Below are 43,339 nucleotides of genomic sequence, written 5' to 3'. Positions count from 1 at the left end.
CGCTCACCTGGAGCGAGCCCGCAGCCCCGAGCCGGTGCCCTCCCCGGCCGCCACCGCGAGCCTGAGTGATCCGGACTCACGGCTGCAACTGGGCAAACACGGCGGCTACCTGCAGGGATACAACCTGCAGATCGTCTGCGTGCGCCGCCAAATCCTGCTGGCCATCGACCTGCACGACAACCCCTCGGACCGCACGGCACTGATCTCGATGGTCAGAAAGACCCAGGAGAACCAGCACGCGGCAGGTCTGCCGGGCGACATCAAGCTCTGGCTCGCGGACAGCGGATACGCCAGCGCCGCCTCCTTCGAGGAGCTCGCCGACCTACCGCTGCTGGTCTCTGTCACCAGCGAGGCCGACCAGGCAGGATTCCCCGCCAAGCGCCAGACCGCCCCCGCGGGCCAGCAGACCATGGCCGACCGCCTGGCGACCCCGACCGGCCGAGCCCAGTACCGCCAGCGCGGTGCTCTCGTCGAGCCGGGCTTCGCCCAGCTCTTCCAGCGGTTCGGCCGGCACCTCAACTACCGCGGCCGCCGAGCCGTCGACACCGAGATCAAACTCCTCGGCACCGTCCACAACCTCGGCAAACTCATCGCCAGCACGACGCGATCCCGCTCTTGACTCCCAGATGGGGGCAGTCGTGCGACAGCCTCGTGGTCTTCGCACGGAGGTGGCGGAACCCTCGGCGGCCACGTGCGGGGGTGAGCAGGCGCGGCTGGGCCGGTCGTTCCCGGGGGCGTCGGAGGGGGCGGGCGAGGCGGAGTTGGGTGTGAGGGTCTGTTTGAACAGTCGGAAGGTGTGTTCCAGGTCGAATCTGCGGAGGAATGCCTGCCAGCGCAGGTCGATGTCTTCGCTGGTCATCGAGGTGCGTGAGGATCAGAGCCAGACCGGTTTCGGGTCGCGGTCGCCGGGCAGGTGCTCGACCTTCAGGCGGATGAATGTGCCGTGGATCAGGGGGAGTTCGCCGCAGGGGTCGAGCCAGGGGCCGCGGGCGGTCAGGTGGGGGTGCATCCGGTCCCAGGCGAGGGTTTCTGCCGTGCCGTCGCTCGAGGATCGAGGTCGTCTCCAGGCCACCGTGCCAGGTCAGGGCATGGAAAGCGGCCACGGAGTGTGCGCCGTGTCCGTGTCGTCCGTGAGGTCTCCTGAGTTGTCCACGACCATGCTCCACTGTTCGTCGATGACGGCGGTGGCGCGAGTCGCCAGGTCGTACGGAATCCAGCCCGGATCGCCCTCGCGTATGAACGCGGTCCAGGCCGCGTGTGTGCGGTCCGCAAGGCCGTCGGGCGGTTGGTGGGGGCCGAGTAGGGCGGTGTCGCCGTAGAGGGTGGGCAGGTCGGTGTGGTGGAAGACAAACGGCAGTTCCACGCAGTGGCAGGCGCCGAGCGCGCCGCCGAAGGCGGGCGAGCGCCAGGCGAACTCGTAGGCGTAGGTGCGGGCGCGCCGGTGGCGGGCGTGGGCGTCGGCGAGGAGTCGGCTGCCCTGGGTGAAGGTGTCCGTGATGAGACGGCTCGCCAACTCGGCTGGGTGGGCGGCCGGTTCGTCGGTCCGGTACGCGGAGAGTTGTTCCCGAGGGTTGGTCAGGCGGCGTTCGGCGAGTGCGAGGAGCTGGGTCTCGGTCAGGGGGGCGCCCGATGGCACGGTGTAGAGGTTGGCCTCCTCGCGGTTGGTGCCGATGAGCAGATCCACGTCGGCGCCCCAGCCTTTGTGCACGGCCTCGGCGGGTTGTCGTTCCAGGGAGCGGCCGTCGATGACGCATTTCACGGGACTGCTGCCGATGGAGGTGTCGAGGGGACCGTCCGGGATGACGACGACCGGGCCGATCGTGCCGAGTGCCTTCGTCAGTCGCCGGTCGTCGATCGCGCCCAGGTCGGCGGGCGTTGCCCGGACGTTCAGTGCCTCGGCCACCGCCCGGGTGGTCAACGCCGCCTGTTCCGCGCTGATCGCCGCCGTACCGCTGCCGCTCTGGCTGATCGCCCGGCTGAACAGTCGTTCGCGCCGTGCGTCGGGATGGGCGAGCAGCGCGGCGACGATCATCGCCCCGGCGGACTGGCCCGCGAGGGTCACCTTGCCGGGGTCGCCGCCGAAGGCCGCGGCGTTCTCGGCCACCCAGCGGAGCGCGGCGATGACGTCGAGCAGTCCGCGGTTGGCCGGTGCGCCGGGAACGTCGAGCCACCCGGCGATCCCCAGGCGGTAGTTGAGTGTGACGGTGACGATTCCGGCGCGGGCGAAGGACGACCCGTCGTAGAGAGGTGCCTGTCCCGTTCCCGAGATGAGGCCTCCGCCGTGCACGAAGACCAGCACTGGCAGGCCGCCGGAGGGGTGCTCGGGGGCGGTGACGGTCACGGCGAGGTAGCCGGGGTCCGGGATCCAGCCGTGTCCGAGTACGGGGGACAGGTCCAGGCCGCCGAAGCCGGGACGGGCCTGGGCGGGAGCGGTTCCGCCGGGTACGGTCGCTTCCCGTATGCCGTCCCACCGTGGGGCCGGGGCGGGCGCGGCGAACCGGGCGGGACCGGCCATCGGGGCGGCGTACGGAATCGATGCGAAGGTCCGTACGCCGGCGTGGAGTGTGCCGCGGACCAGTCCGCTCGTCGTAGGGATGACCGGCGCGCCGCTCATACCCGCTCCCGGAACGGTGCCCACGACTGGATGGTGTATGACGAGCCGTTCCGCCGCACCCGTGCGCCCGACCCGCCGCGCAGATGCGCGGGGAAGACCAGTGCGCCCTGGTCGGCGGCCCGGTCCAGCACGCGTCGCCGGGAGGCGCGCGCGGCTGTGGGGTCCTCGCAGAAGCAGCTGTTGGCGTCCGGCTCGATGATCTGCACCGGGTGGTGCAGCACATCACCGACGAACACCGCCAGTTCGCCGCCCGAGCGCAGCGTGAGCACCGAGGAGCCCGGTGTGTGTCCCGGCGCGTATTCCAGACGCAGGGCGCCGTCGATGTCGTAGCTGTCCTCCCACAGCACGGCCTGTCCGGCCCGGACGACCGGTGCCACGCTGTCGTCGAAGACGTTCGCGTTGGCCGCAGCCGTTCGGGCCGGACGGGTAGAGCGGGCCGAACGGGCGCTGTCCGGGCGCCAGAAGTCGTAGTCGGCGCGCGGCATCAGGTACCGGGCGTAGGGGAACGTCGGTACCCAATTCCCGTCCACCAGGCGAGTGTTCCACCCGACGTGGTCGGCGTGCAGATGGGTGTTGACCACCAGGTCGACGTCCTCCGGAAGGACGTTGACGGCGGCCAGTCGGGCCAGGAAGTCGGTGCCGCGACGGTCGAACGCCGGTATGGACGGGCGGGACTTGTCGTTGCCGACACCGGTGTCCACGAGGATCGTCGCGCCCCCGCTGCGCAGGACGAACGTCTGCATCCGCGTCATCAGGAGCCCCGTGTCATGGTCCCAGTGGTCGGGGGCGAGCCAGGAGCGGTTGTCGTGCCACACCTGGGGGCCGATCTCCGTGAACATGACCGCCGGCGGGCGGGTAGGGGTCTCGAACTCCACTACCCGCGTCACCTCGACACCACCGAGGCTGAAGGAATCCACAGGATGTCCCCTCTCACGTCTCAAGAGCTTTCAGCGCAGGTCGCGCAGGCCGGCGACCAGGACATTGGGGTCCTCGGCCGTGACGTAGGCGGCGTTCAGCACGTACACCGTGGTGCCGCGTACCTCGATCGACGTGGGGTTCTGCAGGCCGTCCGCCGCGTTCAGGACAGTGGTGCGGTGCCCGTCGGGACGAATACGGACAATGGTGTTGGGGTGGTTGAGAGCGGCGAGAATCTCGTCCCCGCGGCCGGTGAAGGTGAAGTCGTCGACGCTGGTCAGGCCGGTGGCCCTGACCTGGAGCTGCCCTGGGCGGTTGCCCGGCAGGAGGGGGATGCGCAGGATGGTGCCGTCGTCCGTGTCGGACACCCACAGCGCGTTGTTGTGGATCTTCAGGCCGTTGGCACCCGCGATGGCGGAGTAGGCGAGTTCGGGGGCGCTGGTCCAAGCGGTCGGGGTACCGCCGGTGACGGGGACGGTCCAGACGGTGCCCAGCACGGAGTCGGCGATGTAGAGCTTCCCGGTGCGCCGGTCCAGGGCCATGCCGTTGGGAAGGCCGTCGGCGGGCAGGGCGGCGATGCGTTCCGGTGTCTGGCGCGGTCGCAGCCGCCACACTCCGGTCAGGTCCGCGGTGCCGGTCGCGTACAGGAAGTAGAGGGTTCCGTCGTCGGCCCGGACGATGCCCATGGTGGGCGCGAAGTGCAGGATGGGCGTGTTGGCCCCGCCGTCGGCGGGCAGCGGCATGGTGGCCAGGATGTGCGTCCCGCCGTCGGGATCGACCCGGGCGACCTGACGGGCCACCGAGAAGGTCACATCGAGGCTGCCGTCGGGTTCCAGCACGCCGTTCTCCGGCGTCTGCCCCGAGGCCAGGTCGAAGTGCGCGGCGACATGGACGGCTGCCGCCCTGCCGGGTCGGGTCGCGGCGGCAGGCACCGAGGCGAGACCGAGGGTTCCGATCACCACCGTCGCGATCGTCAGGGCTGCGGGTGACAGCTTCTTGTTCATTCTGTTCTCGTCCGTTCCGGCGCGCGGACATGGCGCACCGTGGTGGGAGGTGTCGTAACGGGGGAAGGGGTGCACCTGGTGCCGGACGGCCCGCGGCCGGTCGCCGGAGGCGTGGTGGCCGGACCCGGGCGCGCGGGTGGACCGCCGGCCGGGAGCGATGGTGGCACGTTAGGGGGTTCGTCCGCGGTCACCGCGGACTCTGCTCACGCGACCGAGCGCGGGGCGGTCCGCTGCCGTCGGCCTTCAGCCTCCGGCCGACTGCTCCCGGGTTCGGATTCAGCGAGGGCTGTCGGTTACCGACGGCGTGGGTTCCGCTGTGTCGGCGTGTGCTGTGCGAGGTGCGCTCGGGGTGTCGAGTCGGGCGAGAAGGGAGAGCGCCGCCGCGGACGCGGTGTCGGCGCCCGCTGTGGCCACGACGATGCGCTGGCCCTCTTCCTGGGGGACGCCCAGGGACTGCAGATTGAGCTCCATACGGCCGACGACTGGGTGGTGCATGCGGTAGGCCGCGAGGGCCCACTTCCTGACCCCGTGCTCGGCCCACATCGTGGTGAACTCCGCGCTTTTCATGGTCAGTTCGCCGACGAGCGAGGCCAGCCTGGGATCGTCGGGGTGCCGCCCGGCGGCGAGCCGGAGCTTGCCGACCACGTTCCTGGCCTTCTTAGGCCAGTCCACGAACAGGTCCCGGGTGTGCGCGTCCAGGAACACCAGCCGTGCCATGTTCGGGCGCCGGTCGGGCTGATCGGGGATCAGCGGGTCCAAGTGCCCAGCGAACAGGGCGTGTCCGGTGCGGTTCCAGGCCAGTACGTCGCTGCGCAGGCCGAGCACGATCGCGGGTGTGTCGCCGAGCGCGTCGAGCAGTTGCCAGGTCGTGTCGCTCGCTCGTTCCGGTGCGGGCCTGCGCCGGCTGGTGGTTCGACGTGGTGCGCCGACCAGATCGTGCAGGTGAGCGCGCTCGACCTCGTCGAGACCGAGGGCGCAGGCCAGCGCCTCCAGGACCTCGGGTGACGCGTTGAGCGAGCTGCCCTGTTCCAGTCGCGTGTAGTAGGACAGGCCCACCCCGGCGAGTCGGGCCAGCTCGTCACGGCGCAGCCCGGGCACACGTCTGCGCTCTCCGAAATCCGGGAGCCCAACATCCGCCGGCTGCAACTGCGCTCGGCGGGTTCTGAGGAACTCTCCCAACTGCGGCTTCCTGTTCATGCTCCGAGTATCCGGCAACGGGACGCCGGACAGCCTGCCCCTGGCAAGGGCAGGCTACGAGCGGTCGCCGCCTCGGAGCCACGAGCGGGACGTGGGACCGGCCGCCTACGGCGAGAACTTCGCCGTTCACGCGGCCCTGACCTCCCCATTACCGTCTTCATAGCCTCAACGCCGGCCGCCACGCTGTGAACCTGTCGGGCTGGTCGCTGTCCGACGCTGACCATCACACCTACCAGTTCACCCACCTGCGTCTGGCCGGTCACACTTCGGTCCGCGTCCACACCGGAACCGGCCGTGACACCGCCGCGAACGTTTACCAGGACCGCCGCGCCTATGTGTGGAACAAGGACCGCGACACCGCGACCTTGCGTGACGACCACGGCTGCGTCGCCGACATCAAGTCCTGGGGCCACAGCCACCGCTGACCGCGCCACCGGTGACCGGAGCCGGCCGGACACTCCTGCGTCCCGCCGCCCCAGCGGAAAGGGTGCGACGGGAGCGCCGTGGCGCCCGCGGTCGGCGCAGTGTTGCACCGCTGGTGCCGCCGTTCGGCGCCCGCCTCTGCCTCCCCGCGGCTGTCCTGGCCGTTGGTGGTGAGGTGCTGGAGCTGTTGGTGAGGGCATGGGCCTGGCGGTGGCGGCCGGGGTCGTCACTGCCTGGTGTTCTGGCGTGGTGCCTGGCTGCCTGGGTGGCCTGTCAGGCGATGCCGGTGACCTGCAGTGCGGTGGTCCAGTCGGTCTTGATCGCGGTGCGGGCGGAGGACAGGGTGATGGTGCCGTTGCAGACGGCGTTCTTCAGCTTTGTATCCACGCCGTCTTTGGTGGAGGAGGTCTTGGTGCCGTAGTGCGGTTCGGGCCACAGGTTGCCGGGGTCGCGGGGGGATCCTCCGAGTTCCAGGGTGTCAAGCCCCGGGGTGTTGTGGAGAGTCGGTTAGCTGGCTTTCAGGGGGTGGTCTGGGGCGCGGGTGATGCGTGGAGCGCTTCGAACTCGGCGGGCGGGACGTGGCCGAGCTCGCCGTGGAGCCTTCGCTGGTTGAACCAGTCCACGTACTCGGCGACGGAGATCTCGACGTCGTTGATGCTGGCCCAGGGGCCCTTGTTGCGGATCAGCTCGGCCTTGAACAGGCTGTTGAATGCCTCGGCGAGGGCGTTAGTCGTATGAATCGCCCTTGGAACCGACCGAGGCCACGGCGGCAGCCTCGTCCAGGCGTTCGGTGTAGCGGACAGCCCGGTACGCCGCGATCGGAGTGGTGGACCAGTCCGGCCAGGTCGGCGCCGGTGTGGCGGCGTCTCCATATACCCATCTCCCGACCGGGTCCTTGCGGGCCTCGACAGCCAGACGCGTCGCACGGTCACGCAGTTCGTCGGGGTACTTACGGGGAGCAGCCATGATCAGATCCTTCCGGGTCTTCCATGTCTCCATCAAACCCGGGGCGACTCACACCGAAGGGTTCGACCACCCGACGTTGCGCCCGAATTGGGTCCGCTGGCTGAACGCCGTGACGTGGACCAACGCGCCGACGTACATCGTCGGGCACTCGGACGAAGCAGCGGCCCTGAGCGCTGAGCGGACAACGAATGAGGTGGAGCGAGCGATCACACTGCGGAACGGCTCCTTCCAGGGCATCACCGACAAGTACCTCTTCGGCGAGGTCTAAGAGCGTGGTGGTGAAGGGATTGGCGTTCGGCTATCTGGTGTGGGTGATGCCTCGCATGCAGGTGCTGGTGACGGGGTGGGCATGAAAGAGCGGGTCCCTCGGTAGAGACGTGGTTGTCGAGACCCGGCTCGTTCAAGGAGACCCGCTGCGCACTCAGTTGACCACTTCCGATGACGCGTGGTCCACTCCGGCCTCTCTTCCGTGTGACTGCTACGTGCACCTGTACGGGGCGATCGCCGGGGGGCGGCGGGCTGAGCGCTATCCCACCGACATGACCGACGGGGAGTGGACCCAGATCCGTGCGTCGATGCCGGTCCCGGCCTGGCTGGAGGGCCGCGGTGGACGCCCGGAGGCGTTCTGCCACCGAGAGATGGTCGACGCGGTCCGCTACGTCGTCGACAACGGGGCGAAGTGGCGCGCTATCCCCGCCGATTTTCCCTGGTGGCGGGCGGTATACGACTTCTTCCGACGGTGGTGCCGGCACGGCTACGTGCGCGAGTTGTACCAACGGCTGCGGCGCATCGAGCGACAGCAGCAGGAGCGGCCCGCCGAGCCGAGTGCCGGGATCATCGACGCGCAATCAGTGGACGGCGCGGACACCGTCACCGGCGACAGCCGCGGCTACGACGGCGCAAAATCGCGCGACGGCAGGAAGCGCCACATTCTGACCGACACGCTGGGCCTGCTGCTGGAAGTCACCGTCACCGCGGCCAACATGCACGACTCGGTGGCCGCCCCGGACCTGCTGGATCGGTTCATGGCCGCGCCAGGCCGGCTGTTGAAGCTGGTCTGGGCCGACAGCGCCTACCAGGGGCCGGCCCTGGCGCAGGCGTTCTCCCGGCACGGGGTGAAGGTCGAGGTCGTGCGGCGAAGCGACGGGCAGACGGGGTTCGTGGTACTCGCGCGCCGTTGGATTGTGGAGCGCACCTTGGGGTGGCTGTCACGGGCCCGCAGGCTCAACCGCGACCACGAGCGCCGCCCCGATCACCACGAGCAGATGGTGTGGTGGGCCGGCCTGCTCACGCTGACCCGGCGGATGGCGCGGCAGCGGCTGCACTGGCCGGAGCGGCGAGCCCACCGGCTGGACCCGTCACAGCCCTGAACACCCCGCCGCGCTCGCGCAGCAGCCAGCCCCGCGCCTCCAGCGCATACGCCCGGTGCCGCACCTTCTCCACCTCGTTCATCCGTGTCGCGTCCCGGCCCAGCGCCCGTGTCAGCTCCTGCACGGTCACCGGCCCCGACGCTGCCGCGGCCGCTGCGAAGACCTGCCGGTAGACCCCCGACAGCACCTCCTCGCCCAGACCGGCCCGCCAGGCCGACGGCCGCGGATCACGGTCAGTCCCCCCGCCCGTCCCGGCGGGCACCGCCTGCTGCACAGTCACCGGCACCGCCGTCACCGTCCCGACCGGTCCCGCTACGGATCCTGACGGCACGTCATCCTCCCTGCTCTGCGCGGATGCCGTTCCCGGCCGGTTCTCCGCGCGCCGGGTGGCGCCTTCGCCTTCCTCGGCCAGCGCACGCAGCACCTCTTCACGGGCGATGCGCGCGTGGTCCACACGCTGCCGGGCCGCGACAGCGTGCTCTTCGGCCTCCCGCACCGCCTCCAGCCAGGACTCGAGCTCTTCCCGCGCCCGTGCCTCACGGCACTCCAGCAAAGCGATCACCGACGGCACCAACACACCTCCCGGACAGACAAAACCAACCGTCCGCTGACTGCCCTGCCCCGACCCCCACCACACCCGCCCGGCCATAAAACCGCAGCCCATCGAGCTACAACACGGTTCACCACCACGCTCTAAACGGGCGGATCTTGGCATCGAGCCGCAAGTGTCGTTACTGACCTGCTTCTTTGTGGATTGACTGGAACTTGTGCCTCCAATCCTTGCGCAGATCGTTGACAGTTCCCGCAGGATGGCCCAATGTCTTCCAACGTTGGCAAGACCGGGAGGTGAACGACCTCGCTGTCCTTCAGGAAGTGATCGTTGAATGACCGTCGCCCCCCGCGCCGAAGTCCTGTCGGCCTCGGCGACGATGTCCCGCCAGTGCCCCCACGACATGGCCTGCACCTGCCGCGGATACGACGCGGAGCGTGCGGGGGCAGGCAACGCGACGGGTAGGGCCGCCACAGCTCGACCGGTGGCTACGCCGAACCGACACGGCCACGGGCCCGCGTGCGCAGCAGTGACGGATGCGACGGTGATGTCGCCATGTCGGACGTCACCGATGGCAACCTGTCGACGGCATCTGAGGGCCTGGCACAGCCGACCTCGCGCTCAGGCCGCTTGCTCCTGCGCCCTGCATCGCACGAGATCACGATGCCGGGGAACCGGTTCTGTGGACCTGCGCAGGGCCTGTACACACCCAGCGACGTGGGCAGAAGGCCACTGCCAACCAATGGCCGCAGGCCCCCGGCAGGCTACCTTCCCGAAGGCCTGCGACGGGCCCGAAGGTGTACGACGGCAATGAGAATCAGCGCACGGCTCCTCATCCCTCAACCCTCTGAGCGCGGTGCCGTGTTGCGATGGCCTGACGGCAGTTCGAGGACCGCGGCCTCCTGCCACGCCCGCGAGCACCGGCAATGGCCGTTCGGGTACCTCTGGGAGCGCCGGTCAGGTCACCGGCTGGCACGGTGCTGTGCTCGCCAGGCAGGTGGCGTCCTGGGGGAGTGAACCGTGCCCGGACGGGACGGCAAGACACAGTGATCCCACCAACGCGTGAACGGAGTTGACGTTGACAGTCGTACAGGAACATCGACGGCGGAGGGTCAGGCTGCGGCAGGTGAGCGCGGCAGCGGCGTTGTCCTTCGCTGCCGCCATGACGCTTGGGGGCGCCGGCTCGGCCTCGGCTGGGAACGCGGCGGCCACTTCTGCCACTCGCGTCCCCACCGTCTCCGCCGGAGACGCCCGTTTCGAGATCCTCTCACCCACGCTGATCCGGACCGAGTATTCGGGCGACGGGAAGTTCACAGACGGCCCCACCTTCAACGCGATCGGCCGTGACGGCTTCACCCGCGCTGCGTACACCGCCCGGAGGGCCAACGGCTGGCTGACTGTCAGGACCAGTGCGGTGGAGGTACGTTACCGGCTCGGTTCCGGCCCGTTCGATGCGGGGAATCTCTCGGTGCGTCAGACCGTGGGCGGTGCCCCGGTGACCGCCAGCCCGTGGCATCTGCTGACCTGTTCGCTGGGTGCGCTGTGCGAGGGGGAAAGCCTCCGGCTGGACGGCGTGTCCGTGGCCTCGGACCACGCGGGCCACACCGGCGCCGGATTCGCCGCCGGCTTCGCGGGCGCCGGTAGTTCCGCGTCGGCTGACATCGTTGTCAGTGCTGCGGGAACGTACCAGTTCGACGTGCGGTACGCGAACTCCGTGGGAGGCGACGGGAAGAGCGAGCCCAGGACGTTGACGGTCTCGGTGGACGGGGGCGCGGCGCGGCAGTTGACCTTGCCGACCACCGCGAACTGGGACACCTGGAACGTGGCGACGACGAGTCTCGACCTCGGCGCGGGTCGGCACACGATCGCGCTGACCCGCACCGCCTCGGATTCCGGGAACGTCAACATCGATAGCGTGGCCCTGGCCCGTCCGGGCAATCCTTACCCGGCGGTCTCCACCACCGCGATCCCCGACTGTCTGCTCGGAACAAGCTGTGAGGCCGAGTCCGGCCGGATCACCGGAACCGCGGCATCCGCCGACGATCACCAGGGCTACGCAGGCAGCGGTTTTGTCGCCGAACTGAATCAGGGGTCGAGCCTGACCACACACCTGGTCGGCGTGCCCGCTGACGGCACCTACACCCTGCGGGTGCGCTACGCCAACGGTGTCGGCGGTGACGGCCTGCACCAGACGCGTACCGCCTCAATCTCCGCAGGCAGCGCCACCACGACGCTGAGCCTGCCGTCCACCAGCGACTGGAACGACTGGCAGACCGCCTCGGCGCCCGTGACGCTGCAGGCCGGCGGCGACGACGTCACCTTGAGCTGCCCGGACGCCGCCAGTTGCCACGTCAACCTGGACACCGTCTCGGTGGCCGCGGCAGACGCCTGGGCCCCGCAGCCGCATGTCGCACTCGGCGGCTACCGCCGCGGTCTGGACGGGGTGACCGGAAACGGCCCAGCGCCGATCACCACACCCGGGCTGCTCAACAAAGACGGCTGGTACCTGCTGGATGACACCCCATCCGCGGTGTACGACACCGCGACGCAGAGGGTCACGCAGCGGCCCTCGCACGGCGGCGCGCCGTACCAGGACGGCTACGTCTTCGGCTACGGACACGATTACAAGAAGGGCCTCGGCGACCTGGCCACCCTGACGGGCCCGCCGGCGCTGCTGCCGCAATGGGCCTACGGCGTGTGGTACTCGGAGTACATCGACCGCACTGCGGCCGCCTACGAGAACACCATTCTTCCCGGCTTCCGGTCAGAAGGCGTGCCGCTGGACGTGCTGGTGACGGACACGGACTTCAAGGCCGTCAACAACTGGAGTGGCTGGGAGATGGACCCGGGAAGGTTCCCCGATCCCAAGGGCTTCTTCGACTGGTCGGCGGGGCAGGGGCTGCACAACACGCTCAACGTGCACCCCAGCATCCTTGCCTCCGACCCCCAGTTCGCCCAAGCACAGGCCACAGCCAAGGGCAAGCTGACGCCGGGCGGATGCGCGGGCGGCGCATCGGTCCAGAACAACTGCTACACCTTCGACTTCGGCGACCCCGACCAGCTCAAGGCGTACCTGGACCTGCACCGGACCATGGACGAGCAGGGCAACGACTTCTGGTGGCTGGACTGGTGCTGCGACGCCTCGCAGTCCTCGATGCCCGGTGTCACGCCGGACGCGTGGATCAACCAGCAGTACGCGACCCTGACCGGTCAGAACGGCGGCGGCCGCGGCTTCGTCCTGTCGCGAGCCTACGGCTCGCTGCAGGCAGGCGGCTACAGCGGCCAGGCCGGACTGCCGACCGGACCGTGGGCCGACAAACGCACCACCGTCCACTTCACCGGGGACACCTCCTCGACCTGGGGCACCCTGAAGCTGGAGGTCGGCTACACCCCTGGCGAGTCCGCTGCGACAGGCATGGCAGCCATCACCCACGACATCGGCGGCCACAACGACACCACGGGCCTGACCGGCTCTGAGACGTACACCGACGGCGGCGCCACCCACACCACGCACAAGCTGCCCGACGACCTGTACGCCCGCTGGGTGCAGTTCGGCGCCTTCCAGCCGATCGACCGCCTGCACAGCAACCACAGCGACCGGCTGCCCTGGCAGTACGGCACCCAGGCCCGTCAGTCAGCCGACACGTTCCTCAACCTGCGAGACAATCTGGTGCCCTACACCTACTCGCTCGCGAAAGAGGCCGCCACGACCGGCGTGCCGATCGTCCGGCCGACCTACCTGGAATACCCCGACCAGGCGCAGGCCTATGCCACCGCCGACAGCGAGTACTTCTACGGCGCGGACGTCCTGGTCGCTCCGGTGACGACGCCGGGCACGACGGCGACCACCTCGGTGTGGTTCCCGCCCGGCCAGTGGACGGACTACTTCACCGGCAAGACCTACCAGGGCGGCACCACACAGGACGTCACCACGGATCTGGACTCGATGCCCGTGTTCGTCAAGGCCGGTGGGATTCTGCCGACCCGCACCTCGAACGTCTCGAGCGTCGACAAGAACCCGCTCACCGACATTACTTTGACCGTGGCTGCCGGCGCGACGGGCTCGTACCGCCTCTACGAGGACGATGGCACCGCGACCGCAGGGCGTCCAGGCCACAGCGCCACAACGACCGTCAGCTACCACGAGGACGGCGACCGGCACACGGTGACCATCGGCGCACCGCAAGGCAGCTTCCGTGGCCAGGTGCACAACCGGCAGTGGACACTGTCACTGCTCGGTACATCCCACGCACCCACCAAGGTCACCGCCTTCGGCGTGCAGTTGACATCGCAGGCCTACAAATGGGACAGCGCCACCGGGATCCTCACGGTGACAGTGCCCAAGCACACCGTGCACAATCCGATCACCATCACCTACCAGTAGAGGCATCACCTGACAGCACGACAGCTGGAAGTACGGACCTGGCCCCGGCGAGCTCGACTCGCCGGGCCAGGTCCACCCCGCCAGGCCCCGGCCGGAGCATGTGGTCTCTTTGTGATGTCCGGGGAGAGGGGACGTCGAGCGTTTTCCCCGGGACAGTGGTCGGCGACGCTTTCCAGCCCTGCGGCTGCTCGGTGCTGCCCCGTTTTTTCGCGGTCCTGTAAGAGGGCCGCTGGCCTCCGGGCCCGGTATGACTGTTGCCCCCTGTCGATGGGATGACAATGCCGTTGCCTTTGCGGGGTTCGGCCGGTTGATCCGGTGTGCTGATATCGAGGTTGGAGCGGTTGGGGCTGGGGATCTTGACCCAGTCCTGCCCTCCTGAGCTGATGGACCGGGTCGTCGGCGATGAAGGCCGCAAGGAGAAACGGCTCGGTTGCTGTCCGCCCGGTTCACCGTGTACTTCGTCCCTCGCCATGTGCCTCTTCCCGCAGGCCGATTACCTTGAGGTGCTGCGGCTGGTGAAGGCTGGCGAATCGACCCTGCGGCCGTGGACTGGGGTGAACAAGTCTTCGCTGACCAGGGCTCGGCAGCGGTTGGGCTGGACGGTGATGCGCGAGCTGTTCTGCAGGGTGTCCCGCCCGTTGGGCGGGGGTCCCGACCTGTTCCACGGGACGCGGGTACTCGCCCTGGACGGAACGCTCCTGGCAGTGCCGGACTCCGCCGGAAACCTGGAGACCTTCGGCAAGTCTGGTTCGCAGCGTGCCCCGATGGGATACCCGCAGGCGCGGGTGGTCGCGGTGGCGGAGTGCTCGACGCACGCAGTGCTGGATGCCGTGATCGGCGGTTTCAAGGACTCCGAACGGATCGTGTCCGACGAACTGGAAGCCCACATCGGCCCGGGCACTCTGGTCCTGGCCGACCGGGGTCTGTGGGGCCTGGCGCGGTGGCACCGGTTACGCGACCGGGGCGCTCACCTGCTGTGGCGGATCGAGCGGCGCAAGGCCCGGCGGGTTGAGGGCGTCCTGCCCGACGGCAGTTATCTCGCACGGATCGAGGCGAACAAGCACAGCAAGGCTGCCGGCACGGTCAAGGCCCCGCCGGTCCTGGTCCGGGTGATCGAGTACCGCGTTGACGGACAGGCCGACGTGGTCCGCGTCATCACCAGCCTGCTCGACCACGAGCGGTATCCGGCCGCCGAACTCGCGGCACTGTACGCGCGGAGATGGGAGATCGAGCTCGTCTTCGACGAGATCAAGACTCATCAGCGCGGCAGACCGGTTCTGCGGTCTCAGACGCCGGACGGCGTGCGGCAGGAGATCTACGCGCACCTGATCGTGCACCACGCGGCCAGAGAGCTGCTGAACGAGGCGGCCCGGCTCCATCAGAGTGTCGCCGAGCGGACCTCGTTCACCCGAGCCCTGCACGTTGTCCGCCGCACGGTGATCGCACCCGGCGGATTTTCCCCCCTCCGCCCGGAGGCGTGACCGCCGACTCGGCTGCCTGGAGATCGGCCGGAGCCTCCTGCCGCCACGCCGATCACGCGACTGCCCGCGCAAGGTGAGATCGTGCATTACCCCGTACGGCAGCAAAGCCCCCGGTGAACCAGCCAGCCGACGTCGGTCCCCGGTCACGATCACCATGAACCGCCGATGGGAGTGACAGCAAAAGCAACGGCATTGGATGGGATGACCTGGGGGGTGGTGTCGCCGGGCCCGAGGGGTGCCGTCGGAGACGCTGATGAGAGGTCCGGCCATCGCCCGGCCGAGCGCAATTGCCCGGCCATCTGCGGGCGGCAGGTCTGCATAACGTGGATGCGCGAGAACGGCCCCGAAGCCCTGGCCAGCACCGTAACGAGCAAACGTGGGGGCACGGTGATCGACACTGACGGCGTGGGCGTCTTCCTCGGGCTGGACGTCGGCAAGAGCACGCACTACGGGCACGGGCTGACCCCGGCCGGCAAGAAGGTCTTCGACAAGCCCCTGCCGAACAGCGAACCCAAACTGCGGGTCGTCTTCGAGAAACTGGCCGCGAAGTTCGGCACGGTCCTGGTGGTCGTGGACCAGCCCGCGTCCATAGGAGCTCTGCCGCTGGCCGTGGCCCGTGACGCGGGATGCCAGGTCGCCTACCTGCCGGGCCTTGCCATGCGGCGGATCGCCGACCTCTACCCGGGCGAGGCCAAGACCGACGCGAAGGACGCCGCGGTGATCGCGGACGCAGCACGGACGATGCCGCATACCCTGCGCTCGCTGGAGTTGACCGACGAGATCACCGCCGAGCTGACCGTTCTGGTCGGCTTCGACCAGGACCTCGCGGCCGAGTCCACCCGCACTTCCAACCGGATACGCGGCCTGCTCACCCAGTTCCACCCCAGCCTGGAACGCGTCCTGGGGCCCCGTCTGGACCACCAGGCCGTCACCTGGCTGCTGGAACGCCACGGATCCCCTGCCGCCCTGCGCAAGGCCGGCCGCCGCAGACTCGTCGAACTGATCCGCCCCAAGGCCCCGCGCATGGCCGCCCGGCTGATCGACGAGGCCTTCGACGCGCTGGACGAACAGAGCGTCGTCGTTCCGGGCACCGGCACCCTCGACATCGTCATCCCGTCGCTGGCCCGCTCCCTGGCAGCCGTTCACGAGCAACGCCGGGCCCTGGAAGCCCAGATCAACCAACTGCTGGAGTCTCACCCTCTTTCCCAGGTCCTGACGTCGCTGCCCGGCGTCGGCGTCAGGACCGCTGCAGTCCTCCTGGTCACCGTCGGCGACGGCAGCTCCTTCCCCAGCGCCGCCCACCTGGCCTCCTACGCCGGCCTCGCCCCGGCCACCAAGTCCTCCGGGACCTCCATCCACGGCGAACACGCACCCAGAAGCGGCAACCGGCAGCTCAAACGCGCGATGTTCCTGTCCGCGTTCGCCGCCCTGCACGACCCCGCTTCCCGCACCTACTACGACCGATGCAGAGCCCGCGGCAAAACCCACACTCAGGCCCTCCTCCGCCTCGCCCGCCACCGCATCAGCGTCCTGTTCGCCATGCTCCGCGACGGCACCTTCTACGACCCACGCACGCCCGAGGCAGCCACCGCATGACCACCTCGGACTTGACGAAAGACATAGAGGCACCCCCCGGCGGGGCGAACTGATAGTCAACGGGCCCGTACCGTCAGGGGAGTTGGCCGCTCGGGCTGAAGCGCGCTATACCGGCGGACTTCGGCGTGCTCTGCCCCGCCGCGCGCCTTTCTTCCCCGCAGGTCCCGGCTCTGGTGTGGGGCGTCATGCCTGGCCTTGATGCTTGGTGGCATCTTCGCGCAGTTCTTGCAGGCGGCGCCCACTGTCGACGTGCGTGTACTGGCCCCAGCCGTTGATCTCGCTGCCGGCCTGCGCCTTCAGCGCGGGGGAGGGCTGCGGGAAGGCGCGGCCGTCGGGGATTTCGACCCAGCCGTCGGCGGTGACGGTGGCTTCGTGGGTCCGCCTGCGTCTCGGCTGGTGGTGGCGGAGCTTGTCGTCGGCTGTGGCCAGGCCGACTTCGATGATAGGCATCAGGGCCCCGGTTCTGCGGCTGCCCGCCGTGCCGGCGGTCGGCTTGCTGTCCTGCAGGAGCTGCCGACGCAGCACGTCGTTCGGTGTGTCGACAAGGGGTTCGCTGTGACGCTGCAGGTAGGCGAACGCCTCATCGTCGACGGCGATCATCCGCATGGGCTTGGACATGTGACACATCCGCGTTGCACTTTGAAGTGCAAAGTCTGCCAAATGTAGAGATTGAAGTGCAATAGGCAAGTGCCCGGCACCCCTGGCGTTCCCGCGAATGCCGCGGCCGGCGCCGCAGGGGTACAGGGCTGTGAAGGGGAGAGGCCCGCGAACGCAGAGGTCCCATCCCGGGCCGCAGCAGGCGGACGGCCGAGGCGGCCCGATCCTGAGCGCGGCATCAAGGCCGCTGTCGGCAGTCAGCACGGCGCTCCGACCCGCGCGGCGATCGTCCGCAGGGCTGCGATCGTGGTTCAATTACGATGCCTGGCCTCGGTACCCGGCCAGACCTGAGCATCCGAACCCGACCTGCGGACGATGACAGGCGCGGATGGGGAACGTCGGGCGGCGGGCAGGTGGTGCGGCGCAGGCGATCAGGTACAGCCTGCCGGTCACCTGGGCAGTCCACCTCGACCAGGCAAGCCCACGCCAGGTCGGCTTGGGGGTTGGGCACGCTGCTCGTCTGCGCGATCACGCGCCGCGAGGCGGATGCGCTCCCCAGCGCGCAGACCAGGTGCTACACGTCGGCGCGTAGTGGTCACCTGTGGCTCGGGCCCCACTCTTTCCAGTAATCCTCCCGCTCCCATTGGAAGATCAGTCTGATGTTGGCCGCCTGTTCGGTGCCGCCTGACCTTGACCGTCCTCGTACCCGGCGGGGGAGCTGGTGGGGCACGGTGCCGCGACGGCACCGTACACCCAGCTGTTCTTCTCCCGCCCACGCAATGCCCTCAGGTCAGGACCCCCGGCCCTCGTCGGAGCGGCTGCAGGGCTTTCGCTGTTCCGCATCCTGTCGCCGTCGGGGAGGCCCGTCGGGTGCGGCGGTTCTTCCGGAACGATGCCGCCTGATCTCGCCGGGACAGCGTGCCGAGTTCCTCGTTGGGTTGTGGTGGCGCTGGCGAGGTGCGGATACTCGCGGTGGCGGCCAGGACGATCGTGATGTGTTCGGCGAAGCCGGTGTAGGGGGTGGGGAGCTCCAGGTCGGGGTCCTCGCGGTGGCCGACGGCGACCGCGTACGGGACGAAGGCCATGAGGGCGTCGATGACTTCGGAGCTGCACCGTTTGGTGGTGCTCAGCAGCTGTCCCAGGACGCGCAGCAGGGTGGGGGTGCTGCGGTCGGTGTCGTCGTAGGTGACCGGCAGGTTCTCGGTGATGGGGGAGCGGCGGGTGCGGACTGTGGTCTGCTTGCGCCACCAGGCGGCGTCTGCTTCACCGAGGGCCAGGTGGTGCAGGTACAGGCGGGACGGCGGTGAGGGTGCGGGTGGCGTGGCGGTAGCTGGAGCGCACCGTGGCGATCGGGACGCCCATGACGCCGGCGACGACCACGTCCCCGGCGCGACAGCGGTCAACCCGGTGGCTGGCAGGACGTACCGAGGCCGAGGTACAGCGTCCTTATCGTCAGTCTCAGGCCGCTCGTGCGGGGGCGTAGCCATAGCCGACGGCGAGGTGGAGTACACCAGCCTGCACGTGGACAGCACCAACCTGAAAGCCCGCAAAACCTACCTCCACCACAGTGCACGCGGCACGCAGCCATACGAACAGCTCGCCGCGTTCTACCGCCGGATCGGGCGCGACCGCGACGCACGCGCCGTCCAACTGGCCGCGGTGACCATGCCCATGGTGCCGATGCCGATTACCATCAGCGTTCCGCCGATGATCCGGCCTTCTGCCGTGACCGGGAACCGGTCGCCGTAGCCGACCGTGGACGCCGTGGTCAACGCCGACCAGATGGCATCGGGGTACGACCGGATGTTTGCGCCCGGCGCATGCTGTTCCGGCCGAAGAACGGCGCCGGCCCCCACCAGGACTACGGTCAGCACGACCAACGCGGTGGCCACCAGCACCCGTTCTGATCGGTGGCGCTGGGCGACCACCCCTACACGGCCGAAGACCCCCAGCACTCGCAACGACCGGACAGCCGGCACCAGGACAGCTACCAGGTCCAGCGGATGAGTGCGCACGAACCGGCGCCGGTCTTCGACCAGATGCAGCCGCACGCCATAGTCGATAGCGAAGGCGACCCACGCCACGTAGTCGACTGGGCTGGTGAACGCCTGCGCCCGGTCCAGCGCCGAGGCCACCACGAAGTTCACCAACGACAGCAGCGCCAGGCCGGTCAGCCACGGCGTGGTACGCCTCACCCACCGGTGATAACGGTCCATACTCGCCCATACTTCCCCTTTCTGGACCGGAGCCTTGGCAGGCACCACCGTCCGTGTGTGAAGACAGGCTTGGACACCGTTCGGCGAGATTGCTGCCCGGTCAGCAGACCCGCGCTCCTGCCGTAACGCTCTCAGGTCAGGCCACACGGCCCCCGTCGGAACGGTTGCCGGCCTGAGCGGGCTGCAGGGCTTTCGCTGTTCCGCATCCCGTCGCCGTCGGGGAGGCCCGTCGGGTGCGGCGGTTCTTCCGGAACGATGCCGCCTGATCCCGGCGGGACAGCGTGCCGAGTTCCTCGTTGCGTTGTGGTGGCGCAGGCGAGGTGCGGATACTCGCGGTGGCGGCCAGGACGATCGTGATGTGTTCGGCGAAGCTGGCTTGGGGGGGGGTGGGGAGCTCCAGGTCGGGGTCCTCGCGGTGGCCGACGGCGACCGCGTGCAGGACGAAGGCCATGAGGGTGTCGACGACTTCGGAGCTGCACCGTTTGGTGGTGCTCAGCAGCCGTCCCAGGACGCGCAGCGACGGTGGCCTCCGTGCAGCAGGCTTTCGGGATGACCGGGTACGCCCTGGGGCCCACCGTCTACCATCTGCTGTTCAACCTCTTCTTCCGTCAGATGGCTGCGGGACGCCGAGGCGCGCGGGTTGTCGGTGACCGAGGCGGCGTCCGCCGTGGACGCGGTGCGCAGCGGGGTGGTGACCAGCACGAGCGGATCCGGATACGACCCGAACCTGCTGCGGCAGGCGTCCGGGCTGAGTGCCTGCTTTCGATCCTTTCTGCGCCGTTCAGGTATTTTGTCATACTCTGTCACGACATCAGGAGCGTCCCGAGGGGATTGCGCGTGATGATCGGGTCATGCGAACACTCATGGAGCGTGATGATCGGGATCGCCTTGCCAAGGTGATCGAGAACCACCCGTCCACTGTGGACTGGGAAGATCCCGAAGCGGTTGTCGACGGGAAACTATTGCAGTTGGCCGTGACGGTTCTGCAGCAGGTCGCGGCGGTGTTTCCTGGTGAGCCGCTTGGGACAGCCACGGCCTCGCTGGCCGGTCCTCTCAGCGAGTGTGTTCCGAAGGAGACCATCACACGGTTCGAAAGGGCCATGGATGCCCGGCGTCCCCGATAGGGCGCGGTCCGTGTGGACTGGTACGAGCCTGGACGGGCTGGAGGTGCAGTGCACCGCTCAGGATGTTGTCGGCATAAGGCTGCTGGGCTGGGAGAATGTCCTGCCGCTGTCGGTGGTCCGTCTGGTGAACACGGAACAGCAGCGGATCCGGCGTCAGGCCCCGGGCACTGAGGCCCAGTAGTCCGGTCCTGGTCATCTGGTGACAGGGCATCGGCCAGGGTGCGTGTGTGTGCTGCTGGCCGTATTTCGGGCTTTCGAGGGGCTATATGTTCTGTCCACGGCTGCGCGTTTGCCCAGCTCAGGATTCGAAAACGGTGCTAGCTCGGGTGTTCACGAGTGCGGTGGTTTCATCCCCGTCAGGACGCGGGAGGGACGGCTCGGGTGAGAGGTCCCAGGTCGGCATAGAGGGCGGCGTGGACCGCGGCCGCGAGTTCGCGGGCCCGGTCCTCGCTCCGGATGCCGTGCATCATGAAGTAGATCGGTCCTGCGTAGGCGTCCAGGTCGACGTCACGGTTTTGGACCAGGCGGGTGATCGCGGTCCGGACTGCGTCGTTCACGGAATCGTCGACGGTGTAGCCGGAGCCCGCGGTGAGCGTGTCAGCCTTGACGGTCCACAGCTGACGTTTTTCGGATTCGATGGCGACGAATACAACGTGCTGCGCCATGGCCTGCCGGTAGGCGGCGTGGAAAGCGTCGGTGCCGGTGGCGTCCGGGATCAGGTGGGCGGGGCAGGGAACCGGGTGGGGCTGCACAAGTGCATTGTGCCGAATCTCTCTCACTGAGGCATTACATGTCTGATGTTCCCCGGTTGTCTGCTTCCGGGCCTCTGCGGCAGAAGGACGTCCCACCGTCCCACCGTAGCTGACAGGCTTCGGCGGCGGTGGGAGAGTGGAGCTCAGGGCCGCGATCCGGGCCCGGTGGCCTCTTGGTGGCACTGCTGACCGTCAGGGCCAAGATGATCAGTCGCGTTGGGCTTCGCGGGAGGCCGGCTGTCCGCTTCTGCGGGAGCTTCGGCGGGTGATTCGCCTGGTCATGAGCGTGATTGCGGCCCAGGTGAGATCGCATGTGGGTGGTGCCGGCGGTCAGGCCGGGTATTCGCGTGATCATGTGTGGGAGGCGACGGTGCCGGGTGACCCGTTCGGGCTGGCCGATGTGCTCGCGGCGGCAGAGGACGCGGCGCCGGGGGCGTCTCTTGCTGTGGTGGCGCGCAATCTACGCGACCGGTTCGGCGCGCGGGCGGTGTCGTTCCTGTTCGTCGGCGTCTCTGGCCGGCAGATGGTGCGGGTCGACGAGGGGATCGCCTCGCGGGCCGGCCTCGAGGCCGATCAGATCCAGCTGGCCGGCAGCGTCTACGACCAGGTGCTGCGCCTCCAGGAGCTGGTGCAGGCCCCCGACACCGGGCAGGGGAAGCGGGTGCTCGCCCCGGTGACCAACCGCGGTGACACCATCGGCGTCCTGGAGTTGTCCCTGCCGCACGTCAGCCAGGAGATCCTGGACCAGGTTGGCCAGGCCGCGCACGCGCTGGCGTACATCATCGTCACCGACCGCCGCTTCACCGACCTCTACCGGTGGGGTCAGCGCGCTTCCCCGCTCACCCTGGCCGCCGAGATCCAGCGCCAGCTCCTGCCCGACGCGCCCTCCTGCGAAGCCGCGCAGTTCGTGCTCGCCGCGTGCCTGATCCCGGCCGACAACGCTGCCGGGGACACCTACGACTACGCCCTCGACCACGACACCCTGCACCTGTCCGTGACCGACGCCATGGGCCACGACGTCGACGCCGCACTCATGGCCACCCTCCTGGTCAATGCCTCACGCGGCGCCCGCCGCGACGGCGCCGGCCTGGCCAAGCAGGCCCGCCGGATCCACCAGGCTCTCCTCGACCACGGCCACGACACCATGGCCACCGGCCAGCTCCTGCGCATCGCCCTGGACGGGACCGGCGCACAGCTCGTCAACGCCGGACACCCCTGGCCGCTGCTCCTGCGCGACGGCACAGTGAACGAGGTGCGCCTGGACATCGACCTGCTCTTCGGCGCCCCCGGAACCACCCCGTACCACGTACAGGACCTCGACCTGCGCCCCGGCGACCGGCTCCTGCTCCACAGCGACGGCATGCAGGAACGACAAGCCGAGTCCGTCGACCTGCCCCGCCTCATCCGCGAGACCGCCTCCGAACACCCCCGCGAGGTCGTGCGCGTCCTGACAGCAGCGGTCACCGACGCCTGCGGCGGCCACCTGGCCGACGATGCCACGGTGCTGTGCCTCGACTGGCACGGCCCCCACCACGACGGCCGCCACGCCCACGCCGGAGCCGGCCGATAAGCACTTCCCCGTGCCCCGCCGGGACCGACGCTGGGGAAAGGGCGTTCCTCTCCACCGTTCGCGTCGCCATCGCCAGCCGATTACCTCACTGCCGAGCACGCGGAAATCTGTGACGGCCGGAGTAGACATTGGGCGGTGGGGTGGTTATGGTTTCTCTCGTAGCCGAGATCAGCAGGGCCCGGCAGAGACGAACTGCCGGGCAGCAGTACCCGCAGGTGCAGTACGCAGGACGGTGCGGTGGTGGAGTTCCGGAGCCAGAGCGGTTTCCTGACGGTGACGGGACTGACGGCCGGACCGGGTGGCCCGCAGTGATCAGGGGCCGCCGTGAGCAGTAACGCAGTTCAGTGAGTGCAGTTGGCAGTACCAGCAGTGCGGTTTTCAGTGGTTCCTCGGTAAAGGCGTCGGCTGCGGGCGCGCGTACCGGGAGGTTCGGCAGTGGGGTTCTAAGCCAGAGCAGACGCACGATGGGCGACGGGGCTGGCTGCCGAAGGTGGCGCTTACTCAAGGTCACCAGCAGTACAAGCAGTGCGCAGTACCAAGCAGTGTGCAGTACCCGGATTGGTAGGTAGTTCATCCAGAGGGAAGAACGGAGGAGCCGAGCGCCATCAGGATCGCCCGGGCGGAAGTGTTGAGCCCGGGTACCGCAGGACATCGATAGTGAGGTGGTCTCCGGTCAAGCAACCGCGATCCCCGCACACGCTGCTCATCCCCCTGGTGGCGTGCGGACACAGTAGGCCGGCGCAGTATCAGGGCCGGCAGATGGTGTTGAAGTTCCTTCGGGGCCCTGGTGCCGGTATGGCACCAGGGCCCCTCCAGCGTGTTCCGCAGAGAGGCAAGATGACAGCAGACGAGTCGTTCAACCGGCTCGATGACGACGACTACCCCGCCTACACCATGGGCCGGGCCGCCGCGATGCTCGGCACCACCCAAGGTTTCCTGCGTGCCATCGGCGAAGCCCGCCTGATCACCCCGCTGCGCTCCGCGGGCGGCCACCGCCGCTACTCCCGGTACCAGTTGCGCATCGCCGCCCGCGCCCGTGAACTCGTCGACCAGGGCACCCCGATAGAGGCCGCCTGCCGCATCGTCATCCTCGAAGACCAGCTCGAGGAAGCCCAGCGCGTCAACGCCGAATACCGCCACGCCGCCGGATCGGGGAACCCGACGACCACGGCTGGCGCCTGATCGGTTCTCCTGTCCTGGGTAAGTTGCCGCGTTATGCGCTGATTCTCATAATGTGTGGGCATGATCGCTGAAGATGCCCAGCCGTCGGCACACGGACGGGAGCCCCGGCACCTCTCCGGCACCTTCCGCGCACCGGCGGTCGATTCGCCTGCCGGCACAACCGGCCGGATGACTGCCGGGCAGGCAGCCGCCGGCCTGGAAGGCGGGGTGGAGCGGGCGGCGGCCGCCCTGAAGCCGGGGATGCGCGGCTGGCTGCACGCCGGGATGTTCCCCCTCGCGCTGGCCGGCGGCATCGTCCTGGTCGCCCTGGCGCGCTCGGCGAGCGTCGCCGTGGCGTGCTCGGTGTATGCGGCCTCGGCGCTGCTGCTGTTCGGTACGAGCGCGGTGTACCACCGCGGCACCTGGGGCCCGCGAGGGGAGGCGGTTCTGCGCCGCCTGGACCATGCCAACATCTTTCTGATCATCGCCGGTACATACACGCCCCTGGCGGTACTGCTGCTGCCCGCCCGCCGGCAGGTGGTCCTGCTGTCACTGGTGTGGGCGGGGGCCGCGGCCGGTATCGCCTTCCGGATCTGGTGGATTCGGGCACCGCGCTGGCTGTACACCCTGTGCTATATCGCCTTGGGCTGGGCGGCGGTGTTCTACTTGCCCGACTTCGCGCACACCGGCGGCGCCGCGGTCGTCGTACTCATCATCGCCGGCGGCCTGCTCTACACCGTCGGCGCCATCGTCTACGGACTCAAACGCCCCGACCCCTGGCCGCGCTGGTTCGGCTTCCACGAGGTCTTCCACACCCTCACCATCGCCGCCTTCACCGCGCACTACACCGCCATGCTCCTGGCAGCCGCATGAGTGTGGTTCGGGGTCTGCTGAAGCGCAGGAGCGCAGGAGCGCAGGAGCGCAGGAGCACTGGGGCAGGCACTGGCCCCCACTGTCCGAGAGGGCTGGCGGGTGGCTGCCGGGCCCCACGGCCTGTAGGGGCGGCGCCGCTGGAGAGACGCTGACCGCCGAGATCAACGTCCGCCAGCCCCGAGTCCCGAGAGCTCGCCGACTACGCGAAGGCGTTCACCGCCATGGCGTCGATGGCGGTGTATGGCGACGGCGCCCGCGCCCTGATCCGGGCTGCGATCGACGCCATGGAGTGAACTTGCGCAATTTTTCCGCAATTTCGTTGAGTGCTGGTTCGGGCCTTGCGTAGCGTCAACAGGTACCGACGCCACCAGCAACAGGGAGGCGCAACTTCATGGGCGCACGCAGGTCCGCCGCTACCGCCTCCGCCGAGCTGGAGGAAGACGCCCCCCGGCAACCTGCTTACGGCGTTCCCTCCCCGGCCCTGCTGGCCCGCGCCGACCGCGGGTTCGCCCGCTTCCTCGAAGGCGTCGCCAAACCTGAGGACGACCACACGTCAAGGCGCTCATGACCGGCGCGCGCACGGTCCTGTACGACCCCGCGGGCCTGATCGAAGCCGGCCTGCCCTTCGACCGCGCCCCGTACGAGGCGCTCGTCACCGCCGTGCTCGCCTGGACCACCCCGGACCTCGCGCCCCGGGACTACGAGCAGATCGCCCTGCAACTGACCAGCCACGCCCGCGCGGTAGCCGTCGACGTCCACCGCCGCGCCGCCCGACTGGCACACCACAACGGGCGCCGGGCCCTGGCCGAGGTCGTCCTGCGTGAGACCGAGCGGCGGCTCTCGGCGCCGATGGAGGCAACCGCGGCGTGCGTGAAGGACCGCGCGCGGCTGGTGCGGGCGCTGTACGAACGGGTCGACCGCCTCACGCGACCCTCTCCGGACCTCGCTGCTCTGAGTGTGCGGCAGCCGGTTGGCGGTGTCGGCGGGCGCAGCGGGCCGGCGGGCGGCAGGGTGGTGTGCATGGGTATAGAGCCGCGTGTGGTGGTGGAGCCGGCGGGCCGGGATGGTGGGCGGCGGGTGCGTGCCGGTTCCGAGATTCTCGGTGTGGCCTACGGGCCGCACGACCTGCTGGAGTTCCTACGGCGTGCAGGCGTCGACGACGTTGATCAGGTCGACGTGGCGGCCGCGGACTGGATCGTCTGGCATGGCGGCGGGCCCGGAATGTGGCGGGCGGGTTGAGCGAGGGAGTACGTGATGGCGGCACAGCGTGACCCCGGACCGGGATTCGTGAGCGACGTGCAGGCAGCGGTCGACGGGTGCGTCGTGGACGGGCAGCAGTGGCCCGATGACATCCGGCCCCTGGCGGTACAGGTGGTGGCAGCGCTGATGGAGGCTGGGCTGCCCGTCTACAGCCGGCAGAACGGCGGCGCGGCCACTGGCGTGCAGTTGGCTCTGCACGGGGTCGGGCACAACGTGAGACTGATGGTGCTGTGGCGGCAGCATCCCAGGGCTGAGTCCGGCATGCCCGGCGATCCCTGGCGAACCCAACAGGACGCGCTCCATCATGCCCTGCGAACGATCCTGCTGGCCCGCGGCTTCCGCCTGCACGACGACGAGAACACCGCTGCACCGGTCGTGGCAGGCGCCGGCCCCTCATAGCGGCACCGAGCCGTGGCCGGATTCCCGGGGTCGCGTCTTCGGGGGCTTCCAACCTGAGAGGCAACCGCCGGTCCGGGCGGCACACCTGGCACGCGGCGGCGTCGTCGTACTCGAGGACGGCGCGGGCCTGCTGGGTGCTGGCGGGCGGGGCGAGGTCGGCAGTCGCCCCGGTGCACGATGCGGGTCGGGCGCCGCGCTGGGTGCCGAAGTAGACCTTCTCTTCGACCTTCCAGGCCGGGGTGACGCCGGGCTGCTCGGTGGGCACCTGGTCGTACGGCTGGCCGTCGATCGGCTCGCAGAGGGCGGCCGGGGCGCGGAAGGCGACCGCGGCGGCAGGACCAGGAGCTGGCTGGCCCCGCTCGCTGCCCTGGCTGGGCAGGTGGATCTGTAGGTCGTACCACCAAGGTCCGTCGGGCTCTCTGAGGCGGGACTTCACAACGGCGAACTGGTGCTGCCCATCCGGGAGCGCTACGTCGACCAGCGGCCCATCGGCCTGCGGCAGCGCAGCCGGCCGCCCCTCGCCGTGCTCCTGTCCTGGTCGTCGCTCACCCCTCAAATCTAGTTCGATTCCCCGTTCGATTCCACGTGGGGAACGCCTCGCCCCGCTGCGCCCGCCGACTGTTGACCTTTGTCAGGAGATCTTGACCGTTTGCCAAGTGATCTTGATGGTCGGTGGTTTCCTGCCACCAGACCTTGACCGGCAACGGCGACGGACGGGCCAAGATGGCCTGAACGCCGGTTGCATCGGTGCCACAACTCGGAGACAGGATCTGTCGTGGTCAGCACCCGCTTCGCCTACGTCTGCCTTCCGTTCGCCCAGGGCCTGTTCGACAAGAGTCGGGCGCTCAAGGACTTCGACTTCAACAAGCATCAGAGAGCCCGGCTCCGTGAGTCCATTTCCGTGGACGTCCGCAAGCTCTGCGACATGCTCATACCCGACGCCCGATACCCGCAGGTCAGCGTCGCCGCGTCCGAGCGGGCCGCGGCCATCGGGGTCGACTTGCGGCAGGAGACGTGGCATTCACAGACCAGGTTCGACCGCGGGCGGGCGGTGTTCCACTACGAGCACATGAACCCTGTCAGCCAGATCGTGAAAGCTCTGGCCACAGCCGATTCAGTTGCCGCAATCGTGCCGATACTTTCCGACGGCTTGAGGCTGGCGTGGATCACGAAGGTCGAAGACGCTCGGCTCACCACACTCGGCTACCGCTACAAGCGCCCCGACTCCGGTGCCGCGTACGCAGAGGCAGGGATCGTGCTCCTGCCCTTGTTGCAGGAACCTGGCAGCGACTGATTCGAAGTGAGCGGTCAAACTCGCCTGTCAATCGGTCAAGATCGCGTGTCAGAGGACAGACGTTCCACGAACATCACTACCGCAGGTCACGGGCTTGGAACACTGGAAAGCCGTAGGGAGTGCAAGCAGGTGAGCAACCGCGGCGGATGCTCACTTGCTTGCACCAGAATCGGGACGTAAGGGTGTGGAACGCCATGGAATGGCGGGGAATTGGGCAATCCGTGCGGTCAAGGGATGGGCCAGAGGGAAACCGGGTGCCGTGGAACCGGGGCTGATCCGGCCTGTCGGGAAATTCATCGGGGTCGGGTGTCACACGGGAAGATCGTTTAGCACTTGTAGCAGGTGAAGGCGGAGTTCTGTCCGCCCTGTCATCTGGAGGCGCTGCCGGTGAACGTCACCGAGCTTGTTCCCTCGCCTGGTCCGGGCGGCCCACACTGGTCGTGCAGCCCGCACCCGGGCCCGCACCGGTTGCCGGTCGTGCTGTCGGTCAACAGGCGCTCTTGGCAAGGGTCTCGGCAAGGGGCGGTGCACCCACCGCGGTGCCCACTCCGGTGGGCACTTACGGGCCCACTCCGGTCCCCACTCACGTGCCCTGATCGTGCGTGCACCACGTTTCCGAAGGTCAGCACGGCTTTTCTCAACGGTCCGGGCTCGTCACAACCCTCGTCACCACCCTGTCATGACAGACGCAGGGTGGATCACCGGGTTCCCGGGGGCTCCCCGGCGCCCCTTGGTCCGGGGCGGGCCTGGCCGCCCGCCGGGTGGCCGGGCGACAGCCGCGGCGGAGCTCTGGACCGGGCGGGGAGGCGGGGCCGATGAGCGGAAGCCGGACCACGAAGCCGGGCAGTGCGCAGGGCGGGCTCCCCAAGGGGGCCGCGGGTGGGGGAGACCGGCGGATCGCGAATCCGCGCCGGTCGTCCAACGGCCTGCGGGAGGACGTGCTGCGCGTGCTGGGGGTGATGAAGGTGGCCACAGCCGACCAGATCCAGCGCGCGGCCGCGCCGCACCTGACCTACCGCCACACCACGAAGCCGACCGCGGCCAGGCGCAAGGAGGCCCGTACCGCCGCGCACCGCGGCGCGCTGGCGGATCTGCGGGCCTCGGGGCACGTGCTGTTCGGCGGCCATACCCGCGACGCGCAGGGCCTGCGGCTGCTGACCCCGCTCGGGCTGGACAGCGCCAGGAGCGAGCTGGGCCGGCCCAAGGAGGAGATGGGCGGCACCGCCCGGGGCGCGGGCCGGTCCGGCGCGCAGCACGCGATGGCGGTCAACGAGACGATCCTGGCGCGCTGCTGCGCCCCAAGCCGGACCTGTCCCTGCTGGCCGGTGAACCACCGGAGGCGCTGGCGGCCGCGCAGGCCGCCTTCGACGCGCCGCGGGGCCTGGGCACGCTTGGCTCGTACTTCACCGAGGTGCCGCTGCCGGCCACCGGTACCTGGACCACGCCGGGCAGGGGCGGCGTCCAGGCCGACATCGTGGTGACGGCGCCCGGCTCGAGGGTGCCGCTGCTGTTCGTGGAGGTCGACAACTGCTTCGAGGAAGCCGCCGTCCTGGTGGAGAAGCTCGACCGCTACGCCCGGTTCTTCGCCCGCACCGCGAAGGTCGACGGCAAGGACATGGCCATGTGGCGGCAGCGGTGGAGCGGCCTGCCAGACGGCTATCTGCAGACGGTTCTGCCGCCGGTGCTGCTGGTCTTCAACCCGGTCGGGCCCCGCAACCCGGACGGACCGCGCAACAGATCGCCGCGCGCACCGGCCAGCACTGGCAGGGCGTGCCCCACAACACCTACACCTCGTACAACGCGCGCATCCCGATCGTGGCGACCACCTTGGACCGGCTGCGCGAACGCGGCCTGACCGGGCAGGACTTCTGGCGGTTCGGCCGCTCCGGCCTTCAATCGCTGTTCGACGCGGTCGGCAACCCCCGCAAGGACGCCGCACAAGCACGCCAGCGCGCCGAGGACGACCGCCGAGCGGCGGAGTACAAGGCAGAGAGGGAACGGGAACGTGAAGAGCGCTGGCCGCGCTGCGCCAACTGCGCGGAGAAGTTCACCGACCAGCGGTGGACCGAGGTCGACAAGCGCGGGCGGGCCAACGCCGACAGCCACCGCACATTGTGCGCCGGCTGCAAGCAGCAGGCGATCGAGGCGGAGAAGGCCCGCAAGGCCGCGAAGAATTAAGCCGCCCGGCTGCGGCGCGAGGCGGAGGCCTCCGTGGAAGCCGAGGCCGCACGCAAGGCGAACCGGTTCCTGGGGCGCTTCCGCCCCTGACCGAGCGCAGACCGCGCTCCAGCCTTCACGTTCGCTCGGGGGGAGGCGTCGTGGAGCGCACCGTCAGCCTCAAGCGCATACGCGGCCATCTGGGCAGTCTGCCCTGCTCAACACTGGGCGTGAGATCGTTGCGGGCATCAGCCGAAGGAGGGGCTTCCATGACCGAGCCGAGCGACCAACAGCCGGCGTTACCGACGTTGGCGCAGAGCGACACGCTGGACGTCGCCGTCATCCCGGCTTCCGTGATCAGTTCCCCGAAGCTGTCCCTGTCGGATCTCGGGTTGTACGTGAAGCTGTCGCACCTGATGGCCAGGCGCATTACCCGCCGGTCCTCCCGCAGAAGCGGACAGCCGGCCTCCCGCGAAGCCCACCGGGACTGATCCTCACGGCGACGCTGACCAGCGTCGCCACCACTTCCCGAAGGCCGTCCCCTGGTCCATGGCGCCGGTCATCCCTCTTGTTGCGACTGAAGCTGCCGTCGTTCCTGTTGCAGGGCTTCTCGAGCCTGGGAAAGCGTCGCCACCTTGGCCTCAAACTGCTCAACTGACGGCGTGCCGTTCACTCCCAGTTCGGCACGTAGCGCCTCGCGGAGCAGATTAACCGCATCGGAGAGAGGTCCCGCAAACCACCGCTTCGCCTGGATAAGCTGCGCGTCCGTGCGCGAGAGAATCCCCGCTCCGGTGGCGTCAATTGGGAGGTGCCGCACCAGGTGGTAACCAGCGCCCAGGCACTGGTTAACTTCGCTGGCCACGTTCAGGGCAGTTGCGCCAAGGACCATCTGGGCCTGCGCGTATTGGTCGTAGTACGCCTGGCGTGTGGCATCAAGGGGGTCCGCAACAACGGTCTCCCCACGCCTGAGTGCGAGCACCGTGTCTCTGCCCGCAGTGCGGTAGGCGCGGGCGGTCGCATTAAGAGCGGCATAGAGTTCACGCTTGGTCTGGACTGCTCGGTCCTCCCGGTCCTGCAGCCGTTCGAGCGCCGTACGCCGATTCTGTTCGGCGACCTCGGCTCGGCGAGCGCGTTGAGCGAGCGCTGTCGCCCCCATGGTGCCGCCGACTCCGGCAAGTGCCACGACGAGCGTAGTCCAATCCGATCCCGACAGCACCCGAGTCCCCCTGCCCCTCCCCAACCCACTTTGCGCGCCAGATCGCAGGCTATCGCGACCAGCGACAGAGGTAGGAAGCTTTGGCGGACACGCGACAGCGTGGCCAACGCGGCGGCGACCGATTTCAGGCCGCAGCGGCTCGCCCCGCGTAGAGGCTTCCTCCTCACCACACCGATCCGACTCGCCGACAGCCTCCGAACCCGTCTGTTCGATTCTCGGCGTTGCCTGCACCCCGCCGGGGCGGCTGGGGACAGCCTCTGACCGCTCCCCCGCGCACGAAGCCCCGGGCCTTGCTGCCCGGGGCTTCGTGCTGCACCTTGGCCGCTGTGGGGCACCACCCAGGAACAGCCACCCCCACGACAGCCGACCCACCACACGCTCGCCGCCGAAGGCAGCCGCTTGGTCACCTCGTGACAGCAGGCCAACCCGCGTCCACAGCGGTAGTGGTCAGGACCTGCTGGACGTGGGTTGTCCTGGCTGTGTCAGCGGCACCGGACATACCGTGGCCGTTGACGAACCTGCTGATAGTGCTCTCACGGCCCTGGCTTCCTCGCAGCTCCCGCGATCTAATGCGCTGCCATGGACGCAGGATTAGCAGCCGTCATCGGCACGGCGATCGGCACCGTCGGGGGACTCGGGGGCGGTCTGGTCACTGCCGTGAGTCAGGGAGCGCAGCAGCAGCGGCAGCGACAGATCGACCGAGACCTCCGGCTGGAGGGGGCCCGCCGCAACGCCTACAGCGTGTGCATCAGCACCTCCAAGCAGGTGTCGGCGGCGTGGTGGAAGGTGGCGGCGAGCCTGCGTGCCGCGGGGAGCACGCAGGAGCAGTGGCGCGAGCATGCGGCCAGCGCGCACGCGGCCTGGGCGCCATTCAGTTCTGCGGTGGCCGAAGTCGCCGTCGTGGGCCCCGCCTTTATGGCAGAGGCGGCCGACACCCTGCGGGGGGCTCATGTACGCCTTGGACATGGCCGGTACGACATGGCACGACGCTGCCCGCCAGGCGGGAGTCGGCTCCCTGCCGGACTACGACGCCCAGTACATGCGCGCAGTGGAAGCGAAGCGCGCGCCGGGGAGCGCCTTCCAGGCCGCGGCGCGCCTGGCGTTGCAAGCGGAACGCTAGCCTAAGGGTTTGCGGGGAATCAAGGTGTTGCTTCCCGTTCTGAGGCTCGTTGGTGTGGTATGCGCATCCCGGATGAGACTCGTGACCAACTCGCCGTGAAGTTCGCGGTATTGCTCCCACATCTGGACGAGCGGCAGCGACGGCTGTTGATGGCGGCGGAGGCCCGGGGCCTGGGGCACGGCGGTGTCCGAGCCGTGGCTCAGGCTGCTGCGGTCAGTGAGACGACGGTCCGCAAGGGTGTGTTCGAACTCGAGGCCGGTGAGGAACCTCTGGGGCGGGTGCGGCGTCCGGGCGGGGGCCGCAAGCGGGTCGCGGATCTGAATCCGGGGCTGCGGCCGGCACTGCTGGCGCTGGTCGAGCCGGACGTGCGGGGTGACCCGATGTCGCCGCTGCGGTGGACGGTGAAGTCCACCCGCACGCTTGCACGGGAGCTGACCCGGGCCGGGCACCATGTCAGTGCCGACACCGTCGCCGACCTGCTGCGCGAGGAAGGGTTCAGCCTGCAGGCCAACGCCAAGACGATCGAGGGCAGCCAACACCCTGATCGGGATGCCCAGTTCCGCTATCTCAACGAGCAAGCCCGCGAGCACCGAGACACCGGCCAGCCAGTGATCAGTGTGGACACCAAGAAGAAGGAACTCGTCGGCGAGTTCAAGAACAACGGTCGCCAGTGGCGGCCCGCCACCCACACGGTGTAGGAGTCTGGGACGCCGGGGCCGCCGGCGAACTGGCCTGCCACCGCGTGCCGGCCGTCGTGTCCGATTTCCAGCGTGCACCACAAGGGCGGCGGGACTTCGAGGCCGCCGGGGACGGATTGGAGTTGGGTGACTTCTGTCTCCAGCAGCAGGACGCGGGCCGGGCAGGAGTCTGATTCGAAAATCCAACGATCCCGCAGCTCAGACGGCTTCTGCTGATTGGAGGGTGACTTGAAAACCGAGCATGTTGAGCTGGCTGACCAGGCGGCGTGTCTGTCGGGTGCGTCCGGTGCGCTGGAGGAAGTAGTCGCCTCCGAGGTCGGCGTATTCGGCGTCGTTGGTGAGCATGTGCCAGACGGAGGTCAGGATGGTGTGGCCGACGGCGACCAGGGCGCGTTTCTTGCCTCGGCGGATGGCGATGCGTTTGTAGCGGGACGCGAGGTAGGTGTCCTTGCTGCGGGCGGCAGCGGTCGCTGCGAGGCCGAGAGCGCCTTTGAGCCAGGGGTCGCCGGGTCGGGACTTGCCCGAGGTGTGCTTACCCGCGGACTCGTGGTTGCCCGGACACATCCCGGCCCAGGAGGCCAGGTGGGCGGCGCTGGGGAAGCGGCTCATGTCCACGCCGATCTCGGCGAGGATCACCTCGGCGGACTTGGCGTTCACTCCTGGGATCGTGGTCAGCAGCTCGACCTGCCGGCGAAAGGGTGCGAGCTGCCGGGTGATCTCCTCGCCCAGGCGGGTCTCGGTGGCGGTGACGGCATCGATGCGGTCGAGCATGGTGCGGGCGAGGAATGCATGGTGGTCGGTGAACCGTCCGGTCAGTGCCTGGGCGAGGATCTGCCGTTTGGCGCGCATGCTGGCCTTGGCCATCTCGGCCAGCACCAGCGGGTCGCGCTGGCCGGCGATCAGGGCCTCCAGCATCGCGCGGGCGGACTTGCCCAGCAGGTCGGAGACGACAGCGGAGAGCTTGATCCCTGCGTCTTCCAGGAGCTTCTCCAGCCGCTGAGCCTCGCGGGTGCGTTCGCGGATAACCTCGGTGCGGTAGCGAGTCAGGTCGCGCAGCTGCCGGATCTCCGGCGGGGGCACGAAACTCGGCCGGACCAGGCCGTGTTCGACCATCTTGCAGATCCACTCCGAGTCGGCGACGTCGGTCTTGCGGCCGGGGACGTTCTTCATGTGCCGGGCGTTCAGCAGCCAGGTCTCGATGTCGTTCTCCAGCAGGTAGAACACCGGCTTCCAGTACGAGCCGGTGGCCTCCATGCCGACCACGGTGACCTGTTCGGCGAGCAGCCAGTCCCGCATCGCCAGCAGGTCGCGGGTCATGGTGGAGAAGGTGCGTACCTCTTTCCGGCGCCGCTTGCCCGGTCCCGGGACGCGGACGCAGACCTTCACGTCCGCCTTGCCGATGTCGATCCCGGCGCATCGCTCGTGAACCACGTCCATGCCCCAGTCCTCCCCTCGCACGGTGTGCTGTCGGACAGCAGCCGTCCGGCGGGGACCGGGCAGGCAAAAGAATCTGATTCACGTGCTCAAGGCAACACTTCCGGGTGCCTGACGAAGGGTCCCCGGCGTCCTACTCAATGTCGGGCTCCGGTGGCGCCAAGACTCCGCGACGTCAACCGGACGGCCGTGCCCCGATTTTCTCCCCTTTGGGGTATCGCCGCCAGGGGATCGGATTACTCAATGACGAAGTCAAGCCGCTTGCGGGACGGGCGGAACGGAGGTGAACGTCCGTCCGTCACGCAGCAGGGCCCACGAGACGTTCACTCGCCGGCGGGCCAAGGCGATGACGGCTTGGACATGTTTGAAGCCCTCGCTCCGCTTCTTCAGGTAGAAGTCCCGGTTCGGTCCCTCGCGGATGATGCTCGTCTGCGCGGACATGTAAAACACCCGTCGCAGGCGGCGGCTGTAGCGCTTGGGCCGGTGAAAGTTGCCGGTCCGACGCCCCGAGTCGCGAGGCACAGGTACCAGCCCGGCCGCGGATGCGAGGTGTCCAGCGTCGGCGTATGCCGACAGGTCACCTGCGGCGACGACAAGCTCGGCGCCGAGTATCGGGCCGATGCCGGGCAGGGATTCGATGATCTCCGCTTGCGGATGGCTGTGGAACACCTCTCGGATCTGCTTGTCGATCCGCTTCAAGCGGTCGTCCAGGAGCAGGACTTGCGCCGCCAGATCGGCGACGATCTGCACGGCGACGTCCTCTCCTGGCAGCGTGGTCTGCTGGGCCTGCGCGGCTTCCACCGCTTTCGCGGCCACTGCGTCCGCTGCACGGATGTTGCGGTGTGCCAGCCAAGCTGTCAGGCGGGCTTGCCCCCGGCGCCGGATGGCGGCCGGGGCCTGGTAGCCCGTCAACAGGACGAGTGCGCCCTTGTTGGACGAGTAGTCGAAGGCTCGCTCCAGAGCGGGAAAGACGCCGGTCAGCAGGTCGCGCAGCCGGTTGATCATCCGCACCCGGTCGGCGACCAGATCGGTGCGGTGAGCGGTCAGCAGAGCCAGGTTGGCGACCAGCTGGGCTGGCACTTCGATCGCGGTGAAGTCTTTGCGGTGGCGTGCAGTCTCGGCGATGACGTAAGCATCGCGTGCATCGGTCTTGGCCTCACCCCGGTAGGCGCCCGCCATGCGGTTGACGGTGCGGCCAGGCACGTAAACGGCCCGTTGGCCATGAGCGGCGAGCAGCGCCAGAAGCAGTGCGGACGAAGTCCCGGAGATATCCACCGCCCAACTGACTTCGTCAGCAAGGTCTAGGATCTCGCCCATGGCAGTCAGGATCGCCGACTCGCCGTTTTCGATCTTTTTCGACCACAGGGACGCACCAGTCGAGTCGACGACCGTCGCCCAATGATGGCCCTTGCCCGCGTCGATGCCCGCCCATACCTGAGCCTGCCGCATCTGCACTCGCTACCCCTCGCTCCGCGCTGGCTGCCGTCGGCCCGAGGAACACCCCGCTGTCATCTCCGTAATCAGCGACCGCACGAAGCGCGCACATCTCAACCAGCAGTCAGGGCGCCCCGGAGGGCTGGACGGCCACTCCTGCCGAGCCACCGAAGGCGAGACCTGATCAGCCACATCCGGCCCTCCCGGGCCGCCTAACACCTTACGGAGACCTGATGAACCGACACGGGCGCTCCTGGGCAGGCTCGGAGGATGTGCAGTACTGCTGCGTGGGCAAACTACTGCATGCCCTACGCGTGCGATGTGCGCGTGGATGGTGGGTCCGCCGCGGAAGTGCCTGGGCAGAGTGCTCAGAGGCTGGAGTGAGGGAGAAGTCGCAATGCCGGTGTGACGCAGAGCGATGCCGCCCAGTGGTTCCGGCGGCGACGTGGCGCGGGGGAGTCGTGAGGGGGCAGTATGTCCGCGTCGCTTCCGATTGTGAGGACCTTCCTGTGCGCCGCACCCTGATGGCCGTCCCGGCCGTGCTGCTTGCTGCCCTTGTAGTGGCGGGCTGTCATCCGTCTGCAGCTACGGGTTCTGGCGCTCCGTCAGGGCACGCGGCTCCGCCCGCGACGGTGAGTGCCGCAGCGCCGGTGGCGGGGGGTCGGATCCCGGTGGGGGAGGGGCCGCAGAAGAAGTACACCGTGCGGCAGCAGCCTGCGGCTGGCAGCTGTCACTACCGCTACGAGCACGGTGAGCCGCTTGAGGACCGCACGTGCAATCCGGGTGCGGTCAGTCCTGCGGTGACGCAGGCCAACCTGGCCACGACGATCTGCCGTAAGGGCAGTTACACCGGCGGTATCCGCCCGCCGGCGTCAGTGACGGGTAAGGAGAAGGCCCTCAACGCGAAGTCTTACGGGTACACCGGCCCGATGGACCAGGCCGAGTACGACCACCTGATCAGTCTTCAGCTCGGTGGTGACCCCAACGACCCGCGGAACCTGTGGGTGGAGCCCGCGGACCCCGGCCACAAAGCCGGCGCCGGGGTGAACAATGCCAAGGACCCGGTGGAGACCAAACTGCACACCGCGGTGTGCAGCGGGAAGATCACCCTGGCGCAGGCGCAGAAGGCCATCGTCACCGACTGGACCACCGCGCTCGCCACCCTCGGGATCGGGTAGCCCAGCGGTCGCAGGGGCCCTTGCGCTGGCCGAGGTCCGGAGCGTCCTCAGCGCCGTCGGCGACAACTGCCGGCTGCCGCTCGCTCCGTCCCGCCACTGACTGTGCCCCCAGACGGTCACCGCCGCGCGCCCGCGCGCACACTGCGGATACGAGACAGGTACGTATCCCGGAGCAGGTGCGATCATGAGGGCCTGGCTTTCACGGCAGCAGGCAGTCGCTGGCGCACGGTCAGTGGGGGGAGAACGCGCCGCCGCGGAAGTACACCACGAGCGAAAGCAGCAGCACGCCCGCTGTGCAGCAGGCGACCGCGGTGAACCCGCCGGGGCCGGTGAACAGGGCGCCGCCGACGATGCCCCCGACGGTTACCCCGACGTACATCGCCGCGTTCGCCAGCGAGGCCACCGTGCCCCGGGCCGCGGTGGTCCGGGACTGGAGGGCGTGCATGAACAGCGGGAAGAGCAGTCCGTTCGCGGCCATCACCACGGTGAGGTCCGCCACCGCGTACGCGGCGCCGGGGGCGAAAGGGGCGGCCGCGTACAGGCAGACGGCGAGGGCGAAGCCGACACCCATCGCCCCTGGTGCGCCCAGCAGGCGCACCACCCGGGCGCCGAGCAGCGATCCCGCGGTGTTCCCCACGCCGAGGGCGACCATCGCCACCGCGACCTTGCCCTCGCCGAGGCCGAAGTCTCGTGCGAACCAGGAGCCGTAGAAGGCGATCGCCGCGAAGTTCCCGGTCTGGAAGACGAGATAGCCGGTCAGCAGCAGCCGCAGTGGCCGGGCGCTGAGCACCTCCGCGTACGCTCCCCGGCCGGCGTCGCCGCGGGTACGAAGCGGCGGCACCGCCGGGAACGACCTGTGCAGCAGCAGCCAGACGCAGGCCGCGCCCGCCGACACCGTCCAGAACGGCACCCGCCAGGACAGGAGCGACAGCCACGCGCCGACGGGGATCCCGACGACCTGGGACAGCGACAGTCCGGCGGTGGCGACGCCCATTGTCCGCACGAGGTGCCGCTCGGGCACCACCTGCGGGAGGGTCGCCCAGATCTGCGGCGAGACGAAAGCGGCGGCGGTGCCCGCGAGAAAGCGGCACAGCAGCATGGTGGTGAAGCCCGTGGCGGCGCCGCACAGTCCGGTGGTGACGGTGAATGCCGCCATGCCCCACAGCAGGACTGTGCGGCGGTTCCGGCGGTCGGAGAACGGACCGGCGAACAGCGCGAGGAGCGCGTAGCCGAGGGCGTACGCGCTGACCAGCCACCCTGCCCGCCCCGCATCCGTCCTGAAGTCGTGCGCCAGCACGGGCAGCAGCGGGGCGACCAGGAAGGTGTCGGTGCCGATCATGAACAAGGTGGCGAACGCCAGCGCGGTCAGCCGCCGCACGCCCGCGTCCGGGCCGCCCGCGTCCGTCTCCGTGACCCGGCGCGCCGACGGGAGCGGGACGGGGGAGGCGGGTACGGGCGGCGGGAGGCGGGGGCCCCGGGGGAGGGGGGCCGGGCTCATGTCATGATCACCGCCCAGTAGCGGTTGAGCTTGCCCTCCAGCATGTGCAGCGCCTGGATGGCGATGAATCCCTCGTCGGTGGTCTCCGACGGGCCGCCGGGCAGTCGCGAGAAGCCTCCGTCGGCGCTCTGCCGGTCGGCTATCCACTGGCGGCAGGCGGCCGCGTCGAGAGGCTGGGCGCCGGCTACGTACAAGGTGGCGATCGCGTGGTAGCTGCCGACGAAGCTCTCCGCACCGTTCTCCCGGTAGCGGAAACCGCCCGAGGGCGTCTGGAGGGCCTGCACCCAGGACACCGTGGCGTCCAGGTCCAGCGGCCGGACACCGAGCGCGGCGAGCGTGTCGGTGGCGCGGAAGGTAGCGAACGCGTCGGAGGGCGCGCCCGGTTGATTGCCGTATCCGCCGTCGGGGTTACGGCACGCGGTCAGGTAGCCGACCAGGTCGTCCTCGCGGGCCGGGCGCTCGCCGAGCGCGTGCAGCGCCAGCACCGCCAGGTTGGAGTGCCAGGCGTCCGGGGGGTAGCCGGGCGCGTTGCCGTACCCGCCCTCGGCATGCTGGCAGGCCTGGAGGAAGGACGCGCACGCCTTCTGGTCGTAACCGGCGCCGCCCAGCACCTTCGCGGTGAGGACCGCGCAGTACGTGGTGAACGCTTCGGACAGCAGCCCCGGTTGCTCGCCGAAGCCGCCGTCCGGGTTCTGCGTGCTGTAGATCCCGCGCAGCAGCCCCTCGGAGGCCGGCACGGGTTCGCCCACGGTCAGCAGGTCGGACACCACATGGAGCGCGGAGAACGTCTGCGCGGTGCGGTCTGAGCGCAGCCCCAGTGGGGCGCGGTACGGGGTCAGTCCGTAGCCGAGGCCGGATTCCGTCGAGCGCAGCCACGCCAGGTAGCGGTCCAGGTCGATCGCGCTGTCGGACAGCGGCGCCTTCGCCGCATGGCTGAGGTCGGGCTCAACCGGCCAGTGTGCCATTCCGGCGGGCCGCGGCGGCGCGGCCGGTACCGGCGGGGCCTGGTCGCCCAGCGCCAGCAGTGCCAGGAACTGCGTTTCGGCGTGCTTCTCGTGGAAGGGAATGTACGCGGTGTTGCCCACCGAGAACGCGCCGGCCGAACGCGGCGGGACCATGACGTGGCGGGCCAGCGGCACCGTCGGGTCGACCGGCGTGGAGAACCAGCTGCCCTGCCCCTGGAAGACCCCGCCGACCGCCAGATCGCTGTAGCGGTGCAGCTCACTGCGGGCGGCGTCGGCCAGAGCGGTGAACCCCGGCTCGCCGGTCAGCTGGGCCACCTGCCGGGCGGCCACGGCCAACAGGGCGGCGTCGGCGGTGAGTTTGGCGGGGAACGGCGAGTCCGGGCGGCCGTGCACGGCGGTCACCGGGTCCACCCGAACCTGGGAGTCGGCGCCGGAGCGGTCCCAGAAACCGCGGCCCGTGGTGTGCCGGTGGCTGTCGCGGGCGTGCCGCAGCAGCCGCGCGGCGTGCTCGGTGCCCTGGGCGTGGCCGCGCTCGGCGAGGGCGGCCCAGGCCGACGCGCCCAGCGCGGTGGCGCGCAGCCGGTGGCCGTGGCGGGTGTCCTGGGCGCCGCGCGGGGTGAGGTAGGCCAGCGCTCCGGTGTCGGTGTGGAAGCGCTCCAGGTGCGCCGCGACCTGGCCGAGCATGTCGTCCCAGGAGGCGTGGGCGGGTAACTCGCAGACGGCCAGGACGAGTTCGGCGGTGTCGGCCAGGCTGCTGGCGCCGTCCAGCACCTCGCCGTCCGGTGTGAGCAGCGCCGGCCAATCCCGTGCCGCGGACCGCTCGATCAGGGTGCGCAGCCGGGCGGCGCTGTCCTCGGCGAGGTCGGGGTCGCCGAGCGTGACGGCGGCGCGGTGCCGTCCGGCCAGGGCCAGCGCCTGGGCGCCGGGGGTGCGGACGAGCCCGACCGGGTGAGGGGCGCCGGTGATGTCCAGCAGCTCGTGGTAGCCGTCGGCGGCGCTGTCTTCGAACTCGGCCAGGCCCTTGAGCAGCCCCGTGACGACGCCGGCGTCTTCCAGCGGGGCCAGGGCGATCAGGGCCAGGGCCGCGTCACGCAGAGTGCGGTCGGGGGTCACGGTGTCGGTGCTGTCGCGGCCGAGGACGGCCGGGACGCGGAAGTCGTCGCCGACGGTGTGCTCCAGGACGAAGGAGCGCAGGGTCTTTGCGGTGGTCATGCGTGTTCCCGTCTGTGGTGAGGTGGTCGGGCGGGAGATCTGCGGGGCCCCGGGCAGCGCGCCGCGGCTCAGGCGGCCGCCGCGGCCAGCAACGGGCGCCACCACGAGGGGTTGTCGCGGTACCAGGCGACGGTCTCCGCCAGGCCCTGGGTGAAGGCCGTGCCCGGCCGGTAGCCGAGCGCGCGCAGCTTGCTGTCGTCGAGGGAGTAGCGGCGGTCGTGGCCCTTGCGGTCGGGCACCTGGCGCACCTGCGACCAGTCGGCGCCGCAGGCCTCCAGCAGCAGGCCAGTGAGCTGGCGGTTGGTCAACTCCTGGCCGCCGCCGATGTTGTACGCCTCTCCGGGCTGTCCCTTGTCCAGGACCAGGCTGATGCCCCGGCAGTGGTCGTCGACGTGCAGCCAGTCGCGCACGTTGAGGCCGTCGCCGTAGAGCGGGACGCTGCCGCCGCCCAGCAGGGTGGTGACGAACAGTGGGATGACCTTCTCCGGGTATTGGTACGGGCCGTAGTTGTTGCTGCACCGGGTGATGCTGACGTTCAGCCCGTGGGTGCGGGCGTAGGCGCGGACCATCAGGTCGGCGCTGGCCTTCGAGGCCGCGTAGGGGGAGTTGGGCTCCAGCGGCCAGGACTCGGTCCACGATCCCTCGTCGATCGAGCCGTAGACCTCGTCGGTCGATACGTGCACCATCCGCGGGACGCCGGCCTGCCGGACCGCTTCCAGCAGGCGCTGGGTGCCCACCACATTGGTGTCGACGAATGCCGCGGAGCTGTCGATCGAGCGGTCGACGTGGGTCTCGGCGGCGAAGTTGACCACCTGTGTGGTGTCGGTGAGCAGAGTGGCCAGCAGTGCGCTGTCCGCGATGTCGCCCTGTACGAAGCGGTACGAGGGATGCGAGGTGACCGGCGCTAGGTTGTCCAGGTTTCCCGCGTAGGTCAGCTTGTCGAGGACGACCACCTCGTCGGGAACGGGGCCGTACGCGCCGGTCAGCAGGCGCCTGACGTAGTTGCCGCCGATGAAGCCGGCGCCACCGGATATGAGGATCTTCGACATGAGTCACTCTCGGTCACGGGGTGTCGGTTCTCTGTGAACACCGAGAATCGTAGAACGTCGAACCCGGAAACCACAAGGATTTTTCGGAGTTGCTTCCGAGGGTAATTCGAATTCCATCGAAATCTCCAACGCGAAAACCTGGTTGACGCATTAAGTTCCCGTATCCAAACCATTAATTGGTTGCATCTCTTCGGAGCCGGATACTATCGTTTCGGTAGCACCAGACGGCCAAAGGTAGTGTCCTTGCCATCTCCTGACGGAAGGTCGAACCGTTGCGAAGCCCCTCTGAACAGCGGCACCCGGAAGGTGAAGCACGCATTCCGCCGGGCCCGTCCGCCGAGCCTTTCGTGGAGGACGCGGTCATCACCGGCGCCGGCACGGTGCTCGGCCCCGGCTGCTGGATACGGCACGGCACCGAACTGACCGGCGCCGTGCTCAGCGCCGGGGTCTTCCTGGGTTTCCGCTGCAGGATCGCTGGCGTGCACTTCGGCGCCGCCGCCATGGCCGCCTCGCTGGCCCGGGTCGGCGCCCCGGGCGGCGCGACGGTCGAGATCGGTCCCGGCGCCTGGATCGGCGCCGCCGCCGAGATCGTCCCCGGTGTGCGGATCGGCGCCGGCGCCGTCGTCGCCGCGGGCGCGCACGTCGCCGCCGACGTCCCCGACGACACCGTGGTGGTCGGCCGCCCGGCCCGAGTGCTGAGGCGCCGCCAGGTCGTCGAGGACGGCCTGCCCGACATGACCGCCACGGTCCGGGCCGTACGCCGCCGCCCCGACCGCAACAAGGCGCCGCTGCCCGACGGCTGGCTGGCGGGCCCGGGCGTGGTGCTCGACGCCGACCTCGCCGGCGGCCCTGACGTCCTGCTCGGCCCCGGCGTGATCACCATGGGCCGCGCCACCGGCCCCTCCCCTCACGGCGGCCTCCGAGTCGGCCGCGGCACCCGCATCGGTGCGGGCGCCGTCGTGGAGGGATCAGCCGGTATCGACCTCGGCGCGGGCGTCGACCTCGGCGCCGGCGCTCTCGTGGTCTCCAGCGGCCACGATCTCGGCCGCCGTTCGCTGCCCTGGCGGGCCGGGCCGGTGGTGATCGGCGACCACGCTGTCATCGGCGCCGGCGCCGTGCTCATCGGGCCGCTGTGCGTCGGGGCCGGCGCACGCGTCGCCCCCGGTGCGGTCGTCGTCGCCGACGTGCCGCCCGGCCACACCACCTACGGAGTTCTCGAAAGGAATGCACCGTGCGGATAGTCCTGGCACCCAACTCAACGGGATCCGGCCACAACATGCGCGCTCTCGCGCTGGCCACCGAGCTGCGAAAGCAGATTCCGGACAGCGAGACCACTGTGCTGCTCGCCTCCCTGCAAAGTACCTTCACTCCGTTATTCGAGGCAGTCGGTGTACATGTCATTGACATCGCGGGAGAGCAGGTCGACCACGCGGTACGCGGTCATCTCACCCGGCGGCTGGACTGGGCCTCCTACATCGACGGCTACATCGCCCGGGAATTCGTCAGCGGCGAGCGCGCGCTCGGCTATCTGGCGCACTGACGTTTTCTCAACGTTGATCATTTCCAGGTTGAGTTGAGAACGAGTGCGGCGCGGGCGATGTCGCCGATCCGGCTCGGGCTGAGGGTGACGTG

The 43,339-nt window shown here is 69.3% G+C and carries 39 protein-coding genes and 7 pseudogenes; 25 read left to right on the top strand and 21 right to left on the bottom strand.

Translation table 11 applies throughout. The annotated features are described in order from the left end of the window. Window positions 1–619, top strand: a 619-nt coding sequence (locus AB0M29_RS39010) for a transposase (RefSeq protein ID WP_365391551.1), incomplete at its 5' end; no start/stop codon positions are given. A 37-nt stretch (window positions 620–656) separates the two neighbouring features. On the opposite strand, the pseudogene AB0M29_RS39005 reads toward AB0M29_RS39010, so the two are convergent. The 5 genes and pseudogenes from AB0M29_RS39005 to AB0M29_RS38985 form a co-directional block, all read right to left on the bottom strand. Then, window positions 657–1,039, bottom strand: a pseudogene (locus AB0M29_RS39005) (transposase); the annotation flags it as partial. A 42-nt stretch (window positions 1,040–1,081) separates the two neighbouring features. Next, complete coding sequence (locus tag AB0M29_RS39000) at window positions 1,082–2,614, bottom strand: carboxylesterase family protein (RefSeq protein WP_365391550.1); 1,533 nt, start codon at window positions 2,612–2,614, stop codon at window positions 1,082–1,084. Then, window positions 2,611–3,531, bottom strand: a complete 921-nt coding sequence (locus AB0M29_RS38995) for an MBL fold metallo-hydrolase (protein ID WP_365391549.1) — start codon at window positions 3,529–3,531, stop codon at window positions 2,611–2,613. The genes AB0M29_RS39000 and AB0M29_RS38995 overlap by 4 nt, the downstream gene beginning before the upstream one ends. A gap of 30 nt (window positions 3,532–3,561) precedes the next feature. Continuing rightward, entirely contained in the window at window positions 3,562–4,533 is a 972-nt protein-coding gene (locus AB0M29_RS38990) for a hypothetical protein (protein ID WP_365391548.1), read from the bottom strand. 276 nt (window positions 4,534–4,809) lie between these two features. After that, window positions 4,810–5,730, bottom strand: a complete 921-nt coding sequence (locus AB0M29_RS38985; RefSeq protein ID WP_365391547.1) for a helix-turn-helix transcriptional regulator — start codon at window positions 5,728–5,730, stop codon at window positions 4,810–4,812. Window positions 5,731–5,909: 179 nt separating this feature from the next. On the opposite strand from AB0M29_RS38985, the pseudogene AB0M29_RS38980 reads away from it, so the two are divergent. Next, window positions 5,910–6,155: pseudogene (locus tag AB0M29_RS38980) on the top strand (lamin tail domain-containing protein); the annotation flags it as partial. A gap of 516 nt (window positions 6,156–6,671) precedes the next feature. Here the strand turns inward: AB0M29_RS38980 and AB0M29_RS38975 are convergent. Next, window positions 6,672–7,010: pseudogene (locus tag AB0M29_RS38975) on the bottom strand (integrase core domain-containing protein); the annotation flags it as partial. Between the two features lie 107 nt (window positions 7,011–7,117). Here AB0M29_RS38975 and AB0M29_RS38970 point away from each other — a divergent pair. Together AB0M29_RS38970 and AB0M29_RS38965 are read left to right on the top strand one after the other, a co-directional pair. Then, complete coding sequence (locus AB0M29_RS38970) at window positions 7,118–7,387, top strand: hypothetical protein (RefSeq protein ID WP_365391546.1); 270 nt, start codon at window positions 7,118–7,120, stop codon at window positions 7,385–7,387. A gap of 109 nt (window positions 7,388–7,496) precedes the next feature. After that, window positions 7,497–8,489: an IS5 family transposase gene (locus tag AB0M29_RS38965; RefSeq protein ID WP_365391545.1), complete on the top strand. Its 993-nt coding sequence runs from the start codon at window positions 7,497–7,499 to the stop codon at window positions 8,487–8,489. Here AB0M29_RS38965 and AB0M29_RS38960 read toward each other — a convergent pair. Then, window positions 8,407–9,060, bottom strand: a complete 654-nt coding sequence (locus AB0M29_RS38960; RefSeq protein WP_365391544.1) for a hypothetical protein — start codon at window positions 9,058–9,060, stop codon at window positions 8,407–8,409. The genes AB0M29_RS38965 and AB0M29_RS38960 overlap by 83 nt on opposite strands. A gap of 1,141 nt (window positions 9,061–10,201) precedes the next feature. Between AB0M29_RS38960 and AB0M29_RS38955 the strand changes: the two genes are divergently transcribed. From AB0M29_RS38955 to AB0M29_RS38945, 3 genes are all read left to right on the top strand, one after another. Further along, window positions 10,202–13,423 carry a TIM-barrel domain-containing protein gene (locus tag AB0M29_RS38955; protein WP_365391543.1) on the top strand — a complete coding sequence of 1,074 codons (3,222 nt, stop codon included), beginning with the start codon at window positions 10,202–10,204 and terminating at the stop codon, window positions 13,421–13,423. 383 nt (window positions 13,424–13,806) lie between these two features. Beyond that, window positions 13,807–14,904, top strand: coding sequence for an IS4 family transposase (locus AB0M29_RS38950; protein ID WP_365391542.1), 1,098 nt, complete (start codon window positions 13,807–13,809; stop codon window positions 14,902–14,904). 387 nt (window positions 14,905–15,291) lie between these two features. Then, window positions 15,292–16,500: an IS110 family transposase gene (locus tag AB0M29_RS38945; RefSeq protein ID WP_365391554.1), complete on the top strand. Its 1,209-nt coding sequence runs from the start codon at window positions 15,292–15,294 to the stop codon at window positions 16,498–16,500. 183 nt (window positions 16,501–16,683) lie between these two features. Here AB0M29_RS38945 and AB0M29_RS38940 read toward each other — a convergent pair whose 3' ends face one another. The 5 genes from AB0M29_RS38940 to AB0M29_RS38920 all read right to left on the bottom strand — a co-directional run bounded on the left by AB0M29_RS38940 (window position 16,684) and on the right by AB0M29_RS38920 (window position 20,120). Further along, a complete protein-coding gene (locus AB0M29_RS38940) occupies window positions 16,684–17,118 on the bottom strand; it encodes a hypothetical protein (protein WP_365391541.1) in 435 nt (144 codons plus the stop codon). Window positions 17,119–17,882: 764 nt separating this feature from the next. After that, on the bottom strand, window positions 17,883–18,500 hold the full coding sequence (locus tag AB0M29_RS38935; RefSeq protein ID WP_365391540.1) for a hypothetical protein: 618 nt from the start codon (window positions 18,498–18,500) through the stop codon (window positions 17,883–17,885). Between the two features lie 204 nt (window positions 18,501–18,704). After that, window positions 18,705–19,292: a potassium channel family protein gene (locus AB0M29_RS38930; RefSeq protein ID WP_365391539.1), complete on the bottom strand. Its 588-nt coding sequence runs from the start codon at window positions 19,290–19,292 to the stop codon at window positions 18,705–18,707. A 157-nt stretch (window positions 19,293–19,449) separates the two neighbouring features. Continuing rightward, window positions 19,450–19,764, bottom strand: coding sequence for a hypothetical protein (locus AB0M29_RS38925; RefSeq protein ID WP_365391538.1), 315 nt, complete (start codon window positions 19,762–19,764; stop codon window positions 19,450–19,452). Window positions 19,765–19,805: 41 nt separating this feature from the next. Further along, entirely contained in the window at window positions 19,806–20,120 is a 315-nt protein-coding gene (locus AB0M29_RS38920) for a hypothetical protein (protein WP_365391537.1), read from the bottom strand. A 44-nt stretch (window positions 20,121–20,164) separates the two neighbouring features. Between AB0M29_RS38920 and AB0M29_RS38915 the strand changes: the two genes are divergently transcribed. After that, complete coding sequence (locus AB0M29_RS38915) at window positions 20,165–20,437, top strand: hypothetical protein (RefSeq protein ID WP_365391536.1); 273 nt, start codon at window positions 20,165–20,167, stop codon at window positions 20,435–20,437. A 356-nt stretch (window positions 20,438–20,793) separates the two neighbouring features. Here the strand turns inward: AB0M29_RS38915 and AB0M29_RS38910 are convergent, their stop codons facing one another. After that, window positions 20,794–21,189 carry a hypothetical protein gene (locus AB0M29_RS38910; protein WP_365391535.1) on the bottom strand — a complete coding sequence of 132 codons (396 nt, stop codon included), beginning with the start codon at window positions 21,187–21,189 and terminating at the stop codon, window positions 20,794–20,796. Between the two features lie 370 nt (window positions 21,190–21,559). On the opposite strand from AB0M29_RS38910, the gene AB0M29_RS38905 reads away from it, so the two are divergent. The 7 genes and pseudogenes from AB0M29_RS38905 (at window position 21,560) to AB0M29_RS38875 (ending at window position 26,452) form a co-directional block, all read left to right on the top strand. Continuing rightward, window positions 21,560–22,759, top strand: a complete 1,200-nt coding sequence (locus AB0M29_RS38905) for a PP2C family protein-serine/threonine phosphatase (protein ID WP_365391534.1) — start codon at window positions 21,560–21,562, stop codon at window positions 22,757–22,759. An 837-nt stretch (window positions 22,760–23,596) separates the two neighbouring features. Beyond that, window positions 23,597–23,941 (top strand): MerR family transcriptional regulator, encoded by a 345-nt coding sequence (locus AB0M29_RS38900; RefSeq protein ID WP_365391533.1) that lies wholly within the window; start codon window positions 23,597–23,599, stop codon window positions 23,939–23,941. 60 nt (window positions 23,942–24,001) lie between these two features. After that, the gene (locus AB0M29_RS38895) at window positions 24,002–24,793 is read left to right on the top strand and encodes a hemolysin III family protein (protein WP_365391532.1); all 792 of its coding nucleotides are present in this window, start codon (window positions 24,002–24,004) and stop codon (window positions 24,791–24,793) included. Window positions 24,794–24,935: 142 nt separating this feature from the next. After that, a pseudogene (locus AB0M29_RS38890) lies at window positions 24,936–25,086 on the top strand (transcriptional regulator); the annotation flags it as partial. Between the two features lie 98 nt (window positions 25,087–25,184). Beyond that, window positions 25,185–25,361 carry a hypothetical protein gene (locus AB0M29_RS38885; protein WP_365391531.1) on the top strand — a complete coding sequence of 59 codons (177 nt, stop codon included), beginning with the start codon at window positions 25,185–25,187 and terminating at the stop codon, window positions 25,359–25,361. Then, window positions 25,358–25,717: pseudogene (locus AB0M29_RS38880) on the top strand (restriction endonuclease); the annotation flags it as partial. The gene AB0M29_RS38885 and the pseudogene AB0M29_RS38880, both read left to right, overlap by 4 nt. Before the next feature lie 330 nt (window positions 25,718–26,047). Next, window positions 26,048–26,452 carry a hypothetical protein gene (locus AB0M29_RS38875; RefSeq protein ID WP_365391530.1) on the top strand — a complete coding sequence of 135 codons (405 nt, stop codon included), beginning with the start codon at window positions 26,048–26,050 and terminating at the stop codon, window positions 26,450–26,452. Between the two features lie 73 nt (window positions 26,453–26,525). Here the strand turns inward: AB0M29_RS38875 and AB0M29_RS38870 are convergent. Then, window positions 26,526–26,717: pseudogene (locus tag AB0M29_RS38870) on the bottom strand (DUF6233 domain-containing protein); the annotation flags it as partial. A 510-nt stretch (window positions 26,718–27,227) separates the two neighbouring features. Between AB0M29_RS38870 and AB0M29_RS38865 the strand changes: the two are divergent. The 5 genes from AB0M29_RS38865 to AB0M29_RS38845 all read left to right on the top strand — a co-directional run bounded on the left by AB0M29_RS38865 (window position 27,228) and on the right by AB0M29_RS38845 (window position 30,394). After that, window positions 27,228–27,746: a hypothetical protein gene (locus AB0M29_RS38865; protein ID WP_365391529.1), complete on the top strand. Its 519-nt coding sequence runs from the start codon at window positions 27,228–27,230 to the stop codon at window positions 27,744–27,746. Window positions 27,747–28,561: 815 nt separating this feature from the next. Further along, window positions 28,562–29,227 (top strand): hypothetical protein, encoded by a 666-nt coding sequence (locus AB0M29_RS38860; RefSeq protein WP_365391528.1) that lies wholly within the window; start codon window positions 28,562–28,564, stop codon window positions 29,225–29,227. Next, window positions 29,221–29,601 carry a hypothetical protein gene (locus AB0M29_RS38855; RefSeq protein ID WP_365391527.1) on the top strand — a complete coding sequence of 127 codons (381 nt, stop codon included), beginning with the start codon at window positions 29,221–29,223 and terminating at the stop codon, window positions 29,599–29,601. The genes AB0M29_RS38860 and AB0M29_RS38855 overlap by 7 nt, the downstream gene beginning before the upstream one ends. Next, window positions 29,562–29,924, top strand: a complete 363-nt coding sequence (locus AB0M29_RS38850; protein WP_365391526.1) for a hypothetical protein — start codon at window positions 29,562–29,564, stop codon at window positions 29,922–29,924. Before AB0M29_RS38855 ends, AB0M29_RS38850 begins: the two co-directional genes overlap by 40 nt. A gap of 248 nt (window positions 29,925–30,172) precedes the next feature. Then, window positions 30,173–30,394: a hypothetical protein gene (locus tag AB0M29_RS38845; protein ID WP_365391525.1), complete on the top strand. Its 222-nt coding sequence runs from the start codon at window positions 30,173–30,175 to the stop codon at window positions 30,392–30,394. Window positions 30,395–30,462: 68 nt separating this feature from the next. On the opposite strand, the gene AB0M29_RS38840 is transcribed toward AB0M29_RS38845, so the two are convergent. Beyond that, on the bottom strand, window positions 30,463–31,086 hold the full coding sequence (locus tag AB0M29_RS38840; RefSeq protein WP_365391524.1) for a hypothetical protein: 624 nt from the start codon (window positions 31,084–31,086) through the stop codon (window positions 30,463–30,465). A 767-nt stretch (window positions 31,087–31,853) separates the two neighbouring features. Next, window positions 31,854–32,054 (bottom strand): hypothetical protein, encoded by a 201-nt coding sequence (locus AB0M29_RS38835; protein WP_365391523.1) that lies wholly within the window; start codon window positions 32,052–32,054, stop codon window positions 31,854–31,856. A 14-nt stretch (window positions 32,055–32,068) separates the two neighbouring features. On the opposite strand from AB0M29_RS38835, the gene AB0M29_RS38830 reads away from it, so the two are divergent. Both AB0M29_RS38830 and AB0M29_RS38825 read left to right on the top strand, forming a co-directional pair. After that, window positions 32,069–32,239 (top strand): hypothetical protein, encoded by a 171-nt coding sequence (locus tag AB0M29_RS38830; protein WP_365391522.1) that lies wholly within the window; start codon window positions 32,069–32,071, stop codon window positions 32,237–32,239. Window positions 32,240–32,298: 59 nt separating this feature from the next. Further along, a pseudogene (locus AB0M29_RS38825) lies at window positions 32,299–32,919 on the top strand (ISAzo13 family transposase); the annotation flags it as partial. Between the two features lie 216 nt (window positions 32,920–33,135). On the opposite strand, the gene AB0M29_RS38820 reads toward AB0M29_RS38825, so the two are convergent. Next, the gene (locus AB0M29_RS38820) at window positions 33,136–34,374 is read right to left on the bottom strand and encodes an IS110 family transposase (protein ID WP_365391521.1); all 1,239 of its coding nucleotides are present in this window, start codon (window positions 34,372–34,374) and stop codon (window positions 33,136–33,138) included. A gap of 249 nt (window positions 34,375–34,623) precedes the next feature. Next, window positions 34,624–35,820: an IS110 family transposase gene (locus AB0M29_RS38815; protein WP_365391553.1), complete on the bottom strand. Its 1,197-nt coding sequence runs from the start codon at window positions 35,818–35,820 to the stop codon at window positions 34,624–34,626. 509 nt (window positions 35,821–36,329) lie between these two features. Between AB0M29_RS38815 and AB0M29_RS38810 the strand changes: the two genes are divergently transcribed. Beyond that, complete coding sequence (locus AB0M29_RS38810; RefSeq protein WP_365391552.1) at window positions 36,330–36,983, top strand: hypothetical protein; 654 nt, start codon at window positions 36,330–36,332, stop codon at window positions 36,981–36,983. Window positions 36,984–37,212: 229 nt separating this feature from the next. Here the strand turns inward: AB0M29_RS38810 and AB0M29_RS38805 are convergent, their stop codons facing one another. The 3 genes from AB0M29_RS38805 to rfbB form a co-directional block, all read right to left on the bottom strand. After that, window positions 37,213–38,481: an MFS transporter gene (locus AB0M29_RS38805; protein ID WP_365391520.1), complete on the bottom strand. Its 1,269-nt coding sequence runs from the start codon at window positions 38,479–38,481 to the stop codon at window positions 37,213–37,215. Beyond that, entirely contained in the window at window positions 38,478–40,658 is a 2,181-nt protein-coding gene (locus AB0M29_RS38800) for a prenyltransferase/squalene oxidase repeat-containing protein (protein WP_365391519.1), read from the bottom strand. Before AB0M29_RS38800 ends, AB0M29_RS38805 begins: the two co-directional genes overlap by 4 nt. Before the next feature lie 68 nt (window positions 40,659–40,726). After that, complete coding sequence (gene rfbB / locus AB0M29_RS38795) at window positions 40,727–41,707, bottom strand: dTDP-glucose 4,6-dehydratase (protein ID WP_365391518.1); 981 nt, start codon at window positions 41,705–41,707, stop codon at window positions 40,727–40,729. A gap of 347 nt (window positions 41,708–42,054) precedes the next feature. Between rfbB and AB0M29_RS38790 the strand changes: the two genes are divergently transcribed. Next, window positions 42,055–42,948, top strand: a complete 894-nt coding sequence (locus tag AB0M29_RS38790) for a DapH/DapD/GlmU-related protein (protein WP_365391517.1) — start codon at window positions 42,055–42,057, stop codon at window positions 42,946–42,948. Beyond that, window positions 42,939–43,247 carry a hypothetical protein gene (locus AB0M29_RS38785; RefSeq protein WP_365391516.1) on the top strand — a complete coding sequence of 103 codons (309 nt, stop codon included), beginning with the start codon at window positions 42,939–42,941 and terminating at the stop codon, window positions 43,245–43,247. The genes AB0M29_RS38790 and AB0M29_RS38785 overlap by 10 nt, the downstream gene beginning before the upstream one ends. Window positions 43,248–43,339 lie beyond the last annotated feature (92 nt).

It is taken from the genome of Streptomyces sp. NPDC051976, assembly GCF_040680795.1.
In the GTDB taxonomy this organism is placed as follows: domain Bacteria; phylum Actinomycetota; class Actinomycetes; order Streptomycetales; family Streptomycetaceae; genus Actinacidiphila.
This window is presented reverse-complemented; position numbering and strand designations above follow the sequence as displayed.

Coding starts and splice junctions, on each gene's coding strand:
- AB0M29_RS39000 (WP_365391550.1), bottom strand. CDS start 2,614: ATGAGCGGCGCGCCGGTCATCCCTACGACGAGCGGACTGGTCCGCGGC.
- AB0M29_RS38990 (WP_365391548.1), bottom strand. CDS start 4,533: ATGAACAAGAAGCTGTCACCCGCAGCCCTGACGATCGCGACGGTGGTG.
- AB0M29_RS38985 (WP_365391547.1), bottom strand. CDS start 5,730: ATGAACAGGAAGCCGCAGTTGGGAGAGTTCCTCAGAACCCGCCGAGCG.
- AB0M29_RS38970 (WP_365391546.1), top strand. CDS start 7,118: ATGATCAGATCCTTCCGGGTCTTCCATGTCTCCATCAAACCCGGGGCG.
- AB0M29_RS38955 (WP_365391543.1), top strand. CDS start 10,202: ATGACGCTTGGGGGCGCCGGCTCGGCCTCGGCTGGGAACGCGGCGGCC.
- AB0M29_RS38950 (WP_365391542.1), top strand. CDS start 13,807: ATGGACCGGGTCGTCGGCGATGAAGGCCGCAAGGAGAAACGGCTCGGT.
- AB0M29_RS38940 (WP_365391541.1), bottom strand. CDS start 17,118: ATGTCCAAGCCCATGCGGATGATCGCCGTCGACGATGAGGCGTTCGCC.
- AB0M29_RS38925 (WP_365391538.1), bottom strand. CDS start 19,764: ATGGCCTTCGTCCTGCACGCGGTCGCCGTCGGCCACCGCGAGGACCCC.
- AB0M29_RS38915 (WP_365391536.1), top strand. CDS start 20,165: ATGCGAACACTCATGGAGCGTGATGATCGGGATCGCCTTGCCAAGGTG.
- AB0M29_RS38900 (WP_365391533.1), top strand. CDS start 23,597: ATGACAGCAGACGAGTCGTTCAACCGGCTCGATGACGACGACTACCCC.
- AB0M29_RS38895 (WP_365391532.1), top strand. CDS start 24,002: ATGATCGCTGAAGATGCCCAGCCGTCGGCACACGGACGGGAGCCCCGG.
- AB0M29_RS38885 (WP_365391531.1), top strand. CDS start 25,185: ATGGGCGCACGCAGGTCCGCCGCTACCGCCTCCGCCGAGCTGGAGGAA.
- AB0M29_RS38875 (WP_365391530.1), top strand. CDS start 26,048: ATGGCGGCACAGCGTGACCCCGGACCGGGATTCGTGAGCGACGTGCAG.
- AB0M29_RS38860 (WP_365391528.1), top strand. CDS start 28,562: ATGAGCGGAAGCCGGACCACGAAGCCGGGCAGTGCGCAGGGCGGGCTC.
- AB0M29_RS38845 (WP_365391525.1), top strand. CDS start 30,173: ATGACCGAGCCGAGCGACCAACAGCCGGCGTTACCGACGTTGGCGCAG.
- AB0M29_RS38830 (WP_365391522.1), top strand. CDS start 32,069: ATGTACGCCTTGGACATGGCCGGTACGACATGGCACGACGCTGCCCGC.
- AB0M29_RS38820 (WP_365391521.1), bottom strand. CDS start 34,374: ATGGACGTGGTTCACGAGCGATGCGCCGGGATCGACATCGGCAAGGCG.
- AB0M29_RS38815 (WP_365391553.1), bottom strand. CDS start 35,820: ATGCGGCAGGCTCAGGTATGGGCGGGCATCGACGCGGGCAAGGGCCAT.
- AB0M29_RS38810 (WP_365391552.1), top strand. CDS start 36,330: ATGGCCGTCCCGGCCGTGCTGCTTGCTGCCCTTGTAGTGGCGGGCTGT.
- AB0M29_RS38805 (WP_365391520.1), bottom strand. CDS start 38,481: ATGAGCCCGGCCCCCCTCCCCCGGGGCCCCCGCCTCCCGCCGCCCGTA.
- AB0M29_RS38800 (WP_365391519.1), bottom strand. CDS start 40,658: ATGACCACCGCAAAGACCCTGCGCTCCTTCGTCCTGGAGCACACCGTC.
- rfbB (WP_365391518.1), bottom strand. CDS start 41,707: ATGTCGAAGATCCTCATATCCGGTGGCGCCGGCTTCATCGGCGGCAAC.